Genomic DNA, 57671 nt, shown 5'->3' on the forward strand with positions numbered 1-57671 from the left:
TTCCATGTTGTAAACAATAGCAGACCAGAAATCTTCAGCTGGCGTATCAGCAGGTACATTAAGTTTATATGTCGCGTTACCGTCTAGCATCTCACCATTCGAGTCACGTAAACCTGTTAGGTAAAAAGTAGAGCCACCCAACTGTTTAGGTAAATAAGTTACGTAAAAATATGAAGCCGCACGCTTGTCAACCAGCACTTCGTTTTCGTCAATAAATGGAAAACCTAGTTGTGCTTGTGGGCCGAAGTTCCAAAATGACCACTGAGACAACGCTTTACCATCTTTATCTCTCCACAGTGCACTTACTGTTTGATCTGGCTCGACAAACTTAGATTGCATGTGTGCATAAGCCATTAACAAACCATCTTTCATCGCTTTCTTTTGTTGCTCGGTAGGAGCAAACTTACTACCTTTAACAATGCCTAAATCTTTCAGTAAAGATGCCATGGCTTTGTCTTGTGTACGAATAGGGTTTTCTTGAATAATTTCATTAACGTCTTGGAAAAATGATTCGTTGTAATATGGCAGACTGTCGTATGCAACATCTGTTGCATCTAGATAATCCGTCTTTGGTGGCTTAGCAGCATCAGCTAAGTTGTAAATTTTAATTGTTTGCGCATAATCACCAGCATCTTTATCTGTAGCACCATTTGTTAATGATGGGCGGAATGAAAAACCATAAAGGTAAGTATCAGTTTCAAACACAAGATAACCTTTCTTTTCTAAATCGCTTTTAGTGCCAAGCTTATTGTCATAACCAGGTGGTAGAAATACATACTTGCCGCCCTTACCTTTATCAGCGCCCTTGTAGCCTACATCGGTAATTGGCACTTCCCATTGGCTAACAACTGAACCAAAATAGTTCAACTTATCAGTAGCAGCAGGCACTTCGATAACAATAGGACCATTTTTAGATGTGAGAGTCCCCCATGCATACGCGGTTGTATCATTCGCGGTTAAAAAACCTTTTTCTGAGCCAAATGGTTTATTTACATAAACAACATCGTTATAGCCGCCACCTTCAAAATTACGTCGCGTGGCTTTAAGGAAATCGGTTTGTGTAACTGCTGGCATATAATGGATTGCTGTTTGTGTAGCACGTTGTACCATTATTTTATATTGCAAATTTTCAATTTGTGCTGAACGTTTAAGAATGTCGTTGGTATCATTAAATGACTCAGCCATCGCCGGCATAGCTGCCGCTGATAACGTTAGTAATGAAGCGAGTAATATTTTCTTCATGGGTAATTTCCTTTATTAAAAATCAAATAGCTAACTATTAGTAAATAATATATTAGGCTTTAACATTGAACTTTGAACATTGAATACCAGTGAGGTGATTCATTCTCTGCTCTAAACTTGCAGTAATATTAACAAGCACCTATCATGAAAACGAATGCTTTATTTTCACCAGAGGTATGATTTAAATTCATATGGATAATAGTACTGAAAAACAGCTTAACCGGATTGACCTGAACTTATTAATTGCCTTGAGTGTGCTGTTAAAAGAAAAGAATGTCAGTAAAGCAGCAGATGTGTTGTTTTTAACTCAATCGGCAATGAGTAAAACGTTGAAGCGATTACGGGACTTATTTGATGATGAGTTGTTGTTTCGCTCAGCCAATAAAATGCATATAACCGTAAAAGGTGAGCAACTGCAACAGCAACTTCCGAGTTTGCTCGCGTCGTTAAATAGTTTTATGCAGGAAGATGAATTTGACCCAAGTACGTGCGAAATGTCTTTTTCGTTATCAGTGCCGGCCTCAATGAACCATTCACTGTTATTGCCACTACTGCAAACGTTAGCAAAACAGGCACCAAAAATAAAAGTCACAGAACACCCTGCACTCGTTGATCCTTATGATATGTTGGAAAACAATGACATCGATTTTGCTATTAACTTTGCAGATAAAAAGGATTCAAATTTTATAGTTACGCCTTGTGAAAAATTTTCCTTAGCGATTTTTGCCGGTAAACATCATCCCCTTCTCAAGAAAAGTAAGGTAGGAGCTAAAAAAGTCATCAGTTATGAAGATTGCTTACAATATAACTTTATTGCGATGAATCATGGAGATAATAGCCAGAATAAGATCACTTCAACTATTCACCAAATATTAAATGAAGCTAAATATAAAGAAAAACTGGTGTTTAAAAGTAATCAGTTGTTGTTAATAACCGAGTTACTTGCCACAACTGATTCATTATATATAGGCCCGGAACACCTGCTAAGGGTTTCGAATTTAAGTAATACCATTGCACCAGTCTATACGTTTGATTTAGCCGATGATAATAAAGTACCTACTTATTTAATCGAACATAAGCGGCTAACTAATAGTTTGGCGCATCAATGGATGAAACAAAAAATTATTGAGCAGTTCGCCCAATAAAAAACCAAATAGTTACTTAGCCACAAAAAGCTAAAAGCACCACAGAGGCCATTACTAATGTTTTCTGTGGTGCTTTTTTAGATGTTAGCAATCTTGATTGAAGGTTATTGTTTAATCAAATCGCCAATCATATATTTACGATCATGCCATTCCATTGTTGGAGAATACATACGATATAGCAGGAAAAAACCTTTATTAGGCAGCGTTTGTACCCAGTTAGATTCTCCTTTCGGTTTGGTCGATGAAAAAGTAACAGTTACTGAACCATCATCATTCATCACTACATCACCTTGGCTATCAAAACCACCTGAACGTTGCTGCGTAGGTAAAATACTGCGACTTTGATTATCATAGGCCATAAAACTCCAAAAGCGTTTCATTGGCGGGTTTGGTGGCAGAGTTACGGTATAAACTTCATTACCATCTAATGCTTCACCTTTATCATCGGTTGTTGTCATTAAATAAGAGCTGCCCTGACCGTCAAACTTCATTGTCATTAACGGTGTAATACCTGTCGCTACGTAATGAAAAGCAGTGCGATCATCTATATATAACTTACCGTCTTTGATAAATTCGTGAGACATCGTGCTACCAAAGGGTAAGAACCAATTACGTTTATCACCATAAAAATAAGCTTCTTTGTTTGAAGGCCTAAATGCTTCAGTTCGCGCATGCACATTTGCAATACCGGCCGCCTCTTTCAATGCCTCAAGGTATTCACCTTGTGGATTAAAAGGTTTACCTTTTTCAATACCAATTTTGGCAAGTAAGCCACGATAATGCGGGTCACCTGATGTTACAGGCTCATATTGGATCATTTCGTTTAGTTCATGATAAAAATCTTCATTGTTAGCATGTACAGTGTTCATTTTTACGCCACTGATATCCATATATTTAACTTTTGTCGACTCTTCACCGAGACGATACATTTTAAAGGTATCTTTAAATTGTTGTATCTGCTTTGTATCACCGTACCTAAATGCAACCCAGTGCTTATAGGTTGGTGTTTTTAACACAATATGATCTGCTGGTAATTTCCCTTTGTAGCTTTCATGAACAACAATATATTTTGCGCCTTTACCTGCATCTTTTGGATTACCAACACCGATGTCTCCAACGTATTGAAAAAAAGCGTCATCAATAAAGCCTAATACAGGGGTTTTAAGGTCCATCACTATAGGACCGTCTTTCACATCGACACTAAATAATGCATAAGGTGTACTGGTGTTACCCGTTAACCATAAGCTATTACTGTCTAAAAATGATTCGCTAATTGGGATAACTTTATTTGACTCAGCCCCCATAGAAGCTAAACCAGTTTGAATAGCCTGCATTGAGCTAATTTGAATACCATCAGTAAATACATTAACCGCTCGTTGTATCAACATATAACGCTGAACTTTACTCATGGTTTCATCTGAAGGGTAACCGTCTTTAAAATGTAGGTCGCCAACGGCTTGAGTTTTAACAATATCAGGGGTGGTAATGTTTGCAGGTACTTGTGGCTCCGCATGCGAATAATTAGTAAAAGTACTGCTTATTAGCGTCAGCGCTATTAATTTCTTACTTAATTTCATCATGTTGCTTATTTCCTTAACTTGCGATACTTCAGAGAGAGAGTTAAATCAGGATAAAACGAATATTGTATAACCCCGAATAATCGGGGTTATACAGGTGTAAATTACTCAACTAGTTCAATATCATTTAGTTCAAAGCTACCATCACGTAAGCCTTTGGTTGGCCCATAGAAACGGAACAATAAGAAAAAGCGTCGCTCTGGTGTAGTTGGTAACCAGTTAGCTTCTTTGCCTTTTGGCGCTTTCGGGCCGAAGTAGATAGTCATGCCACCGTCTTTATTTTTTACAAAGTCTTGGCTTGAATCAATGCTACTTCTTGATACATCACGTTGGTATGATGCAGTTTCTAAATCATAAGTAGTTACTGCCCAAAAATCTTCTGCAGGTACATTTGGTGGTACCACTAATTTATAATTTTTGCTGCCATCTAACCATTGACCGTCAGAAGTTTCGGCTAAATCAAGGTAAAACGTTGCTGATCCATAGTTTTTAACACTAGAAATTATCGCGTAATACACAGAGCCGCGAGCACTGTAATCGTAAAAGCTTGGATATTCATAGCTCATTTCGGTTTCTATAGCACCAGGTGGTAATAACAGGCTCCATTTTTTACCTTCATACATCCAAGGGGTTAAATGTCTATGGTACTGTTCAATCATGAAGTTTAGAGCATCTGGAGCTGCTTTCGCATAAACAGCTTTCATATCATCACTAGGGTTAAATGGTTTGCCTTTTTCAATACCAATTCTTTTTAACATACCCATCATGGTAATATTATGGTCTTCTACTACCTCTTCTTGAATGATCTCGTCAATCTCTGCGTAAATACCAGCATCAAGTACAGGTGTGCCTTCCATTAACTTGCCATAAATATCAACGTAATTGTTTTTAGGTGGTTTATTAGCTTGAGCTAAAGGATACACTTTGATTTTTTTAGCAAAGTCTGCTGCCTTTTTAAGGTTTTCAGGGCTAGCATTTGGAATGATAGCTCTTAAAATAGCAAAGCCGTTGTTGCTGCGTTGCTGATATGTATATGCTCTATCTAACAAAGGGCCTTCATAACCAGGAGGTACTAATACATACTTTCCACCATTACCTTTATCTCGACCTTTTGCACCAACATCATCAATTGGGCGTTGCCATGCATCCATTAAAGTTCCGAAAATACCGACACCATCTGCAGAAGGTGGGATTTCAATAACTATTGGGCCATCTTCAATATTCCAGAAAAAATTAACATAAGGGGTGGTGTTATTCGGGGTTGCAGTTTGGAATTTCCAATCTTGAATTTTACTATGATAAGCAATATCATTTTCTTTTACGCCAATGGCACGGTGTCCATCACGAAACTGTTTAAAGTTAAGTAAAGGCATAGACCAAACAATCGATTCAATCGCTCGGCTATGAGTCATTTTTTCACTTATGCTTTGTTCTTTAGCCATACTTGCTGTACAGCTCACAAAGAACAGTGAAATTCCAAATATAATATTAATTAATGGGTTTACTGGCTTTTTCATATACCTTACCTTTTATCAAATAGTTTATTTCATTCATGCATTTAGCTTAGGTAGTGATGCTATTTATTGCCATTAACATCCCCTAAATAATTGAAATAAAGTTTGAGCTTTCAATGAATAACCATCATCACCCTTAAGGGTGAATACTGTTAAAGGTTGTAACCAGTAAAGAAATTTTCCTCCTACGCTCTACGATTTAAACGGAAGTAATTTACATATACTTTTTTGAACGGTCATTTTGAGCTAACTCGTTGGTATGTTTTGGACATTGATTTAAAGGGGAGAATGGATAACATGAAGTAATACAAAGTTTTTTAACAGAGAGAACAACAATGACTTTATTTATTAATACTGGCCGAGCTTTAATTTTGTTAGGTGCTTCATTTTTCACTGCAATATTTATGAAAGTACTTTTTCAATTCGACTTATTGCCAGGCTTTAGCTTTTTGAGCAGTTACCTGATGAGCTTTAGTGGTGCGCTTTTATTAGCATGGGGGCTACTAATGATTAAAAGCGCCGAACATTCACAACTTATGCCAATTGTTGCTAAAGTAACAGGCTTTATGATGGTACTGTCTGCAACAATGAGAATAATTACTTTTTTTGTCGCAGAACAAACATTTGAATTTTTACCCGCAATTATCGGGCAAATAATACCTATTGCTGAAAGTGTATTGTTCTTAACGCTTGGATTTATCTTTTTAACTCGCTATAAAGATTAAGCATTGGAGATGTTCAACGCCAAGTAATTACTTGGCGTCTAGGTTACTTCCTCTTTATTACATCGATACGCAGTGGGAGTTAAACCAGTCCATTTTTTAAATGCCCTAATAAAAGCGCTTGGTTCACTAAAGCCAGATTTAAAGGCTATTTCTGCGATTGAAATATTCTGTTTGGTTAAATAATAAATAGCCGTATCGCGACGCATAAAGTCTTTTATCTTTTGATAGCTTACCCCTTCTTTTTTCAGCTTTGCCCTTAACGTTTTTTCAGTCATGCATAGTTCACCGGCAACCAACGAAAATGCAGGAAAGTTATTTTCTTCGTAGTCTTCAATAATCAAGCGAATTTTCGCAGTCAAACTTTGATCATCAATAGGGGTGAACAATAAATTTTGGAAGGTATCTTTAAGGAATTGCTCTAACTCACCAGTGTTTTTCTTAATAATTGGCATTGCAAGATAATCATAACTGAATGTTAAACTTAACCACGGTTGATCAAATTTACGAATACAAGGAAACAGGTATTGATATTCAGGTTCGTGTCTAGGTGGAGGATAGTTAAAACTGGCAGATTTTAATAAGATATTTTTGCCAATCATCCAACTGGCAAACCTATGCCAGGCATTTAGCACGAATTCGGCGAGGAGATGATCTGGATCTAGCTCAGGCTTATTAAGGTTTACTCTAAATTCTATTTCATCAATATGCTCAACCAATTCAATGCTATAGGCATTTGAATTTAGCTGATAATAACCTATACCCAACTGCAGAGCTTTACCCAAATTTGCACAGCTGCTCATTACATGACTGGCATAAAAAAAACTACCTATTGGTAGCGCTGGCTCAACTAAACCAAAATGCTCATCACCCAACTCGGTAATAGTTTTTTTTAATAATTTTACAAAATTATCTGTTGGGATCCTAAGCTCGCTGTTATCACCTGAAAATACAGGGATATCACAGCTGGCTAAAATAGCTTCGCTATCTTCACCATGTCGCTGTAATGAATTTAGCAGTGCTTGGACATAATGATAAAGGATGGTATTTTTTTTCATTTTGCATAGTTTTGACCAATAAACTATGACATTAAGCGCTCCCCCCTTTTTTTAAAACACCCTAAAGGGTGAAATGAAGCTAAAGGAGAGTAATTACCATTGATTTTTTGTTTGCTGCATTTGGCCAAAAACTTGGATCGCCTGAATACGATTACTCACTCCAAGCTTTGCGTAAGATGTTTTTAAATGAGTTTTAACAGTATTTATTGATACACATAGTTGATCTGCTATTTGTTGATTTGAATTACCTGTGCCGAGTAATTGCATAACTTTTTGTTCCGCCGCGGTTAAATCTTCAACCAACTGCAGTTCAAAGCGCTTTCTCATATCCAAACCTTCAAAACGTTTACAAATATCTTGCATAAAGGTTTTTCTACGCGGCGATAACTCAGTTAAAGACCATTCATTGAGGAGGTCAATAGCAACTTTATCAAGCCGCCCCAAATACTGAATAATATTCTTTTTACTGGCTATGCTTATGACTTTCTTCAAGGCAATTTTAGCATTGTGAATATCTTTGCCAATAATATATATATTAACTAAAAACACTAATGCCCTTACTTGCTGCAATGTTCTTGATGATTGTTCAAAATCATTAATAACTTGTGTAAGTTTAACAATACAAATTTCCATATCTCCGTTTGCAGACAACATTAAACAATCGATCATACTGGCATTAAATAATAAATGATTATTTTCTTGAGTATGTGTATTTATGTTCTCAGCTTTAAAGGATTCATAAATGGTATTTGCTTCCTCAGGATTCGCAGTGAACAAATAATAGCGGATCGCTTCATAATAAAGTGGAATTTTAGAGGTACTTATTTGCCTTGATTCTAGCAACTCAAGCAACTGCTCTATCATTAACTCTCTTTGTTCGTTTTCATTAAGATCGGTAAGCAATTGAATATGAGTGACGTAATACCAGGCCAAAAAAGATGGTTCCGCTATATAGCTAATGATACTGCCTGACGTATCAAAAAATTGTTTAGTCAGTTTCAAGTCGCCAGTAATATAGGCTGCCATTCCACGCATAACATTTACCATATGAGCTAACTGACTATCGTGTTGTTGGCTATTAATAAATGCGGTTACTTCATCACATTTACCTAAGCATTGCTCGGTGTTACCTTGAATAAATTCAAGCATCGCCAATGTCACTTTAATCGTAACCGTACTATAAAAAAGACTTCCTCCACGGGCAAAAAACTCAGCATCTTCACCTGTTTCTCGTAACTTTTCAAATTGGTTACTGTGTAAAAAACCTATGCACTGCACAACTCGCAAGGAATTTTCAAAATGAGGAAGAGCTAAAGGCCTTTTACTCATGGCATTATCAACTCGTTGTTGATAGTTTGAGAAATTATCGGTCCATGCCGCATGGGCTGCTTTAACAGCCAGTAATTTAAGTTGCTCTCGCTCTGATACCTCCGATTTTTGATTGAGCATGCTCTCAAGATTTTCTATTACCAACTCGCCTTTTCTATGCTGATAAGTTAGAGAATAATTCCAGGCTTGAAGCACTAAAAGATAGATATTAGATAACAATACATCGTAAGGAAGCTGACTAATTAACACATTAAAGCGCGGAAAATTTCCACTGGCAATGATTGTATTACCATGCTCTTCCAATATTGCGACCGCACTTTGGTATTGCTCTGCTTTGATGCAATGATCAACAGCCTCTAGAAAAATGTGATTAGATAAATACCAGTTGGCGCATCGTTGGTGTAAATCTTTAATATCATCGCGGTTGTGAATGCTGAGTTGCTGATATAAATAATCTTTTAATAGCGGCTGTAATGCAAACCACTCAAACCGTTCAGTAAGATTTTTTTTATGAAGCCTCATCACCGGAAATTTTTTAATTACGTTTGCTGAAAAATCCGACGAATCGGTGATGGTATCGATTAATTGCTCACATAAAAAATCACTAATGGAAATCAAAAGCAAGCAGTGCTTTTCTTGCTCAGATAAACCAACAAAAATTTCTTCAAGAAAATATGCAGCCAAATTTTCTTCATTTGTAGAGCCTGTTGTCCAATGTGATAAATTTTTATGCATGCTAATAACTGCGGGCCAACCGCCTGTCATGCTAAAGACATTGGAGACTTCATCAGCAGTTAACAACCGCTGATTAAATTTTTCAAAATATTGGAGGATTTCATTTTCAGTAAAAGCCAGCTCGTGAGCTTTTAGTTTGCAAACCTTTTCTGCGACATAAGCTTTGGCTATAGGGAAAGGTAAATCGATTCTACTGGCAATAACAACGTTGATCTTTTCTGAGCTGTTTACGATTAATTGCTGGAAAAAATCAGCAATAACCCTATTATGAATATTATGAAAGTCATCAAAAAATAAAAACACCGGTTTATTACAGCTTTGTAACTCAGAAATAATTTGATAGACAAAACTCAGTTGTGAAATATTTTCATCATAGAAAAGTCCATCATTTACCAACCCTTGAGCCTTTAATGAGTCGATAAAATAACTAAAGAAAAACTCTGACTTATTATCGTCACTATCAAGACTGGTCCAAACAACTAGCCCTGATTGTTGCAATATATGGTTAGCATAATCGATCATCAAATAGCTTTTACCATAGCCCGCGGGCGCTTTGATAAACAAAAACTTGGCTTGCCCAGATAAAGAAATGTCTATTTGCTCTATTAAACGAGTTCTTCTATACAACTTTACTGGTTTAATAGGAACTACATATTTTTGCATGCTTTTGATGTACCTAGATATTTAATGAAAAAACAAAGAATATTTACTTATTATTACCATAGCAGAAAATTTTTGCTAATTAATAAAATGAAAAAGGCGTAAAACAAAGTTTTACACCAATTCGAAAATTATCTGAGATTAAGCTTTAGTTAGGTTAAGCCATGTTTGTCTTTAAAGATATTGCTTAACATAGTGCCACCTTTAAGACTTAACACATTGTTTTCACCGTCAGTGATCAACCCCGCACGAGCATCTCTAAACAGTTTCTCCAATGGGTATTCTTTAGTTAAGCCATTACCACCAAACATTTGTAGAGCCTCACTGGTAACATCAACAGAAGTCTTGGTTACGAATGTTTTGGCTGTCGCTGAACCAAGTAAGTGCGGACCATTTGGACCATAGTTATAATTAAAGGCTCGATGAGCCATGGCACGACACGCTTCAACGTTGCGGAACATATCAAATAACCGTACACGAACACTTTGATGATTAATAATTACACCGCCACCTTGTTTTCTTTCATGCACATAGTCTAATGCGTGCTCGTATGCAGCTCTTGCTATGCCTGTATAGGTGACGCTCATTTCCATGTTGCCAAAGGTTAATGAGCCGAAAAAGCTAGGATAAGCAGTGTCTTTACCAGCAATCACATAACTCATAGGCACACGTACTTCATCAAAGTATAATTCGCCTTGTGGTAACGAGCGTAAGCCAAGCTTTTCTAATGGCAGGCCGCGAGAAAAACCAGGTAAATCAAATGGGACAAGTACGCCGACATAATGAAGGCCCCCGTCTTCACGATAGATACCATCACCATAATCACATTGAGTATACATTAAGCCACATTCGGCCAAAGGTGCGCCAGAAACCCATGCAGAGGTTTGCCCTGAGATCACCAGTTCATCGCCATCAACACGGGCAATCAAGTTACCTCGACCATGTTTTGAACCAGGTATTGATTCTGTTTTATCAATATCCAAAACATCACTGCCTCTGTCAGGTTGTGTGCCAATCCAACAGCCGCGTAAATGGGCAAAGCGCTCTATAAGCTCTGCTTTACCGGTACTTACAGCAGTAATCGCGGCAAAGTGAGTTACCATTGATAAAAGTGTTAATCCAGCGTCCCCCCAAGCAAACTCTTCAAGAATAATAGGTAAAATCCGAGCTTTTTCTTCATTGCTCATACCGCCAATGGCTTCTAGATCAAAAATGCCAGATTCATCCAACTTTTGATAAAATTCCCATACAGGAGAATCTTCAGAAACCGCTTGTTCAGCGGTTAACTTATCCATTTTTTCACCAATTGGGCGCATGATATCTTCGGCAAAACGATGTGCAACTTCCTGAATGGCTAACTCTTCTTCGCTCATCATACCTTCAAGCCCAGTAAGACCAAGCTTAGGTAGAGGCACGTCATCAAATACAAACATATTTTCTCTTTAAATTATTGAATATTACTATGCTTTAAACCTAATCCTTTTAGTAACGTTCAGAATCACCCGGTAGGGTGATATTTAGTAAGAAAAATAAAAATAGGTGAGATTTTTGATTAATATTTTATTTTGTTTTTGCAACAAAATCTCGGATTAATTTCGGCCAATGTTGAAGTTCAGAATAACCTTCAGCAATATGAAGTGTTGAATTAGGCAATACTCGGTGTAATTCAGTTGCCGTTTCAAGCGGGTGGCTTGGATCACCGGTCCAAGCCAGAATAAGTACAGGTATATCAATAGACATTAGCTCTTCTTTAGCTGGTAAATCAGTCAAAGCGGCTCCTTTGAAAAGGCTTAATAACGTCCTTCTTTTTATCAGTTTCAGCCCTGCAAATACTCCGTTAACACGCTCTTTCTTAGCTTCAACTAACCACTTTGGTAATAAACGTTCGGGGTTTCTAGCCATGAGTTTTGCTAAAATACGCCCACCAAGTAACCCGCCAAGCTTTGCTAGTTTATGGTAAAAGTTTACTTGCTCAGCTCTGGTATCCCAGGCAGTCGGAGGATTCATCAGGATCATGCCCTTTATTCGATGTGGGGCAAGCATAGCGGAGTAAATAGTAGTAGCACATCCCATGGATTGCCCTCCGGCAAAAAACTTGTCTATTTCTAATGCATTAGCAACGGCTAACATATCATTTGCCAAATTATTCCAACAATAGTCATTAGGTGAAAACGAAGCTTCAGTTTTGCCATGTCCTCTAGCATCATACCGTACAAGCCTTGCTTCGGTTTCTAGCTTGTGCCAATCAAATATATCCAATAAGTTTTCACTCTCAATACTCGCTGTTAAGCCATGCCCCCATACCAACGGTACACCCTCGCCATTAATTTCAACATTAAATTCTAAACCATTTATATTCATCAAGACCTTCTTGAGTTACTTTAATTATTGGCAATAAAAAACCATCAAATTAGATAGATAACTTGATGGTTTAACATGACTTTAGCTTAGTTAATCAAACAGCCAACAATGCTGCTAATTTACGTTCAAAGTAGCATTTCTATCAGTTAGAAATTATAAGTACCTTGCACTGTCACAGTACGCGGCGCATCAGTATAACCAATGTAACCACCGGCTACTAATGGCGTGTCTAAGCCCGCTGAGAACGTTGTCTCATCAGTTAAGTTTTTGCCAATTAGCGAGACATCCCAAGTATCTTCAGCGGATGCCAGCGAAACGGTCATATTTACTTTACTGAACGAGTCTTGCTTTAAGTTTTCATCAAGATCACTATCTACGTAGTATTCATCAGAAAAGTTAACATTTAAACGTGCAGCGAACAATAAAGAGCTGCCAATTTCAGTCTCGTAGTCTAAGAAAATCGATGCTGAAATTTCTGGGGCAAATGGTGTTGTTTCACCTGTTAAGTCACAAACAGATTGCGGGTTAACAGGATCCTTCAGGATTGGTGCCGTACATGGACCATTTGCATAATCATCATAAGTAGAGTCTAAAAATGACATAGAACCGCTTAATGTCCAGCTATCACTTAGCACGTATGCACCATCAAACTCGATACCTTGCGTTGTTGATTCGGCGGCATTACCAACACTAAAGCCAGTACCTGTCCATGACGTTACTTGTAAGTTATCAAATTTGGTATGAAATACAGCCACGTTTAAGCGAGCCAAGCCATCAAGAAAATCAGATTTCAATCCTAATTCAAGCCCTAACGCTTCTTCATCTTCAAACACCATATCTTCTTCAGCCGCAGCTGTATCAGAGTTAAAACCACCGGCTTTAAAGCCCTCTTCAGCAGTAGCATAAAGCATCATGTCTTCATTAATGTCGTACTGAATTTTAACTGAAGGGGTAAAATGCGATTCATCATAACTATCTGTGTATTCAGGTGTTTTAACATTAACACCTAGAGCTACCGCGGTAAATGCGCTGTTTGCATCTGCTGGAATTAAATTATCAAACGTATGATATAACTGTACTTCACCATGGGCGCTTTGACGGAAAACATCTTTTGTATCATCAGTGTAACGGCCGCCAACAGTTAACCTTAGTGCATCAGTAAAATGATAAGTACCTTGGAAGAACGCCGACAACGTTTCGGTTTCTTGGTTAAAGTTAGATACCCTGTCTAACGATTCTGGTGCAAATCCAATATCGGTAAAGCTTAAACCACCTAAAGCATCTCTAGGTGCGTTGTATGCAGGCATTAATGCAGGGGTGATTGACGCAACATCAATGTGAGTTGCTACATCCATTACTAAGTCTGAATCTGAGTAATAAATCCCGGTAATGTAATCAAAGCTGCCACCAAGTGAACTGGCAAATCGTATTTCATGACTGGTTTGATCAAAATCATGGTCATCAGTAGTATGTAAAAACGGGAACGGCATATAATCTAGATCTTGATGTTCAATTGACTCATAAGCACTATAACCGCCAGTATAAGACAAAACCCCACCGGCCAAATCATAATCAATATTTACTGAAACATTATCTGCTTCTACGCCTCTAAATTCACCTTCATAGGCATTATCTGAACTACGGGTATCATCTAAATTGGTTTCAAAATCATCTTGAACCGAAGGAATAACAGCACCCAAGATAAACCCTGCTAACCCATCTAAAGGCTCTGCACTGATAAATTGTGAGGTACTGCCAACACTTTCAGTTTCTGAGTTTTCTGCTTTAAAATGAACAGATAAGTCATCCGTTGGTTGCCAATGCAAAGATAAACGAACAATTGTTTCCTCTGACTGTGGCTCATCTCTATCTAAATTATTATTCACCATGTAACCGTCAGAAGAAGAATCTTTAACAGCTAAGCGATAACCTAACTCATCTGTTATACCTCCAGAAAGTACGCCTGTTAAGCCTTGGCTATTATATTCAGGTTCATATGCGGCAATAACTTTACCTTCAAAGTCTGAACCGGCTTCAGCTTTAGCTGTACTTAGGTTTAATGTACCAGCTATGGTGTTTTTACCAAACAAGATACCTTGCGGACCTCGCAAAATTTCAGCACGTTCCAGGTCTAAAAACGGGGCGCGAAATTGTTTACTTCTCCCCATGTAAATACCATCAATAAACATACCAACAGATTGCTCGAACGAGCGGTTATTACCAGAGCCAACACCACGCATAAAAATATTGGTATTGATCGCATTTTCAGAAATACTTAAGTTAGGCACATAATCAGAAATTTCAGATAAGTCCTGTATAGCTGATTTTTCAATTTTATCGCCGTTTATTGCAGTAATTGACATTGGCACTGATTGAACACTTTGTGAACGCTTCGTTGCCGTTACTTTGATGACTTCAAGACCTTTTAACTTTTCATCTTCGGCCACATCTGCCGCTTTAGCATTACTGGTGATAAAAAGTGTGGCACCAATAGCTAGTGCAAGTTTAGTCTTTCGTAAAGCCTGTGTATTGTTAATAACTTTCATTAAATTCCTCTCCCAAGGTTACTTCTATTTTTGTCGTTGTTATTATTTTTATTTGATGTTTAATTGCTTAATGCATAAATATTGCTCATTTAGCATAAGATTTACGTTGTTCTTTCAAAAATGTTGACAAAACCAGCGCTACCAATTCCTCCATTGTGTTGTAAAGCAATTCTGGCGTTTTCAACTTGTCGTTGACCACACTGCCCTCTTAGCTGCTTAACTAGCTCTGTTATTTGTGCAAGTCCGGTTGCTCCTAATGGATGGCCTTTTGCCATTAGCCCACCAGATGGGCCGATAACAACTTTGCCACCGTAGGTATTCTGTCCTTCTAGAATAAATTTTTCTAAATCATGATCAGCACAAAGCCCCAATGCTGAATAGGTGAATACTTCATTACTGGTAAAGCAGTCGTGTAATTCGATAACATCAATATCATCAGGACCAACTCCAGCACTCTCATAAGCTTGCTTACAAGCTTCTTGACTAAGAGCACCAAAAGTTACATCCAAGACATTTGATTCAAAGTATTGTGGTTTATCACTACACCAACTTGAGCCTTTTAATGTAATATTGATATCTAGGTTATGTTTTTTGGCAAATTCTTCACTACAGACAATCACGCTGGCAGCACCACAACTTGGCGGGCAAGCAAACAGCTTACGCAAGCCACGATAAAGCGGTGGTTGCTCTAAAACTTGCTCAATTGTTAATGGTTCACGATAAATTGCGTAAGGATTAAATTCGGCGTGTTTTCGGGCTTTTACCGCGATACTTGCCAACGCTTGTTCGCTAATACCGTAGTCGTTCATTAAAGCTTCAGCTTGGCAACCAAACATTAATACTGCCGGTGGCAATTGCGCTTCTTGCAGGTCAAGGCTCATCAAATTAACAATGGCATCGGTATGGCGTTGCAGCGGACTTGTTCTGTCTGGATACATCATTTCGATTGCACCCGGCGCCATTTGTTCAAAACCTAATGCCATAACACATTCTGAAATACCGTATTCAATCGCTTGTGCTGCCAAGGCAAACGCAGTAGAGCCACTGGCGCAGTTATTGTTTACATTGGTCACAGGAATACCACTCATGCCTATACCATAAAGTGCAGCTTGTCCTGAGCAGCTATCGCCTTGCACATAGGAGGTAAATGCTTGCTCGATTAAAGAATAATCTAAGCCCGCATCAGTTAATGCTTCTCTTCCCGCATTGGCCCCCATCACCTCGTAACCGTCACTTCGACCAGGCTTTTTAAATGGAACCATCCCTACTCCACAAATTACTACTTTTCTAGCCATTACTTATCCTGTCATGCCAAATATCAGTGTTGTAAAAATCAACTTGTTTTAACGGCTTATTTATTAATAAATCAGTCGTTAATTACAATTAATTACCTTTGTAAATAAGCTAATGCTTAATCAATCACTGTGATTCACCCTATCGGGTGATATTGTTATTTTTTTATTAATCAGATTAATATCCATCTATATCAATGAGTTAAAATTGAAATACAAACTATCTAAAAGTGTTTTTATAAAAAAAAAGCAAAAAAAAAGGTCACTAATAAAGTGACCCATTGCATTTGTTAAAAACTAGTTAAGCATCAATAAATAAACAGTTAATTAACCATGCGATTTTCGCTGTTCCAATACTTTTTACGAATTTCAGTTTTTAATACTTTACCAGCAGGACTACGTGGTAAATCGTCGACAAAATCGATAGATTTAGGCGCTTTTACACTGCCTAATTCTTGTTTAACCAAATTAATTAAGGTTTGCTCTTCAATGATGCTACCCGGTTTGCAAAGTACGATAGCTTTTACAGCTTCACCCCACTTTTCATCGGGAATACCAATTACCGCGCATTCTTGCACTTCAATTTGAGAGTTAAGTACTTGCTCAATTTCATTTGGGAATACATTAAAGCCACCGGTAATGATCATGTCTTTTTTTCGATCAACAATTTGGATATAACCATCTTTATCCATAACACCGACATCACCAGTATGAAGCCAACCATCTATTTGAGCTTCTTGCGTTGCTTCTGGGTTATTGTAATAACCAGGATTAACAATATCGCCTTTGACACAAATTTCTCCAGCCTGCCCCATAGGTAGTGGTTTATTATCATCGTCCATAATTGCGACTTGATTTAAAACACAGGGACGACCGACAGTTTTCAGTCTGTCTTCATTAATTGAACCATCAGGGTTTATATAATCCCACGGCGCTTTTGCACAAATTGCCGCTGGAGCTTCTGATTGCCCAAACACCTCGGTCATAACTGGACCAAAAACCTTTATCGCTTCTTTTAATTTTGATAAAGAAACCGGCGCAGCTGCTACGATAAAATGTTGTAGTGATGAATAGTCATATTTACTTACATCCTCGTGTGCCAGCATCATATACATAACAGTTGGCGGTAGGAAAAAGTGGGTAATTTTATGTTGCTCAATAACCTTTAAAATTTCACCGGGATCAACGGCTGTCATAATAGTGTTAGTACCACCACGGGCAAAGTGCATAGCGCCCATAAGACCAGCAGAATGAGTCATTGGCGCGACCACTAAATGATTAGTGTTATCATAATAATTGAAATGCGCATAAAAATTGGAAAACATCGTTTCCAATGCTTTATTTGACATCATAACGCCTTTCGATTTACCGGTAGTACCGCCAGTTGGGAAAATGGCCATAATGTCAGAATCATTGCCTTCGCCCATTTGATGATGCTCATCGGCAGATACTAACCAGTTTTGCAAATTTTCACCATCAAGGTCTTTATCAATACAAACAATTTGTTTTAGGTTTGGCGCATCATGAGCAATGGCTAACGCTTCATCTTCATAACTGGAATGAAACATTAATAAATCGCCATCAAAACGATGCAGTAAATCAGTATTTATCTCAACCGGGTTACGCGGGTTTACTGGCAGCCATACCGCCTCGGCGCGAAACAAACCAATTAAGCATTCAAAAGCAATATTTGAATTAGGTCCTAAAATACCTATTTTGGTGCCTTTACCGAACCCTTGTAGAGTAAGTGAACTTGCAAGCTTATGGCTAAATTCAAGAACCTGTTTATAGGTTCTCTTTTCACCAGTTGTCAATTCATGAAAGGCAATATTATCAGGGTATAATGCTGCGCCCTGATCAAAAAAATCAATAATACGCATGGTATTTCTCCCTATGAATTAATCATCTTATAATCAACCAAACCAAAGCTTTTCAGTTGATTGGCTAATTCGTTATGCCCTACCGCTTGACAAGCTGATGAGAAACCAGATGTTTTTTGTAAGCCACCAATTAACAAACTAGCGGTTGCTGCTTGTAAAGCACCGGTAGTTATATATCCGCACGAGGTTCGTACTTCACAGGTAACTGAATCAAACGAACCGCTACCATGTACAATATCAAGGCAGCGATGCACGAGTTTGTTTTCACGTGGCGGCATAGTAGCTTGCATGCTATTACCGTACTCAGCTAACTTCGCTGCTTTTTCTTCTGTCGGCAAATGCTTGATCTCAGTTTCATAGGTATTTTGTAAGTCCAACACCATTTCCATCATCGCGCGGTTTTGAGTCGCAGTTAGTTGTTGTACATTGCGCACGCGAGGATCATGTTCAAAATAAAGTGGCAACATACCACCGCCCCAAGGGTGTGCTAGCAAATTATCGGCACGGCCAGGAATGTTCACTTCATAACCTTTAGCTACAGGCCAGTTCACACGTTGATTGTTTTCTAATTTAAATGATTGATCGGCAATACTAAACATGGCAAAAATAGTTTGGAATGAACCAACCGTCGGAACCAGTGTAGGAGCGGTAAGACAATTTAAAGTATCAATTTGACTTTGTTCTAACACCATATGCGCACCAATTTCTAACGAGGTATACATGTACGATGTGCCTGGTGCCAGGACCAAATTCTTTTCAGCGAATTTTGGCCCTAATTCTTCTTGGATCTTAGTAATGAAATTCATTTCACCACCGGTATCTAAATAATGACAACCAGCTTCTAATGCAGCTTCAACAACAGGCTGTCCAAAATACATAAATGGCCCAACCGTATTACAAATAACCTTTGCACCTTTAAATAATTCGGTTAATGCTTTTTTGGTGTGCTCTACTTGAACAACCTCATAATCTGCGGTTTCAATACCCGGCACCGTTGCCATTGCAGCTTTAATTTTTTCCGCATCTCTACCTGCTGCAATGAATGAAATACCATATTCACGTAAAAATTCAGCAACTAATTTACCGGTATAACCACTTGCCCCATATAGCACTACAGATTTATTTGTCATAATTTTTTCCCTTCGAAATTTTGCCGTATCGCTCTAAAAATGAGTCACTCAGTTAGAAACGAAAACGATTTTTAATATTATTTTGAAATGTGCTATTTACGCTAAACGTTTAAAAACGGTGCAGAATCACCCCAATGGGTGATTTTACCTAATTGCTTAAATACCCATAAAAATTGACCGATATCATCCGAACGGGTGAGGTTATTGATTCATTGCTGGGATAAATATAGGGAATAAATTTGAATCAAAGAATATGAAGGACATTAGATGTTAAACAAACGTTTCCCCGAAAAGCGCGCATTTATCACCGGCGGCGCTAGTGGCCTGGGTTTAGCCTATGCTAAAAAATTAGCACGTAACAATTGGCGAGTAGCAATTGCTGATATTAATGAACAGCGTTTAGAAGAAGCTAAATTAGAACTTGAAGCTTTAGGCGCTACTGTTATCACTTTGGTGGTGGACGTAACAAGCAAAGAGCAGCAACAAGACGCTGCAGACCAACTTGAACAGGTTTGGGGAGGTGTTGATTTAGTGTTTAATAATGCAGGTATTGGCAGCTGCGGTAAACTAAATGAGCATGATGACGAAGAATGGCATCGAGTAATAAATATTGATTTGTGGAGTGTTATTCACGGCTGTCGTATTTTTGCGCCGTTACTAAAACGAACCGGTGGTGGCCACATTATCAATACGGCATCAAGTGCTGGCACGTTATGTTTAGCTGAAATGGCTGGCTATAATGTGGCTAAATCAGGCGTAGTAGCCTTGTCTGAAACGTTAAATGTGGAATTATCGACAGATAACATTGGTGTAACGGTTGTTTGCCCTACCGTGTTAAAAACCAATATTGGCGAGTCTTTAAAAGGTGAAACTAATTTTGAGAAAAACATTGCTCAACAAATTAATGAGTCAAAATTTACTCCCGAAATGGTCGCGGATAAAACCTTTGAAGGTATTTTAAAAAATAAATTGTATGTAATGCCACAAAATGATGCCCGTTGGGTATGGACGATTAAGCGTTGGATGCCTGAAAAGTTCACAAAGTTAATGACGTACTTATATAAAAATCGTAAATGGATCTATTCCCACCTAGATTAACCGCGATAAATTAAGTTAAATAATGATAAAAAAACGGCAATCAAAATAAAATTGATTGCCGTTTTTTTTGACACAACCTGTATCAATTGATAGAAATTGAATAAATGTCTGCATCAATTGTGCTTTTCAGTGTTAATAAAAAGCTCGCTTTGGTAGCCGGCGCAATTCCAAAATAAATTCTTACGGTGCCTGCTGGGTAAGTTGCAATGATGCTTTGCTCGCCATTCATTGATCGGCGCTTTATTTGGTCATATTTTGTCGTTCTTTGAACATAATAAATATTTTCATCTTGCCAAAAATAATTACCGAAGTCATTTATCGCCAGATCTTTAATAAAAAGTTGGCTCTTTTGGCTATCTTGATCAAATTGCCAAATCCCCATTTCTCCCTCTTTACTCATATATAGATGACCGTCAGGGCCTTCTATTGCAAATTTTTCGTTACCTGCAGTTAATTGAGTAATCGAGTTATCACTAATAGTTAATTTATAAATTCCGGAGCTTCCGTTTGTTTCTGCGGCTAAATAAATAGAACGTCCATCTGCTGACCAATTCATGCTGTTTGCTGTAAGAGTACCAAGATCTATAGCTGTTAACTGGCCGTCAGGTAAATCCCCTACGTACCATTTCAAGTCTTCATTTGCTTTGTGCTTAATCGCAACTAAGAAATGCTTTCCTGTAGGAGATACCCTATGCATAATTGCTGCACCGATGCCTTTAGTTAAATTTTTAGAGCCTTGTTCGGTTTTGAGCCACAGATCCCATTCATTGGAGCGGTTTGAGACAAATAATATATCGCCAGTGTTATTGACATACTGGCCATAAAGGTCGCGAGATGACGATGATATTCGACGGCCCTCCTTGCTATCAGTAAAAGATTGTTGGCTAATATATTCTTGGCTCACATGTTTTGAGTAATACAATGTAGAGGTTTGAGAATTGAACGTTAAATTACCTGAAGTACTTATCCCTTGTACAACTTGCTCAGCTTTAGTTGTCGGGTTTACTGAATATGTTTGGTATTCCCCGCCATTTAATATATTGGTATAAATATTACCCTTTTGATATTCCCACGTCAGACCAGTAATGGATAATTTATTGGACAATAACACAGTTACTTCTCCACTTTTATCGAGTAGCATTAGGCTCGCTTTACTTATATTCTCTCTAATAAAGGCAACTTGTTTTGAATCAGCAGAAAAAACAGCGCTAACATCTCTATCTTCGGCTTTGGGGAAACTTATTTGTTCAATGGATTTCTTTTCAAAGTCAAACTTAAATAAAGCAATACCTTTACTTAGTTTTTTTGAAAACAGTAAATACCGTCCATCAGGTGACCAATTTAAAGCACTGCTGTATGAGTTATAAAAACAATCGCTGGCAATTGGGTTATCCTGATTCGTTATTAATTGGTGCAAACGTACCTGACAACGCCCCTCTTTTGAAATCCTTAAATACGCTAAGCTATTACCACTTGGCGACCAACTAGGCGAGAATTCACTTTCTTTTTCCGAAGTTAGCAACCTGGCTGGGATCTGATTGTCTTTTAAATCTTTTATGTAAATTTGGCTGTTATGTTTGTTTTTCAGCCACCTAAAAGCCAAGTATCTACCATCTGATGATACCGATGGATGCTCTTCAATCCCTTCTAAATTAGTTATTTTAACTGGAGGTGATATTGGCCGATTAAGTTCTGTGGAATTTGTTTTAACAACAAATCTATAAGAGAGTGTGATAATAATAATAATCACACTTAGTAAAGTGGCTAAAAATAGGCCTTTACGATTCATTACTTGATTAGATAACTTAATAGAAAGTAAATTGTTAACCAACCCAGATGGCCACGATTTCTGACTCTCAGGGTAAGTAGAGTTTTCGACAATAGGCTCTGGAATATATTCTAGCTTATAGCCAACTTTGGGTAAGGTTTTAAAGTAAACATTACTATCTACGCCTAGTTCGTCGAATACTTTTCGAATATACCACATGGCATTAGTGTATCCACGTTTCCCAACGGGGTAATTGTTGTTCCAGAGGATCTGAATCGCTAAATCTCGATTTACCGTTTGATTCTCATCAAGCAAAAACAACTTAAAAAAGTCAAAAACTTTCACGGGAAATTTGATCGATTGGCAATTATTGCTAATTGTCATGTCAGTACAATTAACAATTAAATTTTCTAATTTATATTCGTTGTATTGTATGTCGATCATGAAGCTCTCTTTATCTATCGATGGCAATGGCAATGGCAATGGCAATGGCAATGGCAATTTAGAATACTATTAGGTAGTTAAATTCAATTAGATTTCAATGAAACTTTTATTATCTAGCGATAGCGTGTACTAATGCGACAAGGGGGCTAATGAAAATAACATTGTAGTCCTCTTACAAACTTAATATTTACAATCTTCCTAATTGGTACTGGCTAATGTTATTAAACAATTTTTTGTTAGTTGAAAATAGGCTAAAGACATAAGTAAATGAAAACATCGCCCCATACAACAAATAAATTACAATTTAATCACAATTTAACACCTACAAAATATCAATTGACTGAATAATCATAGAGTTATAAAGCAACCACACTCGCAATTGAGGATTAATTAATGGTTAATTTTTAAACTACCTCCTAACAGCGAAGACTCCATTGTAAAGGAGGCAACTGACAAATCTTTCACCCGAAAGGGTGAAAATATAAAAGCCAGCTATTTTCATAACTGGCTTTTCAAAATCGATTGCTTATTTACAAACGATATTAATGAAACAATGTATATTTTTAATTAGTGCTTTTTCGACGTTTAGCAATTAATGGTAAAACAAAAAATAACATCCAACCAAAAGAACCGCCGCCCGAGCTAGACTTAGTTTCTTCAATAACCTCTACAGCTGTAACGTCCACGCTAACTGTTGCACTAACTGTTTCTATGCCATCGCTCACAGTAGCAGTAAAAGTATAACTACCGACAGCTAAACCTGATACTTCAGTAATTGCGGCATTAACATCGGCAATGTCACCTTCACCACTCCAAGTTATCGTTAACTCATCACCATCAACATCAGATGCAGATACTTCTAAAGTTACTGAATCACCTTCTGTGATACTAACAACATCATTGACCATAACAGCCGTAGGCATATCGTTAGATGGAGTAACCGTTAACATAAAGCTAGTCGTAGTCGCGTCGCCACTGTGCTCCATATCACGAACAGTAACAAATACTTCGGTCTCACCAGCAAAGTCAGCATTAGGAATTAGGTTAAACATCATTCCGTCAACTTCAGCCGTGATATCGTTACCCGTAACCTCTAACACGTTTGCAACTTGATTCGCATCAATGTGCATTACTTCAATACCGTCAATACGACTATCTTCAGCAACCGTCATATCCGCCATATCTGCAACTTTGATATTAGCGTTAACCGAAATACTGTGGCTAAGAGTTTTGGTTTCTTCGCCTTCCAACTCATAACTAAAGTCGATGATTTGCTCAGTACCTGTAGCTTCAGGTTGCACTACTGCAATAAAGCTGATATCGACTGCACTGCGCTCTGGTCCATCGTAGTTGAAACAAACGACTAAATCGTCTTCTATTACTTCATCTAAATTATCAAAACCAAAGACACTATATAATTGACCTTCTTTAGGGCCTGCGTTACTAGAAAAAGCACTAGTAAAGCCTTCAACAAATACACCACCTTTTGCAAGATTGGCACCTAAATTATCGTAGGCGTATACAATTTCTGGCATACCTTGATGATAATCAATACCACTACGTAGGATCATTTCAAAGTCATATTCATCGCCAGTTGCAGTATCAATAACATTGTCAAATTCAGCAAATAACAAGTCGCCTAAATCAGGACGCTCTGCACCGTATTGTGATGCAAGTGTTAAGCCCCATGCATCATCTGGATGACGACGGTATTGCATTTCAAAGTTACCATTCCAAAACGGCGCGATAGATTCAACTAGGAAACCAGGACCACGATGCCATTTCATTGGCCAATAGCGATCGTTTAACTGCGTAACACCGACAGTATGCATACGCATCATGCCTGAGTTTGGCTGGTTATAGAGTTCAAACTTGGCACCGCCTAATTGGAATAACCAATCTACCGGCACATCCATATACTCTTTATAGTTACCAGTGAACCAATCAATTTGCGGCTGCATACGGTACTCACCTTGTAAGTCTATATAACCACCTGTTGAATATTCATCAATTAACGGCGTATGACACATCTCATCAGTTAAGTTCGTAGTCATTATATATTCTGGCGTGACATTACGAGTGGCTTCTTGACTAGATGCGATAGTTAACGTTTGCGAATCAACCGTTAGTAACTCAGCAATAGCTTCATTGTTTGACTTAACCGTAGAAGGGACTAGTCGCATACCTTCAGGAATCGTCAGATTAAGAGAATAATCTCGATCATATGTTTCCATATTTGGATTAATTTTTACATTAACCTCAATTTGATCCATATTTCGAGCTTTATCTTTACTTACACTCCAGCTTACTGCGTCGTCTGAACGAGTTAGTTTTAAAGTAGTAAACCCAAGAGTACCTTCAGCGCCAGGCATATTACCTAAATCAAAACCACCGTAATAAACATCCCCAGCTTTAGCATCGGCAATATCCCAGTTTAAGGTAAGATTGTAATCGCCATTACCATCGTGAGATGCAGGACCTTCAATTGTAATATTATTCGCATCTGAATCGTTAGCAATAATCGCATAACCGCCGTTCATAGCGACATCTTTGCCACGGTTCAAGTTTGACAGTGCTGCTATGGCATACCAATATTTACCCGGTTTAGGGTTAATAAGTGTACAGAAGTTTGCTTCAGTATCACTGCTAGACTGACAGACTATTTCATCAAAATAATTATTACGTAATGCGTAGTAATCTTCTGCTGCTTCTTCTTCAGTAGGAATAAACGTGCCATCACCATTTTCATCAAAACCAACATGCATATGCGGAGTTGCGTTAGTGAGTCTTGCACGCATGATGTTATCATCATTCAAAAACTCGCCTTCATTGGCAAAGAACGTCACACTTTTGGTGCCTTCAGGTACGTCAACACTGCGAATATCCCAACCATCATCAATATCACTTTGTCGTAACACTGGACGAACGAAGGTTTTTTCTACAACGTCCGTAGAAACAGGCTTTGATAAACCATAGTAACGCGGGGTAAATTCACTATAATCATCAGTATTAACGCGGAATGTTTCGCTACTTTGATTTCGTGAAAATTCAAACTCTTTACTAAATGGTAATTCGTCGTGAACATTTGACGCCACAACCGGTAAGTGCGCTGCAGGAGCATTACCATTGGCTTCTGTTAACACAACTTCACCGTTATATATAGCGTAATTATTTCCTATTTGCTCCCAAGGAGCACCAGGCTCTATAGGTTCAACTTTATACTCAAATAAGCTTGGTAATTTCATGCTCACAACAATACTTTGCGACTCACCCGCTTTTAACGTAAATGATGCAGGTTGAGCAACAAGTTCAGCACCCTCTTCTTTTGCTAAAGCGGTGACATTCCAAGTACCATCTTGGGTTGCTGTAACCGTACGCATCCAAGAACAGGTTTGTTCACATTCCATTTCAACCATTGAAGGAACGTTCACCCAATTAGCTAAGCCGCCTTGTTCAGGGTTGGCCGCAAGGTAATTTTCAATGCTCTCATCCATTACTAGACCAGCTTTTGAAGCTTGGGCAACATCAATTGCACCAGCACCTGCCATAAAGTTATAAAATGGCGCAATTAAACTCCCATTCATATTCAAAAATACTGGCTTAGCCGTCATCATTAATGCCGATTGAATTTCAGCCGGTGTCCAATCAGGGTGTGATTGGGCAAGCAATGTCGAGGCACCAGTTACGTGAGGGGCTGCCATTGAGGTACCACTCATCATTGTCCAGTCACTAGCTCTTGGGAATGCAGTGAACGGTTGCTCATCAGCGTTAGCCGCATAAATATCAACACCGGGTGCAGTTAAATCGGGTACTAAAGTATTATTGGTACGACTTGGTCCCATTGAACTGAAACGAGCCAATTGATTACCTGCTGTTTCATCCAAAGAGTAATTGTTGGTATAGTCTGAAATAGTCGCTCTAGCGGTACCTGAGGTGCTGTATCTAATCCAGTTTTTAAGAGAGTAACTATAATTTGCAGGTACCTGAATTCCAGGGATTACAAATACATCAGCAACCATATTATTGGCTTGATAGTTATTTAAAAGAATAAAACCGCCTGCACCACCATCAGCTACATTAATTGCTTTTTGTACACGAGCGATATCGCCACGATCACATAACACAATTTGGTCAGCGGTAAATGTTCCTTCAGGGAATGGTACATTACATAGACCTGCGCCATAACCATCACTTGGGTTAGGATCGTCATAATCACCAGCGTAAACTACTTCACCCGTTATCGAACCACTGTAGCTTTTACCAGCCATTTCGCCTCTAGGGATACGGTAAGATGGCGCATCACCTTCAAAACCGCTTAAGCTTTTATCACCAGTACTCATTACACGGTCATGGGTACTTGCACCTACTGTCGTCACCCAAGGAGAGGAATGATCGGCAGACCAAAAATATGGGCCTGAATTACCTGCAGCAGCGGCAACCGAAATACCGGCTTCACGTGCGGATAAAAACGAAAGTTCCATTGGATCCGTCCATGGTAGTGACTCGGCTCCACCAATAGAGAAGTTAATCGCGTCAACACCATCTTTAATCGCATCTTCAAATGCCGATAAAATGGCTGATTCAGGACAACCAGCATACTGATCACCACGACCACCCGGCCAACAAACCTGATAAGAAATAATGTGCGCACGCGGGGCTACACCACTAGTTTTAGCAAAGCTAAATGGCACATCTAAACCATCACTTACCGCTTCACCGTTCGCAACCTGTAGAGGGGTATTTTCGTTAACATTACCGGCAACAGTACTGGCGGTATGCGAGCCGTGACCGTTATAATCCTCACCATTTTCAGCGCGTCTATCTCTCCAACTGCCTGAGGCTGGGTAATTGTTTGCCTGGGTAATTTCAGGGTATGAACGTACGCCGATTAATTTGTCATTACAGAGGTTGGCAAATTCTTCCTGTTCACAATCACCAACAAAGTTACCTGTGCCAAAGGGATTGGTCGCTTCATAGGCTTCATCAGATGCAAAAGCGACATGGTCAGTGTTAATACCGGTATCGATAATACCAACAACCATTCCTTCACCTTGTACAGGCAGAGAGTCAGGAGTCGCACTACCACTCCACATCTCATCAGAGCCGATAAATTCTGGGCCACGATCAGATTGCAATTCGAAAATACGATTTTCCGAGATTCGTTTAACACCACTTTGCTTAGACATAATAATTGCGTCTTGCTGAGTCATGTCGACAACAAGAGCATTATTGGCTAGGTGAAATTGTTTTATGACATCAAGTTTTGCGCCAGCAGCCGTTACGTTATTGATAAAGGTATCTTGGCGCTGAGCGATGTATGACTTGTATGAATGAGCAGCAGCAGAGTTTACATTAACTCGACCTTTAGCCATTAATGAATCATTTTTTGGTGCTGCAGTAGCAGCTAAACCATCAATTCCACCTTTATAAGCAGCAAGAGGCTTATCATCAAGCTGCACGATGTATGTTTTTATACCTGTCGCATCTTGTTCTGGTTGGAAAATTTGCTGTGGCGATAACTGTTTAATAACACGGTTAACACTACCTGCTTGACCAGCATAAAGGTCACTATGTTCAAATTCAGCTCTATCTGTTGCCAGACTGTCTATATCAGCTTTAGTAAATGTAGGAACTTTTAAACTCGTTCCTTCTACAGAACTAAATCCAACCTCGGCAACTGCTTGACCCGTTGCACCAAAATACAGTGCAGTACAAGCGGCTAAGGCAGTTTTTTTAAATACTACCTTTTTATTATAATTCATAAATACTTCCCTAATTTAAAACGTTTGTTTTGAATAAAACCAAATTGGTTAAATACTTCTTTGGGCTTATTTTTAATCCAACTTTATTATTTTTGTCGAATTAAATTTAAGGTAAATAGTTATAAATAAGAGTAAAAACATCCGCAACGACAGCAACATCACATTTACAACAGTGCAGCATCATTTTTTCTTTTATTAAACATCAATTAAACATCAGCTAACTGATAAAGCCTATATATAGAGTGCAGTACAGACGGCAAGTAAAAGTGTTACAGAATTGTCTAAAATACAAAATGAAGGAGTGATTTCTAGAAAATGCGTACCGTTTTCGAACACTGCAAACGTTAGCGTTTGATCGCTGTGGCGAAAAAACTCTGAGTTCTCGCCGCATGATGATAAATGCTTACTCGAAGCCATATTGAAAAAGCAAAGGTGATGACCAACCTATCGCCCTTTTACTTTCTCAATAAAGCTCAAACCTGAAAAGGAATAAAACAATAGTTATCTTAATTTTTCTCTGTTGATTTAGTCTGACTTTTTATCACGATAAGAAAACAGATCAAAGCTATTGACCAAATGATCCCTTTTAAAATTACCGAGTTTACGTCGGTATGCGGGTGGTCGGCTCTAAAGGTTGCACCTCGTAAATACGCTTCTAAATGGGCATAAAATGGTACAAACATGCCTCCAGTTGTATAAGCCCACGCTGCAACCATATATTTTTCAGCTAGTTGTGAGCCTTTAGTCCACAAAACAGCTGCGGTTAATAATAAAAGTCCGCATAAATAATCTTCAACCATCGTAGTCGCATTGATTGAAAAATAACTCAAACCTCTACGTAGGGTTTCACCCAATATAAAAACAAAGCTCATTAAGTAAGTGAGTATGTAAACTATTTTCATGATTTTCCTTATATATAATAAGAGTAATTAAAAGTTGTGCATAACAGAAACTACGCCATCACTGGCATGTCTGCGTATAATTCTGCGTGAATAAAAAAGGCCTATGAAAGGCCTTATTTTGTATAAGATTTAAAGCCTGATATTACTTAGCTTTAACAAATGGTAATAATCGGTATCCATCGTTTTTAACTTTATCTGATGGAATATAATGACGTACGCCTAAGTTAAATACTCCCGTAGCATTTTTAGTCTCAATATTGTTAATTGCATCGCTACCACAGCCAAAACTGATTGTATACGTACCGTCTTTATTTGCTTTAGCAGTATTTGAACTTAAGTTAGCAAGATCGTTAAACATAAAGCCTTTTTTGTCGTAAACAGTAAATGACCAGAATGCTTTATTTTTAGGGTCTTCAAAGGTTGCCTGATGACATTGATCTGCTGGGTAATTACCCGATACTTCATAGACGTTATCTTGAAGCTGTGCACCACCCCAACCAATTGCTGCGCCTACTGAGTACTTTTGTTTAGTAAACAATTCTTTTGATGAATCACCTGGATCTGTAAACATACCATACAGCGCTTCGCCCCCTTCGTTTTTAAGCAGACCTGGCATTTGAGCTTTTAGAGCATTTTCAACATTGTGGAATGAGGTTTTATCTACTTGAATAGAGTCAAATTTATTACTCGAATCAGCAGTGATCTTCATTTGATCTTGTATTTTATGCGCTTCTTCTTTTGTAAAAGTTGAATCTAAGCGAATAACTAAATAAAGATGACTTCCTGTGTGCGTGGTTAAATTAAACGTACCAGAGCCATATTTCATCGCTTGAATGCGGTGATCTTCAGTTACAGGTTGCACAGACATGTATTTGCCTTTAGGGATTTCTGGCATTGTGATGTAAGCACCTTTAGAAACATCAACAACGGCTAATGAATAATAGGTATCACGGTTCATACGAACAACAGGCTGTTGATCAGTTGGCGTTAATTCGCGTTTGTGTAAAAGGTTATTCACCCCTACTAGATCTTGGTTTTTAAGAATTTGTCGAGATGTTTCAAACGTTGGGTAGTTATCTTCTGTAACCACAGTTCCACCTTTGGCGAAAAATTGTTCTACACTGGTAACTGTGTCTGCAGCCATTGCTGAAAACGCTAACAAGTTTAAACTAACTGCTGTTGCTAATACGACTTTATTCATTTTACATCCTTTAATATTTAAAAAACATGGTCTTTCAATTCAATTGTCTATAGTTTAACCAGAAACAAAAATTACACAAATGAATAATAATTATTATGCTTCATGCATCTAGCACATATAACAATTATTCAAATGATCTAGTGATTAATTTTACTTAGGGAAGAGCAGGTAAAGATTCAGGTTATATGACATCCCTTCTGGATCTCCCGGTGCTGACTCAATCCAATACTTAAAGCCTCCACCAACTAAGATGGGTTGGTCGCCAACCATAAAAAATTGTGATGCGGTTAATGTGAGCGGAATAGACCAATCATCATTATTCCAGTTGTAATTTGTTTCAGAGGTTAATTCTATGGTCATTGCCCCTTCTGTGGTGTAATCAAAAAACGGCTGAATAAAGGTATTACTATATGTACCACCGATATGCCCTTCTACTGAATATACATGGTTAGCTAAAAATCCATAGGTTTTAGAGCCGTCAACTCTTAATGCGATAAATGACCCACCCAAGCCATGTTCTTCATAACCTAGGTAGTCATCTGTAGCACTATCAAATTGCAGATAAGGCCCGTAGCCAGTTATCCAGCCATTTTCAGTTGGTTTGTCCGGTGAAAAAAACAAACTCTCACTGATATCGCCTATACCCTGTTGAGATCCTGCACCAGGGAAAATATCATCTTGTTGAATGATTGGCACTATGGTTCTAGTAATTAGGTTCCAATCTTCGCTCAACTCAAAAGGTATTATCGGCTGAACAAAAATCGTACTGCGGGTACCATCATCAACCGGGCCTATATTTTCATTATATTCAAACTGAATTGGTACCATGATCATGGTTGTAAGTGGATTGGCAATTTCTTGTGCTAGTTCTTTATTCTCTTGTGCTTGAGTGGGAAAAATAACTAACAAAAACAAGTTCAGGAGATAAACTGTTAGTCTTTTATTTATTTTCATTAAGCAACATCCCTGCAAAATTTATGTACATACCAATTTAGATTAATACATAACTACAAATAATCCAGACAAGTTGTTGTTTTATTTTGAATTATAGCTATTTATTTAATATATTTAGCGTCTTTTTCAACAGGGAAGTTGTATATGCCGCTATAACAAGGATGTTAATAAGCGGCACTGTAAATGGCTAAATAAAATAATTTGAACTTATATTGCTAAACGCTTATTTCTAATGTTTCTGTCGTTGCTCTGGTTACGCAAGGTGTAAACAATTTTTGTACTTGATGTTCATTTGCATTCAATACCATATCCTTGTGCTCGACTTCACCTGATTTAATTTTACATTTACAAGTACCACAAACACCGTTTTCGCAAGACATTGGTACGAAAATATCGTTTTCTTTCAGAACCTGGATAATCGACTTATCTTTAGGAATTAAAAATTCTTTTTCATGTCCTGTTACTTTTAGCGTGAACTCTTTGTTTAAATTAACATCGGTATGCTCTGCCCCGGCAAAGCTTTCTTTATTGAATTGCTCTTCAGTTACGCCTGCGGCTTGTGCACTACGTTCAATGTAGTTCATAAATCCTTCAGGACCACAAACATAAACATAAACATTAGCAGAGTTATCTCTAGTTAATACTTGTTCGGCGTTTAATGGTTCGATGTCTTTATTATCATCAATATAGACCTTAATTTGATCTTTAAATGGTAATGTTTTCCATGTGTCTTTGAAAGCCCATTTATTATGTGTAGCAAAACAATAATGCAACTCAAATGGCGTTCCTTGATGATGCAGTTTCCAAGCCATAGCTAGCATAGGGGTGATTCCAATTCCTCCAGCAAAAAGTAACACATTGGATGCCGGTTTTAAGGCAAATAAGTTACGTGGTTTACTGATTTTAACCACTTGGCCAACCTTGAACGTTTCATGCAATAACTCTGAACCTCCACGGCCGTTTTCTTCACATTGCACAGCTATCTGATAGCAATTACGTTGCTGGTAATCATTACAAAGAGAGTATTGACGAATGATCCCATCTGCTACTTCTACATCGATATGTGCACCAGGTTCAAATTTAGGCAAAGTTTGCGAGCTTTCACTCGGTTCAAATGTATAACTGTTAATACCTTGGGCAACCTGCTCAACTGCTGTGATAGTGACATATAAGCTTGATTGTGCAACTCGATTTTGATTGTTTTGTTTATGCTGCTCTTGGTTTTGATTATTTAGTTGAGTGAATTTTTCAGCATCAATACCAATATTGGCTAAGTTTTGACGTTCAAATATATCTTTACCGAGTTGCCATGCTTGCCAGTTTCGATATATAGGCATGTTAGGGTATAGATGGTGGATTAAATGCCTGTTCTGGCCAAAATAAACTTTCGCAAAAGGGCTATCAAAGCCACGAATTATTGATGTAGTCATAAAAGGACTTCGCTCTTTTACACTGCACTTTTCAGGAGGGTGTTGTACATAGGCAAACATTAAAATAGCCACAAAAAAGCCAATACGTTGTGGAATAACATACAGCATCAAAAACTCATACCAATAAGCTGACGTAAAACCTAGTACGAGTACAGAAATATATATGGTCATAGAAAGAAGGTTCACAACGGTGGTGCTTTTTGATGCAGAGTCACGATTAGAAAAACTCCAATAACACCAGTAAAAGTCATGAGTAAAGATTTTAAACATTCTTGTAAGCCAATTGCCTTGATATAAGTAATCATCAGGGTCTTCGACACCACAAGTATCGCGATGATGAGTGAGATGTTGATGCCTAAATTGCACGATAGGCAATTGCGGATACGGTATAACCGTAAGCAATGTACCTAGAATATCATTTAGCCATCGGTTTCTTGACAGTACTAAATGTGAGGCCTCATGAACGGTAAGTATAAAGATGAAAAATGTGTAAGTACTTAATAACGTTAACCACCACGCCGATAAATTACCCGCTAACCATTGATTAGAAAGATACAACCAAGCCACTAAGCTAAGCAAACAGCTTATTATTAAAACCCAATTTACAGAAGGAACATACAGCAGTTTTTTAAACTCAGCTCTTGCTGCAAGTTCTTTTAGATCTTCAATTGCTGCTGTTGGCATTTGCCCTTTCATGGTGTCTGTATTCATGATTTACCTATTAACGAATATTTTATGTATCGATTGGTACATAAAATATCGTATAATCATTAAACGATCAATAATTATTTACTAAGCAGTCAGTTAATTAGCTGTAGATCTGTTTAAAAAAATAAATAAATTACTGTTTATACTGGAATTTACTTTTTTAAATTTATCTTAAATGTTACGTTGTTCACATAAATAAGTAGGTGGTACTAATATGGCTAGACCCGTAAAAACAGAGCATGGTAAAGGTAATGTTGAATGGACTAAGCAGCAGTTGATCAATGCTGCGGCCGAACAATTTTCTAAACTTGGTTTTCAGGGAGCATCACTTAGTAAAATTAGAGAGAAAGTTGGCGTTAAAAACTCAACGATTGTTTACCACTTTAAGTCCAAAGAAGGGTTATATTTAGCCGTTACTGAACACTTAGAAAAAAGCTTTGCCAAGATGATAAATGACTTGGTTGAGCAACATGCAGACGAACCAGCGATAGAGCGGTTTTATCAGTTCTGTTATACCCTTCAACAATGGGGCTCAAACCAACAATACTTTACTAGTATTGCCATCCAAGAGATGATGAATAGAGAACTGCACAGTGCCAACAGCATGTTTTACCAAAACTTTGGTAGGCGTTTAAATCAAACAATTGAGTTTATCAAAGGTCATGATGGAGCAGAAACATGGACGAAGGTAAACTGGAAAATCTTTATCGTAAATGTGTTTTTATCAATCCTTATTGGTCAGGCGGTTTCAGTTGCAATACCTATCGCCTTACAAATTGATGAGCCTACTTACAAACAGCAGCACATCAATGAGGTATTTAGAAGCCAATTATTAGCATTAGTTAAAGATAAGCATACGGCTGAACAGTATTTAGAATTAAAACTTTCTTAAAACGGCATTACTGTTAATGCCGTTTTAAAACAACTGTGTAGCGTAGTATTTATTTTATTGCCTTGTTTTGTTGCAGCTGCACGATTTCATCTTGGGTATAATCAAAATGAGTTAGTAATTTTTCGGTAAAACTTGGACTTGTTTGGTTAACAAACATAGTGTTATCTGCGGAAGATGCAAACTTAATCGCAGGTGCCACTTGTTTTACTATGTCACCTGTCATGGCTTTTACCTCAGTTACCATACCTCTGTCGCGCATCAGATCAGACTTAGCCGCTTCAGAAACCGTTAAAACTGGTTCTACACAGGCATCAAGAGCAGTAAAGGTTTCTAACCAATACGCTAACGAATGCTCAATTATCCGAACGGAAATATCATCTCGCAATGCGAGTTGCTCTTGCTCATCAGTGCTAAAACCACGTACTAACCAATCATTTTGTCCAAGAGCATTAAAGAACATCTCTGCAAATTTTGGCTCTAGACTGCCAACTGATATGTAGCGATTATCAGCGGTTTGATAGTAGCCATAAAAATGGCCACCATTAAGAGTATTACCACCCAGTGATGGGTCAACATCAACAGCAACTGCACCAGCGCCAAACATTCCGGTTAACGCAAATGCCGCATCGGTCATACTAATATCTAAATGCTGCCCGGCTCCGCTTATGCCCCTTTCAATAACAGCAGCCATGATCCCCATTACGGCATGGTGTGAACCACCTGCAATATCAGCTATTTGAGTGCCACTTAAAACAGGTCCTGTCGCTTTTGTACCACTAAAACTTGCTAACCCTGACAATGATAAATAATTAATATCGTGCCCGGCTCTGTCTTTTAAACAACCAGTTTGACCGTAACCTGTAATTGAACAGTAAATTAATTTGGGATTTATCGCCTTTAAGCTTTCATAATCCAGACCAAACTTAGCCATAACCCCTGGTCGGAATTGTTCAACAATTACATCATATTCGCCAATGAGTTTTTTCACAACATTAACTGCAGCTTGTTGCTTTAAATCTAAAGCGATGACTTCTTTGTTACGATTTAAGTTCAAAAAAGCATATGAATGTTGATTTAACTTTGGCTCAAAACCATTCACTAAATCATAACGGCCTAGGGCTTCTATTCTTAATACTTGGGCGCCCATATCGGCAAGCATCATAGTTGCGTAAGGGCCAGGTAATAATGTAGATAAATCAAGAACTTTTAATTGTGATAATGGACCAGCCATAGAGCGGATAATACCTTATAGTTTATAATTTTACGGTTAACAATCAAGTTGTAATGCATAACATTTTAGTTAGGTATTGTTATTTAAACATCGCCCAAAAGGGTGAAATATAAAATGGCTAAAACCAAACGAACTTACTACGTTTGGTTTTATATATGAAGAGGAGATTAGCTGGTTTGACTTGGAAACTCACTAAACATAGCTTTAATTACTTTTGCTATCTCTTGACTGCGTTCTTCTGGGGTGTCAAATTCTTTCACTGACTTATTGATAGAACTACGCCAGATAGATTTGTGCGTTTTGTTATCAATTACATCAATAACTATCGTGCCTTCAACATAATCACGTGCGTTAATGTGTGTTTGTCCATAAGCTCCATATCTTCCATAACCAACAGGGCTTGACGTGACTTTAACTTTATCTTTTGTCACCACAAAATAACTGATCAACACATCTGCTGAACTTTTATTTTGTTGCTCTAATTTCAGCTTTGCTAGCTCAGCTGAAATGGAGTCATTAATACGCTCCCTATTCATATCACTTAAATATGGGTTTTTATACTGTGCATCACCAATTACGTGGTAACTTTCAACCTCATTAAAGTTATACGCATTATTGTAATCACTTTCTGCTTCATAAGTTGTGCTACACGCTGACAACAAAGCCAGAATAGGTAGAATTACTAATTTTATCGCTTTCATGTAAACCTCGTTTATCTATCGTTATTTAACAGAATCATAATAAATCCTCGGTTAATATTCCTCCAATGACAAAAAAAAATAGAACATTATGCATACTGCGCATAATACCTTTCATTTAATTAAATCATTCTTCAAAAATGATATTTACCGACTAAACTAACCTTATTGTACATTTGCACAAAACGGAGTAGATATGAATTTAGCGGAGATGGTTGCTATTGCTGAAATTTGTGGCGGTTTTGCAGTGCTCGCAACCTTGATTTATTTAGTCGTCGAATTAAAAGAAAATTCAAGACTGTTAAAAGCTAAAGCTACTACTGCAACCTTTCTTGGTTGGTCACGGTGGAATGAACGAATGAGTGTCCATCCTGACAAAGAGCTGATAACACGCTCTTTCAATCCAAATAACCAATTAGAGCATTTTAGTCATGATGAAATTGTTGTGTTAGACTTTTTTGGCCGAGCCGCGCTACAACGATTTATGGCCGGTTACTTTCAACATCGAGCGGGAATTTTAGACAATGAATCGTGGCACCATACGATTAGTTTTTGTCACAGTTTTTTAGTTTTACCGTTTTGGGCGGCTTGGTGGCAAGAAGAAAGTAAGCAAATGATTTATTCTGAAGAATTCATCAAAGCAATCAGCAGCGCTCCTTTGGTAAAATTATCAATAGGTGAAATTTTTAATCAACAAGTGCAAACACAGTCATAAATAAAAGCAGAAAAACTGCTTTTATTTATAATTTACTTTAGCTGTTGTGGATACCTAAAACGTATAAGTAACACCGACACCTGGACCTGTTATTTCCATATCATAAATAAAACCATCACCTTTATAATCAACTTTTTGATAGCGGTAAAAATATTTTACTTGCCAGTTTTCTGAAATTTGATGATTTATTGCAATATGAGCCATGTAGGCTTCGTCGACGTCACCAAGTCCACCGACTTCAAGACGGGTATTAAAGCTAAATTTATCATTAATTTTCCAAGAAGTATGGACGCCAACAAAACCATCTGTCCAGCTATCACCCATGGTAATTTCACTTGGCAATATTCCCCCTGGAGAGTCAATGCTAATATCAGTGTCTAAGTCCATATATCGCACGCCAGCGTATCCATATAATTGAAACGTGTCTTGTTCTATAAATTGGTAACCTGCGCCCATGTCTAAAACGGTACCGCTTATTTCTAAATCAATATCAGCACTGCTACTACCTGTTGGTGTTGAGAAAGACTTTGTCGCTTGGTCAGATACTTCAAGGTAGGTGAACTCAGTAAATAACAGCCAGTTATCCTTTTTGGCTGCAAAGTTAAACATGGTACCTAAATCAGTACTGTCGATAAGCTCTTGGAAATTGATATCTATTTCTGTAGGTGGTGGATTAATATCGCCATTAGAACCTAACCCATATGCACCAGCAGATCCTTCATTGGCAGCTGCCCAAATATATGGTGTGGCTTCAAATTGCCACTCTTCAGCGTTAACCGAATTGCTTAACCCAACACTTGTTAGAACTAATGTTGCAAACATTGAACGAGTAGTAACATTTACTTTTTTCATCTCAGCATCTTTATAGAAATTATTAATTGTCACTATTTTAATTAACAAAAGCCCTTATGCTCTAATGATTTTGATGCAAGATTATTATTACATTAAGTAATATATAAATATAATATTCCCACAATCAGTAATAAGTCTCATATTTCTTAGGTTTCAATTATGTAAAACCTGTTAAGTTGATGTATTGTTAAAGAATATTTATAAAAACAGAACAGGGATCTTCAATGAATAATATAGCTAAAGCCTTGTTAACGGCTATTGGTTTTTCTATGCCTTTTACAGCAACAGCTAAGGGCTGGGAATTCGAATTTACACCTTACTTATGGCTTGCCGCTAATGAAGGGAGCACGGGCGCATATACCACAGGACCGTTGGGTAATGAAATCTCATCAATTTCTGAAGTAGATATTAATATACAAGATTTATTAGATCATTTAGATGGTGGTGCTATGTTTAACTTTGCCGCTAAAAAAGGCAATTGGCTAACATATGCTGAATTTACTTATCTAACAGTGTCAGATGAACAATCGGCGACAACAGGGCCTATTGGAGGTTCGTCGGTTGATGTAGAGCTGGGCATAGATGGAACTATATTAGACGTTGCTGTTGGTTACCGTGTTGTACAAAGCAACGGCTTTGATTTATACCCTTATGTTGGCTTTAGGTATATTGATTTAGAGTCTGACTTAAAACTTGATGGTTCAAATGGCATTATAGCAATAGATACAACCTTAGGTGATGATTGGGTCGATCCAGTTGTTGGTGTTCATGCTGCGTGGGAGATTAATGATACTTTTGCTTTTCAGGGGCGTATAGAACTTGGCGGATTTCAAGACCAACCTGAAGAACATTACACGGTAACCGCAACTTTAAACCATAAGCTGTCTGATAACTGGTCTTTAAAGTACTTTTATCGTTACTTAAAAGTGGATTATGCAGATAATGGGTTTATTTATGATATGGAAGTAACCGGCCCGGGCATGGGGGCTACGTATAACTTTTAATTAATTTTAAAAATAAAAGGAGCTAAAAAAGATTAGCTCCTTTTTAGTTTTCTTAAATTTTTCCGATCACACCTTTACCGATGATTTCCTTCATGATTTCTGAAGTACCACCATAAATGCGCTGTACACGAGCATCGACATAAAAACGTGAAATTGGATATTCTTTCATATAACCATAACCGCCGAACATTTGCAGTGCCATATCGATCACTTTACATTCCATTTCACAGGCTGAATATTTCGCCATACTGGCTTTCTCTGTGCTCAGTTTTTTATCGATTAGCAACTCTTTATAGTGTTCCATCATAATACGGTGTAACTCTACTTGTGTGGCCATTTCAGCAATTTTTTGACGGATATCTTGAAGTTTTGCTAATGGTGCGCCAAACGCCTGACGCTCTTTTATATATTCAAGCGCAAGTTCAAGCGCTCCTTCAGCATGAGCAGTACCAATACAAGCACAAGCTAAACGCTCACGCGGCAACTCATGCATTAAACCTAAGAAACCACGATCTAACTCCCCAAGTAAGTCATCTTCTGTAAGTTCAACATTATCAAAAAATAACTCTGAAGTATCTGCAGCAGCTTGGCCCATTTTGTCGAGGTTTTGACCTCGCTGGAAACCAGCTTTGTCACCATCAACTAAAAACAGCGATGTGCCTTTTGATCCGGCTACCGTTAAGTTGGTTTTAGCAGCAACAATATACAAAGAAGAGTTTTGTCCATTTGTAATAAACGTTTTAGAGCCACTTAAACTCCAACCCGTGGCAGTTTTAGTTGCTGTAGTTTTCATACCTTGTAAATCACTACCAACGCCTGGTTCAGTCATACAGATAGCGCCAATACACTCACCTGAGATCATACCAGGCAAATACTTTTGTTTTTGTGCTTGTGTGCCAAGGTTAAGAACATAATGCGCGGCAATATCTGAATGAACAATTAAATTACAAGCAAGCGAGAAATATCCTGCTTTGGCAATTTCTTCAACAACCAACATGTTAAAATCAACACTTACACCAAAGCCTCCATCCTCTTCAGGGATATCACAACATAACAGCCCTTCTTCACCCATTTTCAGATAAAATTCTTTTGGAATTTGTTTCGCTTCTTCCCAAGCTTCATAGTTAGGTGCAACTTCGTTTTCAATAAAACGAATAACTGTTTCTCTGAAAATGCTCAATTCTTCTTGTAATTCACTTCTCATATTGTTCTCTATTAATTTATTTTAACCCTATTGAATCAATGTAATGTTTGTCAGCAACAAAAAAAACACCCTTACGGGTGAAATTGGTAATTTTTAGATACGAGAATGCTAGAAACGAGAAACGAGAAACGAGAAACGAGAAACGAACAGTATGAACTATTGAATTTTTATAGATAATGTTTTTGGAATTTTAAATCGGAAATTTGTACTTGAAAACATAATTGGCTTCGTTACCGTGACTCGAACCCGCGACCAAAAGAGCATGGCTGACAGGCCGCTAATGCTGTTAAGAGCCTAACCAACTGAACTCGATGCGTTAGTATCGTCCTGAACTTGTTTCAGGAACTTAAAGTAAAGCGAGATCATGACCTTCGTCATGAAGTAAACAAAGACACTTGGGTAATTATATATATTTAAGGTAATTTAAAACTTGGATAATTTGATAGGTAAATGATGTGGCGGAGTGGACGGGACTCGAACCCGCGACCAAAAGAGCATGGCTGACAGGCCGCTAATATTGTTAAGAGCCTAACCAACTGAACTACCACTTAGGTAATTATATATATTTAAGGTAATTTAAAACTTGGATAATTTGATAGGTAAATGATGTGGCGGAGTGGACGGGACTCGAACCCGCGACCAAAAGAGCATGGCTGACAGGCCGCTAATGCTGTTAAGAGCCTAACCAACTGAACTCGATGCGTTAGTATCGTCCTGAACTTGTTTCAGGAACTTAAAGTAAAGCGAGATCATGACCTTCGTCATGAAGTAAACAAAGACACTTGGGTAATTATATATATTTAAGGTAATTTAAAACTTGGATAATTTGATAGGTAAATGATGTGGCGGAGTGGACGGGACTCGAACCCGCGACCCCCGGCGTGACAGGCCGGTATTCTAACCAACTGAACTACCACTCCGCAAAATCATTTACAAAATAACGACATTGTGAAATTAATCAAATCAAACTGGCGGAGTGGACGGGACTCGAACCCGCGACCCCCGGCGTGACAGGCCGGTATTCTAACCAACTGAACTACCACTCCGCAGAGATTTGATTGTAATGATTTTAGCTGTATCGTTGGCGGAGTGGACGGGACTCGAACCCGCGACCCCCGGCGTGACAGGCCGGTATTCTAACCAACTGAACTACCACTCCACATAGGATACTGCGTAAAACATTACGTGATGAATTATCAACGATTTAAAACGTTGGCGGAGTGGACGGGACTCGAACCCGCGACCCCCGGCGTGACAGGCCGGTATTCTAACCAACTGAACTACCACTCCGCTACATAAGTCATCTGCAACAACATGTCGTTGAATGCGGAGCGAATAATACGGATATGAACAATATGAGTCAACTACTTTTTTGAATAAAAATGAACGACTGCACAAATGTCATACAATAAGCATGAATTATGCCCATTTAAACACAAAAAGTTACTTTTTTTTATCTACAAAAAACCTATAAAAGTACTACTCAGTAACTTCGCCACGCCAAATGCTTTTTCCGGCGCTCTTTTCGACAATATTCATACGCTCATCATGAGCAGATAATTCGTTATCACTGGCGTACACAACATTTAGCGCGGGCCTGTTCTGCTCTATTCTGCGTACATCATTTGAGTTACTGCCCTTTCCATCACCCTCATTTAATTTAAGGTGCTTTTGATAGCGAGTCATTTCAATGTAAACGTACGCCAATAGCTGCGCATCAATTAAGGCGCCGTGATAGGTACGATCTACAAGTTTTTCAACGCGATAGTGGCGAGCTAAAAAATCCAAGGTTTTTGGTGAGCCAAATTCATCACGAGATGTCTTTAATGTATCGGTTACCGTACAAATATCTAGGGTTTTAGGTAGACCTCGACGAGTCATAGCAAATTCATGGTCCATAAACCCAACATCAAATCGAGCATTATGGATAACTAACTCAGCGCCGCGAATAAATTCAATAAATTCATCAGCGACCTGGTTAAATAACTTTTTATCCATTAAAAATTCGTTACTTAAGCCATGAATATTAATTACTTCTTGTTCCATGTGCATTTGAGGATTTATATAGACATGATAACTGCGTCCAGTAAACCTGCGGTCAATAAGCTCTACACAACCAATTTCAACAATACGATGCCCTTGTTTAGGGTCAATTCCTGTCGTCTCAGTATCAAGAACAATGATACGCTCTGGTTTCTCTACTATTGTTTCTTCGCTGCTTTGCACACTGTTCGCCTTAGCGTTTATAAATGACATAAAATAAATATATAAACAAATTCTACCCTATGCTGTAAATCAAAAATACCGCTTTTGTAATTCTTTAGCTATTGCATCGTAATTTAAGCTGTTAAACTCCCTCCATTAATACGACGGTTTGTAAGTTGATGGCTGAAAAAGTAAAACAATTAGAAATATATACCGATGGTTCATGTCTAGGTAACCCTGGTCCTGGAGGTTATGGCGCGGTGTTAAAATACCAAGGTCATGTTAAAGAGCTTGCTCAAGGCTACCAACTTACCACCAATAATCGTATGGAAATGCTTGCAACAATAAAGGCATTGGAAATATTAAAAGAGCCTTGTAAAGTTACCTTAACCACCGATAGCCAATATGTTCGACAAGGAATAACGGGCTGGATCAACAATTGGGTAAAAAACAATTGGCGTACAGCAAGTAAACAACCGGTTAAAAATGTCGATTTATGGAAAGCTTTGTACGAGCAAAACAATCGACACGACATTAATTGGCAATGGGTAAAGGGACATTCAGGTCATCCAGACAATGAACGCTGTGATGACTTGGCCCGAACGGCTGCTGAAAGCGATAGCTTACTTACTGATATAGGCTATAAACAATAAATAATCAAAAGCACTTTATATTACAATGTATTGACCAGACCAATAAAAATAAAACGGTAATAATAAAGGCAAATTTACAACACTAGGAAGTTCCATGGCGTTACAAATAAAACATTTTTTTCATAAAGCATCTTTCACTCTTACTTACATTGTTTTTGACGAGGTAACTAAAGACTGCGCAATTATCGATCCGGCACTGGATTATGATGCTGTAGCAAGCAGTGTAGATACAGTTTACGCAAAACAGTTAATGGGCTTTGTACAAGATAATGATCTAACTGTTCAATATATTTTAGAAACCCACGCCCATGCGGATCATATTTCGTGTGCGTTTTACTTAAAACAGCAATTGGGCGGAAAAATTGCAATTGGTAGCAGCATTAGAGGTATTCAAAAAACCTTTAAAACAGTTTTTAATCTGGCAAAAGATTTTAATACTGACGGTGTACAATTTGATTTATTGTTAAATGAAGGTGACAAACTGTCTTTAGGTAATTACCACATTGACGTAATAGCAACACCTGGCCATACGCCTGACAGTGTTACTTATGTTATCGACGGTAATGCATTTATTGGTGATACGTTATTTATGCCTGACTCTGGCTCTGCACGTTGTGACTTCCCTGGTGGTGATGCAGCATTATTGTATAGTTCAATACATAAAATCTATGCACTGGGCGATGATACTAAATTATATATGTGCCATGACTACCAACCGGGTGGCCGTGAATTAAAATACGTAACAACCGTAGCGGAACAAAAAGCTGAAAACATTCAAATTTCGAGTGAAGTGAGTGAAGCAGAATACGTACAAGTACGTGAAGCACGAGACTCAACCCTAGCAAACCCTAAGCTTATCTTCCCTTCATTGCAGTGTAATATTCAAGCGGGTGATATGCCTGTAGCGGATAACGACAGTCAGTATTTTTTCAAAACACCTATTTCAGGCATTGAAAAGTTAAAGTAAACCCCGACCATCATCGGGGTAATTGTTGCTATAAGAACTCGGTCAGTTAATAGAGGACGCCAAAGGGCGATGTAAATCGCCCACTACTGAGTTGCTTGTATGGCTGTTAACGCAATTGTATAAATAATATCGTCAACAAGTGCCCCTCTTGATAAATCATTTACCGGCTTATTCATCCCTTGCAGCATTGGCCCTATACTGACCAAATCTGCTGAACGTTGTACCGCTTTATAGGTTGTATTACCTGTATTTAGATCAGGGAATATAAACACAGTTGCTTGGCCCGCAACTTTAGAGTCTGGAGCCTTTTTCTTAGCAACGTTTTCCATCACCGCGGCATCATATTGTAGTGGCCCATCAATTAATAAGTCAGGTCGCTTTGTTTGTGCTATTTGCGTCGCTAATGCCACTTTTTCAACGTCTTGGCCAGTGCCCGAGCTACCGGTGGAGTAGCTGATCATTGCCACTTTAGGTTCAATACCAAAAGCTTTGGCTGAATCAGCAGATTGAATGGCAATATCGGCGAGTTGTTCAGCATTAGGATCTGGATTTATCGCACAGTCACCATACACAAATACTTGATCAGGCAATAACATAAAGAACACAGATGAAACTAAAGAGTTGCCTGGTGCTGTCTTAATTAGCTGCAATGCAGGACGAATGGTATTGGCTGTTGTATGCACTGCACCAGACACTAAGCCATCAACTTGGCCAAGCTGAAGCATCATAGTACCTAAAACAACGGTATCTTTTAGCTCTTCTCGAGCGACAATTTCAGTTAACCCTTTGTGTTTTCTTAATTCCATTAACGGCTTAACGTAATTTTCAACAATACTTTCGGGTTCGGTAATGAGTACTCCAGCAGGTAATGTTATGCCTTGTTGTTCTGCTATCAATAAGATTTCGTCTTTATTCCCTAACAGCTGACAGCGAGCGATATCACGTTCTGCACAAATTGCAGCGGCTTTAATCGTACGAATATCATTACCCTCGGGCAGTACAATAAGTTTATTGGCACGCTTGGCTAAATCGGTAAGTTTATGCCTAAATGCAGGTGGTGAGAGCAATTGACCTCGAACCTTAATGCCTACATATTTATCTATCCAATCTTTATTTAAATTGTCGGCAACAAATTGTTTAACCCGCTCCTGGCGTTGAATATCTTCTTCAGGTATTTCTGGATTAAAACTTAATAAATGGCGTGAGGTTTCCCACGTATCCCAAGGTACAGATAATACCGGCAAGCCCGTTTTAAATGCCTGCTGACAAAGCTCCATAACGCTGTCATTAGGCAAAAAGCCATTGGTCAGTAATAGCGCCCCTACTTTGGTACCGTTAAGTGCGGATAAGCAAGTGGCGATGATAATATCTGTTCTATCTCCTGGAGTAACGATTAAACGGCCGGGTACTAAATGGCTCATTAAATTGCCGACACTACGCGCACAAAAACTAATACTTCTAATACGACGATGCTCTAAGTCGCCATCGTTAAGAATGCGTGCAGATAAGTAGTTACTGATTTCGGTTACTCGCGGGGCAACAAGATCCATTTCCCAAGGCACAGCACCAATAAGTTCAAAATTTGATTTTTGAAATATATTCAATGTTTGCCAAGGAACTAAATTGGTTTCTCCTTTAAAGTCACCTTCTCTTGGTAATAAACCAAATACGTCTTTATCTGGCGAGTTAATTTTGTTGATAATACAGCCTTTTACTCTGCTGTTTTTAATGCCGCCAAAGATTTTCGCACTGAGTCCGATCCTATCCTCAAATTGTTCAGGAGTGTCGTTATCTGGTGTGGCAACAAAAATAATGTCAGCAGACAAAGCAGAGGCGACTTCTTGGTTGATTTTTGCCGCATAGGTTTGACGAGCGGTTTGAATAACCCCTTCGATTATAATTATTTCGTGATCATAACGTTGAATATTGCCTACAATTTCTTCTAAAACAACATCAAGTAAATCATCCCCAACTTTTTCTTCAACATAGCTGATTGGGATAGAGCCTACATCGATATCACTGAATTCTGCAGGTGAATTATAGTCATTAGACAATATATTTCGAGATGGTTGGCTAATAGGCTTAAAATAACCAACGTTAATACCGAGCTGTTGAAGCTTATGATACAAACCAAATGTAGCACTGGTTAAACCAACCCCAAAACCGACCGGTACAAGCATAATACGACGTGGCATGTTATTTATCTCCAACAATTAATTGATAGGTTTGCTCAGCTATAACTTGCTCTTCATTGGTTGGGATAACCCAGCAATGTTGGCTACTCTCAGTTGAGATTAATCCACTTTTGCCAAACCTAATATCAGTGTTTTTATTATCATCCAGATGAATATTTAATAAATGTAACGAATTAACAATGCGTGAACGTACAAGATCTGAATTTTCCCCAATACCACCGGTAAACACTAAGCCATCGAAATGCGACAAGCTTGCCATGTAAGAAGCGATAGATTTAGCGATCCGATAGCAAAAGATATCCATGGTTAAATTTGCTCGTTCATCTTGATCATTAATAATGGCTTCTTCAATAGTGCGACAATCATTGCTCATTTGCGAAATACCTAATAGACCACTCTCTTTGTTTAACAGGCTAGATACTTGCTCAGGTGTGTAATTTAATTGCTCGATAAGATGAAAAATAATACCAGGATCTAAATCACCACTACGTGTTCCCATAATTACCCCTTCCAAGGGAGTTAAGCCCATAGATGTATCGACACTTTTGCCGTTGTCTATTGCCGTTATGCTACAACCATTCCCCAAGTGTGCGGTAATAACACTGGTTTTAGTAAATGGCTTACCAAGCAAGTCAGCCGCTTGTTTGGAGACAAAGTAATGGCTCGTGCCATGGAAGCCGTAACGGCGAATACCATGCGCTTCATACAAGCTGTAAGGTAAGCCATAAATGTACGCTTTAGCTGGCATACTTTGATGAAAGGCTGTATCGAACACCGCTACTTGCGGCAAATCAGGAAATGCATGCTCGGCGGCATTTACCCCAATTAAGTTAACCGGATTATGTAACGGAGCCAGTTTTGATAGTTTTTCAATAGAATACTTCACCACATCATCTATTAATGTTGGCGTAGAATATTCTTCACCACCATGAACCAGGCGATGACCTACGGCAGATAAACACTCAACCAAGTTATTTTCATGTAAAAATTCAACAATAAAATTAACTGCTACTTGATGATCGAAAGGCACAATCAGTGGCGTAGTTTCTTTACTACCTTTAAAAGCAACTTTAACAAAAGCATGCTTTGACAATAAACGTTCAGCGACACCAGCGACCATTACTTCCCCAGAAATGGGTTCTATAAGGGAAAATTTAAGGGAAGAACTACCGCAATTTATTACTAGTACTGCATTTTTAGACATGTTGTTAGCCAATAGATTTAACAATGCTAAATAGTATAGTTCCAAATACCGAACAGAGTTGATTTAATTCAATAAAAACTGATTAATTAACATTTTTTTAGCAAAAATAATGCTCATTTTTCAACGTGTTTTAAAGAAGTTATTAATTTAACTAAATAGCTAATTTTTAGATTAGAAAGTTGCCGATAATCAAAATATGGACAGACAATGAATCGAAACGGTTTATTGATAGCAAATTCCTCATTTAACCAAATCAGATCTTTGCTGTATTGATTATCGGTTATTAATGAACTGGCAAACGTTCGTCCCATTATTATATGGATATCTTCCTTAGAGCTTTTCCCAATATATTGATTAAACCCTGTTTGGTTGAAAATTAATGCTTGATCGCTACCTTTTTGCAGAAGCTTCTGGTCCCTTAAGTTTTGCCAAGTATTAAAATTTTCAGGCATTAATTCAAAGCAAAGCTTTGCATAGACATTAAATATTTTGCGCCAGTGGTTACCTGTTAACCGCCCTATTTCTAAAATTTCACCTATTTGAATTGGTACAAGTGCAGCCATATTTTGGTAATGCTCTAATGGCGGTCGGTTATCAATATATACTTTTAAGTGAGCTTGCTCACAGCCAAAGCCCGCGCTAGTTTTTAATTTTTCATGCATTGTAATTATTTTTTACCTATTCCATACCTTCATCTTAATGGTTCACAGTTTATCTCAAACAGCTGGATTTAATAGCATACATTGTTAAATATTCACCAAACCGAACCACTGTATAAAAAATCAGTAAAAATACTTGCATTACACTTAATTTACATATACTGTTGTTTTATACAGTAGTTAAATAGATTGGCTGGAGCAAACAAATGAACAACTTAATTACATTAAAAAACAACAACTTAAAAGCAAATGCAACATTAAACCAGTCTTGGTTTAAAATTAAACATGTGGATAATGAACAATTTTTCAGCAATGAACTGGCTAAAGTGTGTGCTAAAAACCAACAGCAAAATCGCTGGATATTATGTGTGGACGGTGATGAAACAAGTTTGCAATCTCTTGCGCAGACAGTAGACAAATCAAAAATTTTACGTGTTAATGGTCAGCATCAACCTATTGCATTTGATAAAATTGCCCGTACGTTGTTAAAAGGAAATTGTTCAACGGTTATTCTTTGTGATCATGACTTTAGCGAGCGTCAACTAATGATGCTGCAAAGCTGCGCCAAACAAGGTAACACCGAATGCATTGTTGTGAATAAGAAACAGGATCAATTACATTAATTAAATTTGTACAACAGCCTTTTGGTAAAGAATGCAAAGCAACTGAATATCCAATCAGTATAATACTCCAGTTGTTCCACCAGCACCTGTTTTGTATTCTTTACCGCTTTTTGATCTGCTATAGTGACAAATAAATTTATTGAATAATTTTGTGATCGCTTTGACAGAAATATGCCCTTGTGGCTCTAACAAACCATTCTCACTTTGCTGTGAAAACTATATTAATCAAACACAATCGCCCTTAACTGCTGAACAGTTAATGCGCTCCCGCTTTACAGCCTATGCTCTGAAAAATTGCCAGTATATTGCTGATACTTACGCATCTTGTAAACAAGCTGAAAACAGTATTGAAGATATTAGCGAATGGGCAGAACAAACGACTTGGTTATCATTAGAGGTAGTATCTACAGATTATGATGATAGTAAATATCACTTTGTAGAATTTATCGCTAAGTATTTAGTTGAAAACGAAGTCTGGCAAATGCATGAAAAATCGAGGTTCATTCAGGAAGAAGAAAAGTGGCGTTACTTTGACGGTGATGTTAGTGAGCATAAACTAGTTAAAAAACTATCTCGAAATGAAAATTGCCCATGCTTAAGCGGCAAAAAATTTAAACGCTGCTGTATGAAAAAATGATTCATTCGATTCGAATACGTTGCACTGCGAATACGGTACTTCGTACCTTCGAATTAAATACTATCGAAGCGAAGCGTATTCGAATACGCTCTGCTACGTATTCGAAGCAGAGCGTATTCGGAGTTACGAAGTAACGTATTGGTTAACCCGTTATATGGTCTACAGGCCAAGACAGTATAAACTTTGCACCACCAAGTTCACTGTTTTCAACTGTTGCGCTGCCATTATGCCAAAGCATAATTTTACTGACTATTGCTAAACCTAGTCCAAACCCTCCGGTATCCTTACCACGGCTTTTATCATATCTTGAAAATGCGTCAAATATGATTTCTTTAAAGTCGTCATCAACACCTGGTCCGTTATCTTCCACAATTAATGAACATTGCTGGCCATCACTCAATAACGACACTTGTAATTTACCCTTACCGTATTTAACCCCGTTAGTCAGTAAATTACTAAATGCTCTATTGATAAAATGAGCATCATATTCAGCCATTACAGTATCTTGTGAGCAATTAAAGTCTATTTCAATATCATTACTGGCAAAGCTTGCCACTTGAAAATCAACTAATTGCCTAACATCATTATTGGCGAAATTTATGTTGGGTTGTTCACTTTCAAACGCCGCGTAAACGAGTAATTCATTAACTAAAGACTCTAACTCTTCTACATCAGTGCTTATTTTATCTATGTACTTTTCACGAGTTTCATCATCTTTAGCACCGCGTAACACTTGCAGGGCAAACTTACTGCGAGCTAAAGGAGTACGGAGTTCATGAGATACGGCATTGGTGAGTTCTTTATGAGCTTCAATTAAGTTATTTATTCTTGATGCCATCATGTTGAATGTGTTCATCATCGGCTGAACTAAAACAGAGTCAGCTCGATCAACTTTCACTTTAAAATCACCATAGCCAAAGTCTTTGGCTGATTTGGCAAGTTTATCTAAATCTTTTGAAATCGGCCAAACCCAAAAAAATATCACTACGCCTAATAACACAACACTTAGTACACGTAGCAGTGCTTCTGTTCTTGGTCGAGTCGGCGCTTTTACAGGCCCTAATATTAATACTTTTTTATGCTTTGCGATTGGGTGAAATAAGGTTATATCGTTATCGTCGTAATAAACAGTAACTCGTTCATCTTTAACATATTTAAGATCAGGCAATAGTTTTTCAACACTATCAACTGACACTAGTTGCATTGGTAAGTTATAACGCTTATTGGCAGCCTCAACTTTCCCTTGCCACTCAGCAATGGGAAAGCTGTCGAGTCTGTCAGTTAATGCGATGAGGACGGTTTTATAACCCGTATAAGATTCAACGTCTTGTTCGACATTCATGCTCCAAAATTCGTCTAATAACCAACTTAAAGCACCAAAACACGCAACGATTAAAAAATACAGGCTAAAAAAGGAGCGACCTAGATTCATTACTTATTCCCAAGCGTCTGGTACGAATAAGTAACCTTGTCCCCAAATAGTTTTGATTCTAAACGGTGTTTCGTTGCTATCGTGTAACTTTTTACGTAATCGAGATATACGAACATCTACACTGCGATCCATGCCATCATATTCACGACCCACTACAGCTTTGTAAATATAGTCACGATTTTGAACTTCACCGGCACGTGTTGCTAACAACCATAACAGGTCAAATTCCTGGCTGGTTAATTCAATATTTTCACCTGCAAGAGTAACTTGACGAGAGTTACGGTTTACATGCAAACCACCGCAGGTAATTTCAGCTTTTTCGCTGCCACCTTTAGGTAATTGGCCACGGCGTAAAAGTGCATTTACACGAGCAAGTAAAACACGTGGTTCAACTGGTTTTGCTACATAATCATCGGCACCAATTTCCAAGCCAAGTACTTGATCAAAGTCGGTACTTTTTGCTGTTAACATTAAAATTGGATTGTTAAACGCAGGACGAAGATCTCTACAAACAGTGAAACCATCTTTACCTGGTAACATCACATCCAACACAATTAAATCAGGTGAAAAGTTTTCTACAGTTTTAGAAACTGTGTCACCTCTAAATTCTTGTTTAACGTGAAAGCCTTCACTTACAAGAAAATCTTTAATCAAATCAGATAACTGACGATCATCTTCAACCAATAGTATTTTTTTCAAACTCGGTTTATTTTCTGACATTAAATATCGCTCCATTTAGTCAACATCGAACTTATTCTATTCGTAAACGCTTAGTAGAAAAGTTCTCTTCTTGTACATCTGCTTATAGTTATAACAAAATAATTTGACAGTTAATAATGTTATTTTACAAAGCACTTCACATTAAATTTACATCTTAAATCTTTATATAACAATAACTTAATCCGTTATTTTAACGTTTTTTTTACTTTTTTTGATAACAAATCAATACTCGCGTTTACACTCTAATTACAAAGGTAACCGTAAGTGGTCATAAAAACGCCATTGCAATGGATAAAATTTGTTCTTGGTTACATTTTAGTTAATTGATTTATAAAGACTAAATTAAAAAGTGATTTTTTTTGTTTTTTTTCTGTATCAGTGCATTTTTCAAGGTTAGAATACGTTCAAATAATAGCTACAAAGCTTACTATGACTGAACAACAAGCAAAAAGATCTTTATATACTCTACTTTTAATTGTTTTACTAAGTTGTGCTGGTATTGCCTTGCCATATCCCATTTTGGCACCTTTATTTTTAAATGAAGTGAATAGCTTCACAAATTTCGCTGGAATCGAACCTAAATTATTACTTGGTTTTTTGTTAGCTGTTTATCCTTTGGGATTATTGATCGGGAGCTCATTTATTGGTGCAGCATCTGATATTTATGGTAGACGAAAAGTTTTAGTTATTACCTTGATTTTTAGTGCGTTAGGTTATTTACTTTCGGTTTGGGCTTTATTAAGTGAAAACTTTCTTCTCTTTGCCCTCACCCGATTTATCACAGGCATTAGCGAAGGTAACATTGCCATAGCGAAAGCTATCGCAATCGACTTATCTCCGCCATTGGATAAAACTCGTAATTACTCATTAGTCAGTGCCACGACCTATGCAGGCTGGTTACTTGGGCCTGTTATCGGCGGCCTATTACAACCCCATGGTGCTCACCTCGCCTTTTTAGTTGCAGCTGTTGCTATGCTCTTTGCTATTGTTGTGGTGTATTTCTATTTAGGCGAAAGTAATAGAAGTAAAAATCAGCAGAAAGATACCCATCTATCGATTCGACGAGTACTATATCAAAATAATTCATTTACATTATTGAAGCACAAATCAATTCGACGCCTATTCTACGTTTTTTTATTTTCTACCTTGGCAACGAATGCTTATTATGAATTTTACCCTTTATGGTTAGTCGAAAGTTTCAATTTTTCAGGGCCAAACATTGGCTTTATTACTGCCATATTAACTTTCTCAATGATATTAGGCAGCGTTTACTTGTTACCCTTTGTTAAATCAAAAATGGGTCTAGTTAGTGGCTCAAAAATTAGTATGTTGCTTTTTGCTTCAATGATGTTCGTTCACTTTTACTTATCAGAGAGTGCCAGTTGGTTTGCTTACGTATTTATAGGAGTGACCATCGCAATTTACAACGCCATGTTGCCGATATTTGCCTCAGAGCAGTTTTCTGATGTTAGCCAAGGAAAGTTAATGGGACTAATCACTACAACATTTAGTTTATCAAACGTTCTTATGGCAATAATTGGTAGTGTTATTTCGCTGTATGGCAGTGTTTACTCTATTATATTTGGCGGTCTTCTCATGCTTATTGCCGTCTTGATATTACATTTTATAAGACCAGAGCAGTCGACCTAAAACCGAATGTTCAACATTAAATTTCATGCAAGCCTATGCTAAATTCTGTTAGCATAGGCAATTATTAAAAATAACATTAAAGACTAAAATAATGAAAGTAATCTCATTTAACATAAACGGCCTACGCGCACGTTTGCACCAGTTACAAGCTATTATCGATAAGCATCAACCAGACATTATTGGTCTACAAGAAATTAAAGTTCACAATGATGCTTTCCCTTTAGCTGATGTAGAAGCGATGGGCTATCACGTGTATTTTCACGGACAGAAAGCACATTACGGTGTCGCGATGTTATGTAAGAAAGAGCCTATTTCAGTACAGAAAGGTTTCCCAAGTGACAATGAAGATATGCAAAAGCGTATGATCATGGTGAAAACGACTAATGATAAAGGTGAAGAAGTAACAGTTTTAAACGGTTACTTCCCGCAAGGTGATAATATTGCTCATGAGACTAAATTTCCTTACAAGCGTCAATTTTATAAGGATTTAATGGGTTATTTAAATGATAACCACAGCCTAGATGAAAACATCATAGTAATGGGAGATATCAATATATCGCCAATTGATTTAGATATTGGAATTGGTGAGCCTAATCAAAAACGTTGGTTAAAGACGGGTAAGTGTAGTTTCCAACCAGAAGAACGTGAGTGGTTATCTACGCTATTAAATTGGGGCTTTAAAGATACCTTTAGAGAATTACATCCAGACGCTATTGAGAAATATTCTTGGTTTGATTATCGTTCACGTGGTTTCGATGACAATCGTGGTCTTCGCATTGATGTTGTATTGGCCACTCATGACCTTGCCGCTACATGTGTCGAGTCTGATATAGATTATGAGTTGCGTGGTATTGAAAAACCTTCAGATCATGCACCAATTTGGTCAACGTTTAAATAATATATGATAAATACTAGCCACTACCTTTGCCCTATTTGCCAGCAAGCGTTAAACCTTGCTGACAAAAGTTTTCGCTGCACGAATAATCACAGTTTTGATCAAGCGAAAGAAGGCTATGTAAACTTATTGCCGGTTCAGCACAAGCACTCGAAAGATCCCGGGGATAACAAAGAAATGGTCTCTGCCCGGAGAACATTTTTAGAGTCGGGTTATTATCAGCCACTACGTGATCGCTTAATTGAACTTAAAAATGACTATATTCCTGCAGGCAATATATTGGATGCTGGCTGTGGTGAGGGCTACTATACCCATGCTCATAAATCAGAACATCATCAGGTCTACGGTGTAGACATTGCGAAAAATGCTGTAAAAATTGCCGCTAAAAAATATAAGCAGTGTCACTTCAGCGTTGCTTCAATTGCGCAACTGCCTTTTGCTGATGGATATTTTGATTGGCTATTTTCAATTTATGCACCAATAAAAATAGAAGAATTCAGTCGTTTGCTCAATGACCAAGGTTATTTACTCACCGTTACCCCTGGCGCTAAGCATCTGTGGGAGTTAAAGCAAAAGATTTACCAAACGCCTAAATATCATAATATTGAAAAGCAACAACTTGATGGTTTCGAGCTTATCAAAGAAGAAAGCCTTAATTATGAAATGAATTTTGATCATGGCGAACAGGCATTAACGTTATTGGCCATGACACCGTTTGCTTTTAAATCGTCTGAGCAATTAGTGAGTGATTTAAAGCAAGCGAATAACTTTACATGTCAGGTAGACTTTATGGTGCGTATCTATAAAAAGGCATAATAGATCCTGAATCCAATTCAGGAAGTAAAAAATAGACCTTGCAATCAACTCAGGATTTTATCAACAATCCTGAGTGTATTTCTGGAACTAGGTTTTAGAAAATAGTTATTTCTGCGAATATGAAATATTTAATAATTTAGCTAAATCTAAAAAGGTAGGATTTTTGATAATTAACTCAGCCTCATTATCATGAGCTTTAAGCTTTTCAACACCATTTCGATACCAATTAGCCAAAGAAGGCGGCAATTTTTCTTTTGACTTATTATTCATTAAAAATAGCGCTTGTACTGGTAATGAACCAATAAATAATGAATATACTATCGACTGTTTCAACTGTTCGATGCCAATGAATAATATAGGCATTAAAAACGCTAACAGCGCTAACGCTCCGCCATATTTAAATACAAAACGACTGACTAATACAGCCCTATATTCAGAAAAATATTGGATTAGTTCTGGACGGTGTGGCCAAAGATTTACGTATTGGCGCCCTTGTTTAACTTGCTCTAATAAAGATTGCTGCATGATTTATATTCTGACTGAGTAACCTTATAAAGATAACACATATCTGGAATATTATTAGGAAAAAAATGGGTTCAAAACGTTACAAAATTTATCAGTGAGCAAAATATTCAAACTATTTTTGATTAAAAATTACTAAATATCCCCCTTAAAAGAAAGGTTTTATAAGGCTGTTCCGCTCTGATTAGTGACAGTTAACGTGTATTAATAGCCTTTAAAAGCATATTTCAGCACTAAAGCGCCACACATCAAACTGTACACATAATAACCAACACAAGATAAAGGTCACTTTTCGAACACATACTTTTTATGCTTTAAATACAGCAAGTTATAATCATAGTAAAAGGTTATACACACAATTACCCACACCTTCTGTGGATAATGAGTATTAGGGAAAAAATTAAAGTCTCTAAATTAATCATTATTAAGCTTTAATTGCTGTTAGTTATGTAATAAACATTACGATATTACTAAATTTTATTTATTATCACTTTACTTTCTATACCATTAGCAAGTTTGCTGCGGTATAGTTATGTGATTCAATAAAAGCACTGGCGAGACTTCAATGACAAAGCAAACTCTACAAGTATTAGATGAGCTATTTACTATCCACAGCTTTACCCCTGAAACTGAAATACCGAGCAGCGTATTTTCTGCAAAAGTGTATTTTATTAGCAAAACTTATGACGAATTATCAATTGTTGTGCCAGAAGATATTCAACTTAATAGTTTAGAAAGCGAATCAGGTTGGCGCGCACTTGAAGTATTAGGCCCATTAGGCTTTTCATTAACAGGCATTTTATCAAATATTGCGGGTGTATTGGCTGAAAAAGAAATTAGTATTTTCGCCATATCTACATTTGATACTGATTACATTTTGGTTAAACAAGATACCCTTAAAAAAGCAGTAAACTCCCTAAGAGCAAATGATTACCTTATAATTAATGATTAAACAGTTAATCGTCTAATTTAGAACACATATAAAAGAGAACAATAATGACTATTCTTTATGGTATCCATAATTGCGATACTGTTAAAAAGGCCAAATCATGGCTGGAAAAAAATAATATAAGCTATCAGTTTCATGATTTAAGAAAAGATGGTTTAGATGAAGCATTACTAAACAACATAGTTGCTAAATCTAGTTGGGATTTATTAATTAATAAACGCAGCACAACATTTCGTAATTTAAGCGATGAGATTAAAAGCAACTTATCTGCAGATATCGCAAAACAAATTGTTTTAGAGCAGCCAACGTTATTGAAGCGTCCGTTATTAGAGATTAATACACAGTTGCATTTAGGCTTTAAGCCCGCTCAATATGAAGAGATTTTTATCAATGACTAATGAATCAGCCGTAATTAAATTAACTAAAGATTTAATTTCAAGAAAATCTGTCACACCATTAGATGAAGGTTGCCAGGAATTAATGGCAAGCAGACTCATAGCGGCAGGTTTTAATAATGAATCAATGGTTTTTGAAGATACTACCAACATGTGGGCAAGACGTGGAACTGAGCACCCTGTTTTTTGTTTCGCCGGCCACACTGATGTTGTACCTGCTGGCCCAGACTCAAAATGGCACACTCCTGCTTTTGAACCAACGATAAAAGATGGTTGGCTTTACGGACGTGGCGCTGCCGATATGAAAGGCTCTCTTGCTGCGATGATAGTTGCAACCGAACGTTTTGTAAAAGACTACCCAGGTCATAAGGGCTCTATTGCCTATTTAATTACCTCTGATGAAGAAGGCCCTTTTATTAACGGTACTACACGCGTAATTGATACGTTAGAGGCCCGCAATGAAAAAATTGACTGGTGTATTGTCGGAGAGCCATCAAGTACCGATAAAGCTGGTGACATTGTTAAAAATGGCCGAAGGGGCTCAATTACTGGCGATTTAACTGTTCATGGTGTTCAAGGTCATGTCGCCTACCCGCACTTGGTTAAAAATCCTATCCACTTAGCGACTCCGGCCTTAACAGAACTAAGCACTGAGCATTGGGATGAAGGTAATCAGTATTTCCCGCCAACCAGTTTTCAATTGTCCAATGTAAACTCAGGTACCGGAGCAACTAATGTTGTTCCCGGTGAATTACATGCAATTTTTAACTTGCGTTATAGCACTGAAATTAATGATGATATTATCATCAAGAGAGTTACTGAGATTCTCGATAAGCACCAGCTTGATTATGAAATTAAATGGACCTTTAATGGTAAGCCATTTATTACCGGAGAAGGTAAGTTACTTTCTGCGGTGGTTGACTCGGTAAAAGAAGCCAATGGTGTGGACTGTACGCCATCTACGTCTGGTGGCACATCTGATGGTCGCTTTATCGCGCCAACGGGGGCTCAAGTTGTCGAGCTTGGGCCTACAAATGCAACCATTCATAAAGTAAATGAAAGTGTAAATTGTCAAGACTTAGAAGATTTGGTTGA

44 protein-coding genes and 4 tRNA genes (2 of these 48 running past the window's edge) are annotated in these 57671 nt (G+C 37.8%); 16 read left to right on the top strand and 32 right to left on the bottom strand.

The genetic code is table 11. The features are described from left to right. On the bottom strand, window positions 1–1242 hold the 5' portion of the coding sequence (locus RI845_RS11320) for a DUF1214 domain-containing protein (protein ID WP_348386278.1). The gene continues 246 nt to the left of window position 1, outside the view; the window shows 1242 of its 1488 coding nt (coding positions 1–1242); the start codon lies at window positions 1240–1242; its stop codon lies beyond the left edge, outside the window. 191 nt (window positions 1243–1433) lie between these two features. Here RI845_RS11320 and RI845_RS11325 point away from each other — a divergent pair, with 191 nt between their 5' ends. After that, entirely contained in the window at window positions 1434–2387 is a 954-nt protein-coding gene (locus RI845_RS11325; protein ID WP_348386279.1) for a LysR family transcriptional regulator, read from the top strand. A 104-nt stretch (window positions 2388–2491) separates the two neighbouring features. Here the strand turns inward: RI845_RS11325 and RI845_RS11330 are convergent, their stop codons facing one another. Then, window positions 2492–3967: a DUF1214 domain-containing protein gene (locus RI845_RS11330; protein WP_348386280.1), complete on the bottom strand. Its 1476-nt coding sequence runs from the start codon at window positions 3965–3967 to the stop codon at window positions 2492–2494. Between the two features lie 101 nt (window positions 3968–4068). Further along, window positions 4069–5481: a DUF1254 domain-containing protein gene (locus RI845_RS11335; protein WP_348386281.1), complete on the bottom strand. Its 1413-nt coding sequence runs from the start codon at window positions 5479–5481 to the stop codon at window positions 4069–4071. 332 nt (window positions 5482–5813) lie between these two features. Here RI845_RS11335 and RI845_RS11340 point away from each other — a divergent pair, with 332 nt between their 5' ends. After that, window positions 5814–6203: a hypothetical protein gene (locus RI845_RS11340; protein WP_348386282.1), complete on the top strand. Its 390-nt coding sequence runs from the start codon at window positions 5814–5816 to the stop codon at window positions 6201–6203. 38 nt (window positions 6204–6241) lie between these two features. On the opposite strand, the gene RI845_RS11345 is transcribed toward RI845_RS11340, so the two are convergent. The 8 genes from RI845_RS11345 to RI845_RS11380 form a co-directional block, all read right to left on the bottom strand. Further along, window positions 6242–7258, bottom strand: coding sequence for an AraC family transcriptional regulator (locus tag RI845_RS11345; RefSeq protein WP_348386283.1), 1017 nt, complete (start codon window positions 7256–7258; stop codon window positions 6242–6244). 93 nt (window positions 7259–7351) lie between these two features. Then, the gene (locus RI845_RS11350) at window positions 7352–9985 is read right to left on the bottom strand and encodes a LuxR C-terminal-related transcriptional regulator (RefSeq protein ID WP_348386284.1); all 2634 of its coding nucleotides are present in this window, start codon (window positions 9983–9985) and stop codon (window positions 7352–7354) included. Between the two features lie 149 nt (window positions 9986–10134). Beyond that, window positions 10135–11415 (bottom strand): acyl-CoA dehydrogenase family protein, encoded by a 1281-nt coding sequence (locus RI845_RS11355; protein ID WP_348386285.1) that lies wholly within the window; start codon window positions 11413–11415, stop codon window positions 10135–10137. A gap of 127 nt (window positions 11416–11542) precedes the next feature. After that, window positions 11543–12343, bottom strand: a complete 801-nt coding sequence (locus RI845_RS11360; protein ID WP_348386286.1) for an alpha/beta fold hydrolase — start codon at window positions 12341–12343, stop codon at window positions 11543–11545. A 146-nt stretch (window positions 12344–12489) separates the two neighbouring features. Then, window positions 12490–14889 carry a TonB-dependent receptor gene (locus RI845_RS11365; RefSeq protein ID WP_348386287.1) on the bottom strand — a complete coding sequence of 800 codons (2400 nt, stop codon included), beginning with the start codon at window positions 14887–14889 and terminating at the stop codon, window positions 12490–12492. Between the two features lie 101 nt (window positions 14890–14990). Next, window positions 14991–16184: a thiolase C-terminal domain-containing protein gene (locus RI845_RS11370; protein WP_348386288.1), complete on the bottom strand. Its 1194-nt coding sequence runs from the start codon at window positions 16182–16184 to the stop codon at window positions 14991–14993. A gap of 320 nt (window positions 16185–16504) precedes the next feature. Then, a complete protein-coding gene (locus RI845_RS11375; RefSeq protein ID WP_348386289.1) occupies window positions 16505–18061 on the bottom strand; it encodes a class I adenylate-forming enzyme family protein in 1557 nt (518 codons plus the stop codon). Between the two features lie 11 nt (window positions 18062–18072). Next, window positions 18073–19191 carry a saccharopine dehydrogenase family protein gene (locus tag RI845_RS11380; RefSeq protein WP_348386290.1) on the bottom strand — a complete coding sequence of 373 codons (1119 nt, stop codon included), beginning with the start codon at window positions 19189–19191 and terminating at the stop codon, window positions 18073–18075. A 267-nt stretch (window positions 19192–19458) separates the two neighbouring features. Here RI845_RS11380 and RI845_RS11385 point away from each other — a divergent pair, with 267 nt between their 5' ends. Then, window positions 19459–20289, top strand: a complete 831-nt coding sequence (locus tag RI845_RS11385) for an SDR family NAD(P)-dependent oxidoreductase (protein ID WP_348386291.1) — start codon at window positions 19459–19461, stop codon at window positions 20287–20289. An 82-nt stretch (window positions 20290–20371) separates the two neighbouring features. Here RI845_RS11385 and RI845_RS11390 read toward each other — a convergent pair whose 3' ends face one another. The 6 genes from RI845_RS11390 to RI845_RS11415 form a co-directional block, all read right to left on the bottom strand. After that, window positions 20372–22501, bottom strand: a complete 2130-nt coding sequence (locus RI845_RS11390) for a hypothetical protein (protein ID WP_348386292.1) — start codon at window positions 22499–22501, stop codon at window positions 20372–20374. 563 nt (window positions 22502–23064) lie between these two features. Further along, window positions 23065–28263: a S8 family serine peptidase gene (locus RI845_RS11395; protein ID WP_348386293.1), complete on the bottom strand. Its 5199-nt coding sequence runs from the start codon at window positions 28261–28263 to the stop codon at window positions 23065–23067. Between the two features lie 506 nt (window positions 28264–28769). Next, on the bottom strand, window positions 28770–29165 hold the full coding sequence (locus RI845_RS11400; protein WP_348386294.1) for a hypothetical protein: 396 nt from the start codon (window positions 29163–29165) through the stop codon (window positions 28770–28772). Window positions 29166–29307: 142 nt separating this feature from the next. Further along, complete coding sequence (locus RI845_RS11405) at window positions 29308–30366, bottom strand: DUF1254 domain-containing protein (protein ID WP_348386295.1); 1059 nt, start codon at window positions 30364–30366, stop codon at window positions 29308–29310. 150 nt (window positions 30367–30516) lie between these two features. Beyond that, window positions 30517–31320 (bottom strand): transporter, encoded by an 804-nt coding sequence (locus RI845_RS11410; RefSeq protein WP_348386296.1) that lies wholly within the window; start codon window positions 31318–31320, stop codon window positions 30517–30519. Window positions 31321–31535: 215 nt separating this feature from the next. Continuing rightward, on the bottom strand, window positions 31536–33461 hold the full coding sequence (locus RI845_RS11415; protein WP_348386297.1) for a fatty acid desaturase: 1926 nt from the start codon (window positions 33459–33461) through the stop codon (window positions 31536–31538). Window positions 33462–33672: 211 nt separating this feature from the next. On the opposite strand from RI845_RS11415, the gene RI845_RS11420 reads away from it, so the two are divergent. Then, entirely contained in the window at window positions 33673–34350 is a 678-nt protein-coding gene (locus RI845_RS11420) for a TetR/AcrR family transcriptional regulator (RefSeq protein WP_348386298.1), read from the top strand. Between the two features lie 49 nt (window positions 34351–34399). Here RI845_RS11420 and RI845_RS11425 read toward each other — a convergent pair whose 3' ends face one another. Together RI845_RS11425 and RI845_RS11430 are read right to left on the bottom strand one after the other, a co-directional pair. Then, window positions 34400–35581 carry a CaiB/BaiF CoA transferase family protein gene (locus RI845_RS11425; protein WP_348386299.1) on the bottom strand — a complete coding sequence of 394 codons (1182 nt, stop codon included), beginning with the start codon at window positions 35579–35581 and terminating at the stop codon, window positions 34400–34402. 167 nt (window positions 35582–35748) lie between these two features. Then, the gene (locus RI845_RS11430; RefSeq protein WP_348386300.1) at window positions 35749–36282 is read right to left on the bottom strand and encodes a DUF4136 domain-containing protein; all 534 of its coding nucleotides are present in this window, start codon (window positions 36280–36282) and stop codon (window positions 35749–35751) included. Window positions 36283–36475: 193 nt separating this feature from the next. Between RI845_RS11430 and RI845_RS11435 the strand changes: the two genes are divergently transcribed. Further along, a complete protein-coding gene (locus RI845_RS11435) occupies window positions 36476–36994 on the top strand; it encodes a hypothetical protein (RefSeq protein WP_348386301.1) in 519 nt (172 codons plus the stop codon). Between the two features lie 54 nt (window positions 36995–37048). On the opposite strand, the gene RI845_RS11440 is transcribed toward RI845_RS11435, so the two are convergent. Next, on the bottom strand, window positions 37049–37846 hold the full coding sequence (locus RI845_RS11440; RefSeq protein ID WP_348386302.1) for a DUF481 domain-containing protein: 798 nt from the start codon (window positions 37844–37846) through the stop codon (window positions 37049–37051). A gap of 224 nt (window positions 37847–38070) precedes the next feature. Between RI845_RS11440 and RI845_RS11445 the strand changes: the two genes are divergently transcribed. Further along, the gene (locus RI845_RS11445; RefSeq protein WP_348386303.1) at window positions 38071–38850 is read left to right on the top strand and encodes a hypothetical protein; all 780 of its coding nucleotides are present in this window, start codon (window positions 38071–38073) and stop codon (window positions 38848–38850) included. Between the two features lie 52 nt (window positions 38851–38902). On the opposite strand, the gene RI845_RS11450 is transcribed toward RI845_RS11445, so the two are convergent. From RI845_RS11450 to dnaQ, 6 genes are all read right to left on the bottom strand, one after another. Beyond that, window positions 38903–40054 carry an acyl-CoA dehydrogenase family protein gene (locus RI845_RS11450; protein WP_348386304.1) on the bottom strand — a complete coding sequence of 384 codons (1152 nt, stop codon included), beginning with the start codon at window positions 40052–40054 and terminating at the stop codon, window positions 38903–38905. Between the two features lie 843 nt (window positions 40055–40897). Beyond that, a tRNA-Asp gene (locus RI845_RS11455) sits at window positions 40898–40974 on the bottom strand. A 49-nt stretch (window positions 40975–41023) separates the two neighbouring features. Continuing rightward, window positions 41024–41100, bottom strand: a tRNA-Asp gene (locus RI845_RS11460). 36 nt (window positions 41101–41136) lie between these two features. Further along, window positions 41137–41213: transfer RNA gene (locus RI845_RS11465), tRNA-Asp, on the bottom strand. A gap of 54 nt (window positions 41214–41267) precedes the next feature. Beyond that, a tRNA-Asp gene (locus RI845_RS11470) sits at window positions 41268–41344 on the bottom strand. Between the two features lie 189 nt (window positions 41345–41533). Then, complete coding sequence (gene dnaQ, locus RI845_RS11475; RefSeq protein ID WP_348386305.1) at window positions 41534–42280, bottom strand: DNA polymerase III subunit epsilon; 747 nt, start codon at window positions 42278–42280, stop codon at window positions 41534–41536. 158 nt (window positions 42281–42438) lie between these two features. Between dnaQ and rnhA the strand changes: the two genes are divergently transcribed. After that, the gene (rnhA, locus tag RI845_RS11480) at window positions 42439–42912 is read left to right on the top strand and encodes a ribonuclease HI (RefSeq protein ID WP_348386306.1); all 474 of its coding nucleotides are present in this window, start codon (window positions 42439–42441) and stop codon (window positions 42910–42912) included. A 94-nt stretch (window positions 42913–43006) separates the two neighbouring features. Further along, complete coding sequence (locus RI845_RS11485; protein ID WP_348386307.1) at window positions 43007–43879, top strand: MBL fold metallo-hydrolase; 873 nt, start codon at window positions 43007–43009, stop codon at window positions 43877–43879. 83 nt (window positions 43880–43962) lie between these two features. Here RI845_RS11485 and pta read toward each other — a convergent pair whose 3' ends face one another. The 3 genes from pta to RI845_RS11500 form a co-directional block, all read right to left on the bottom strand. After that, window positions 43963–46074 carry a phosphate acetyltransferase gene (gene pta / locus RI845_RS11490; RefSeq protein WP_348386308.1) on the bottom strand — a complete coding sequence of 704 codons (2112 nt, stop codon included), beginning with the start codon at window positions 46072–46074 and terminating at the stop codon, window positions 43963–43965. 1 nt (window position 46075) lies between these two features. Continuing rightward, the gene (locus RI845_RS11495) at window positions 46076–47278 is read right to left on the bottom strand and encodes an acetate/propionate family kinase (protein ID WP_348386309.1); all 1203 of its coding nucleotides are present in this window, start codon (window positions 47276–47278) and stop codon (window positions 46076–46078) included. A 113-nt stretch (window positions 47279–47391) separates the two neighbouring features. Then, window positions 47392–47940, bottom strand: coding sequence for a DUF6942 family protein (locus RI845_RS11500; RefSeq protein ID WP_348386310.1), 549 nt, complete (start codon window positions 47938–47940; stop codon window positions 47392–47394). Window positions 47941–48143: 203 nt separating this feature from the next. Between RI845_RS11500 and RI845_RS11505 the strand changes: the two genes are divergently transcribed. Continuing rightward, window positions 48144–48560 (top strand): hypothetical protein, encoded by a 417-nt coding sequence (locus tag RI845_RS11505; protein WP_348386311.1) that lies wholly within the window; start codon window positions 48144–48146, stop codon window positions 48558–48560. Window positions 48561–48711: 151 nt separating this feature from the next. After that, on the top strand, window positions 48712–49197 hold the full coding sequence (locus RI845_RS11510; protein WP_348386312.1) for a YchJ family protein: 486 nt from the start codon (window positions 48712–48714) through the stop codon (window positions 49195–49197). 142 nt (window positions 49198–49339) lie between these two features. Here the strand turns inward: RI845_RS11510 and RI845_RS11515 are convergent, their stop codons facing one another. Together RI845_RS11515 and RI845_RS11520 are read right to left on the bottom strand one after the other, a co-directional pair. Beyond that, complete coding sequence (locus RI845_RS11515; RefSeq protein WP_348386313.1) at window positions 49340–50629, bottom strand: ATP-binding protein; 1290 nt, start codon at window positions 50627–50629, stop codon at window positions 49340–49342. A 3-nt stretch (window positions 50630–50632) separates the two neighbouring features. Then, window positions 50633–51328 (bottom strand): winged helix-turn-helix domain-containing protein, encoded by a 696-nt coding sequence (locus RI845_RS11520; protein ID WP_348389538.1) that lies wholly within the window; start codon window positions 51326–51328, stop codon window positions 50633–50635. 450 nt (window positions 51329–51778) lie between these two features. Between RI845_RS11520 and RI845_RS11525 the strand changes: the two genes are divergently transcribed. From RI845_RS11525 to rlmA, 3 genes are all read left to right on the top strand, one after another. Continuing rightward, window positions 51779–52999 carry an MFS transporter gene (locus tag RI845_RS11525; protein ID WP_348386314.1) on the top strand — a complete coding sequence of 407 codons (1221 nt, stop codon included), beginning with the start codon at window positions 51779–51781 and terminating at the stop codon, window positions 52997–52999. Window positions 53000–53090: 91 nt separating this feature from the next. Beyond that, window positions 53091–53897 (top strand): exodeoxyribonuclease III, encoded by an 807-nt coding sequence (gene xthA / locus RI845_RS11530; RefSeq protein ID WP_348386315.1) that lies wholly within the window; start codon window positions 53091–53093, stop codon window positions 53895–53897. Window positions 53898–53900: 3 nt separating this feature from the next. Beyond that, complete coding sequence (gene rlmA, locus RI845_RS11535) at window positions 53901–54710, top strand: 23S rRNA (guanine(745)-N(1))-methyltransferase (protein WP_348386316.1); 810 nt, start codon at window positions 53901–53903, stop codon at window positions 54708–54710. Between the two features lie 105 nt (window positions 54711–54815). On the opposite strand, the gene yfbV is transcribed toward rlmA, so the two are convergent. Next, entirely contained in the window at window positions 54816–55235 is a 420-nt protein-coding gene (gene yfbV, locus RI845_RS11540; protein WP_348386317.1) for a terminus macrodomain insulation protein YfbV, read from the bottom strand. Between the two features lie 562 nt (window positions 55236–55797). Here yfbV and RI845_RS11545 point away from each other — a divergent pair. The 3 genes in view from RI845_RS11545 to dapE are tightly spaced (at most 44 nt apart) and all read left to right on the top strand, a layout consistent with a single transcriptional unit that may run on beyond the window. Continuing rightward, window positions 55798–56184: an ACT domain-containing protein gene (locus RI845_RS11545; protein ID WP_348386318.1), complete on the top strand. Its 387-nt coding sequence runs from the start codon at window positions 55798–55800 to the stop codon at window positions 56182–56184. A gap of 44 nt (window positions 56185–56228) precedes the next feature. Continuing rightward, window positions 56229–56579, top strand: a complete 351-nt coding sequence (locus RI845_RS11550; RefSeq protein WP_348386319.1) for an ArsC family reductase — start codon at window positions 56229–56231, stop codon at window positions 56577–56579. Continuing rightward, window positions 56572–57671 carry the 5' portion of a succinyl-diaminopimelate desuccinylase gene (dapE, locus tag RI845_RS11555; RefSeq protein ID WP_348386320.1) on the top strand. It continues 40 nt past the right edge of the window, so 1100 of the gene's 1140 nt are visible here — the first part of the coding sequence; the start codon lies at window positions 56572–56574; its stop codon lies off the right edge, out of view. Before RI845_RS11550 ends, dapE begins: the two co-directional genes overlap by 8 nt.

The sequence above is a fragment of the Thalassotalea nanhaiensis genome (assembly GCF_031583575.1).
GTDB lineage: Bacteria > Pseudomonadota > Gammaproteobacteria > Enterobacterales > Alteromonadaceae > Thalassotalea_A > Thalassotalea_A nanhaiensis.

Bases quoted from the DNA above. Each gene is read 5' to 3' on its own strand.
- RI845_RS11400 (WP_348386294.1), bottom strand. From the start codon at position 29,165: ATGAAAATAGTTTACATACTCACTTACTTAATGAGCTTTGTTTTTATA.
- RI845_RS11440 (WP_348386302.1), bottom strand. From the start codon at position 37,846: ATGAAAAAAGTAAATGTTACTACTCGTTCAATGTTTGCAACATTAGTT.
- RI845_RS11395 (WP_348386293.1), bottom strand. From the start codon at position 28,263: ATGAATTATAATAAAAAGGTAGTATTTAAAAAAACTGCCTTAGCCGCT.
- RI845_RS11380 (WP_348386290.1), bottom strand. From the start codon at position 19,191: ATGACAAATAAATCTGTAGTGCTATATGGGGCAAGTGGTTATACCGGT.
- RI845_RS11365 (WP_348386287.1), bottom strand. From the start codon at position 14,889: ATGAAAGTTATTAACAATACACAGGCTTTACGAAAGACTAAACTTGCA.
- RI845_RS11390 (WP_348386292.1), bottom strand. From the start codon at position 22,501: ATGATCGACATACAATACAACGAATATAAATTAGAAAATTTAATTGTT.
- RI845_RS11545 (WP_348386318.1), top strand. From the start codon at position 55,798: ATGACAAAGCAAACTCTACAAGTATTAGATGAGCTATTTACTATCCAC.
- RI845_RS11435 (WP_348386301.1), top strand. From the start codon at position 36,476: ATGAATTTAGCGGAGATGGTTGCTATTGCTGAAATTTGTGGCGGTTTT.
- yfbV (WP_348386317.1), bottom strand. From the start codon at position 55,235: ATGCAGCAATCTTTATTAGAGCAAGTTAAACAAGGGCGCCAATACGTA.
- RI845_RS11345 (WP_348386283.1), bottom strand. From the start codon at position 7,258: ATGAAAAAAAATACCATCCTTTATCATTATGTCCAAGCACTGCTAAAT.
- RI845_RS11430 (WP_348386300.1), bottom strand. From the start codon at position 36,282: ATGAAAGCGATAAAATTAGTAATTCTACCTATTCTGGCTTTGTTGTCA.
- RI845_RS11375 (WP_348386289.1), bottom strand. From the start codon at position 18,061: ATGCGTATTATTGATTTTTTTGATCAGGGCGCAGCATTATACCCTGAT.
- RI845_RS11515 (WP_348386313.1), bottom strand. From the start codon at position 50,629: ATGAATCTAGGTCGCTCCTTTTTTAGCCTGTATTTTTTAATCGTTGCG.
- RI845_RS11525 (WP_348386314.1), top strand. From the start codon at position 51,779: ATGACTGAACAACAAGCAAAAAGATCTTTATATACTCTACTTTTAATT.
- RI845_RS11340 (WP_348386282.1), top strand. From the start codon at position 5,814: ATGACTTTATTTATTAATACTGGCCGAGCTTTAATTTTGTTAGGTGCT.
- RI845_RS11500 (WP_348386310.1), bottom strand. From the start codon at position 47,940: ATGCATGAAAAATTAAAAACTAGCGCGGGCTTTGGCTGTGAGCAAGCT.
- RI845_RS11330 (WP_348386280.1), bottom strand. From the start codon at position 3,967: ATGATGAAATTAAGTAAGAAATTAATAGCGCTGACGCTAATAAGCAGT.
- RI845_RS11405 (WP_348386295.1), bottom strand. From the start codon at position 30,366: ATGAATAAAGTCGTATTAGCAACAGCAGTTAGTTTAAACTTGTTAGCG.
- RI845_RS11355 (WP_348386285.1), bottom strand. From the start codon at position 11,415: ATGTTTGTATTTGATGACGTGCCTCTACCTAAGCTTGGTCTTACTGGG.
- RI845_RS11410 (WP_348386296.1), bottom strand. From the start codon at position 31,320: ATGAAAATAAATAAAAGACTAACAGTTTATCTCCTGAACTTGTTTTTG.
- RI845_RS11425 (WP_348386299.1), bottom strand. From the start codon at position 35,581: ATGGCTGGTCCATTATCACAATTAAAAGTTCTTGATTTATCTACATTA.
- RI845_RS11370 (WP_348386288.1), bottom strand. From the start codon at position 16,184: ATGGCTAGAAAAGTAGTAATTTGTGGAGTAGGGATGGTTCCATTTAAA.
- RI845_RS11385 (WP_348386291.1), top strand. From the start codon at position 19,459: ATGTTAAACAAACGTTTCCCCGAAAAGCGCGCATTTATCACCGGCGGC.
- RI845_RS11350 (WP_348386284.1), bottom strand. From the start codon at position 9,985: ATGCAAAAATATGTAGTTCCTATTAAACCAGTAAAGTTGTATAGAAGA.
- RI845_RS11450 (WP_348386304.1), bottom strand. From the start codon at position 40,054: ATGAGAAGTGAATTACAAGAAGAATTGAGCATTTTCAGAGAAACAGTT.
- pta (WP_348386308.1), bottom strand. From the start codon at position 46,074: ATGCCACGTCGTATTATGCTTGTACCGGTCGGTTTTGGGGTTGGTTTA.
- RI845_RS11505 (WP_348386311.1), top strand. From the start codon at position 48,144: ATGAACAACTTAATTACATTAAAAAACAACAACTTAAAAGCAAATGCA.
- RI845_RS11495 (WP_348386309.1), bottom strand. From the start codon at position 47,278: ATGTCTAAAAATGCAGTACTAGTAATAAATTGCGGTAGTTCTTCCCTT.
- RI845_RS11445 (WP_348386303.1), top strand. From the start codon at position 38,071: ATGAATAATATAGCTAAAGCCTTGTTAACGGCTATTGGTTTTTCTATG.
- RI845_RS11325 (WP_348386279.1), top strand. From the start codon at position 1,434: ATGGATAATAGTACTGAAAAACAGCTTAACCGGATTGACCTGAACTTA.
- RI845_RS11415 (WP_348386297.1), bottom strand. From the start codon at position 33,461: ATGAATACAGACACCATGAAAGGGCAAATGCCAACAGCAGCAATTGAA.
- RI845_RS11485 (WP_348386307.1), top strand. From the start codon at position 43,007: ATGGCGTTACAAATAAAACATTTTTTTCATAAAGCATCTTTCACTCTT.
- RI845_RS11420 (WP_348386298.1), top strand. From the start codon at position 33,673: ATGGCTAGACCCGTAAAAACAGAGCATGGTAAAGGTAATGTTGAATGG.
- rnhA (WP_348386306.1), top strand. From the start codon at position 42,439: ATGGCTGAAAAAGTAAAACAATTAGAAATATATACCGATGGTTCATGT.
- RI845_RS11335 (WP_348386281.1), bottom strand. From the start codon at position 5,481: ATGAAAAAGCCAGTAAACCCATTAATTAATATTATATTTGGAATTTCA.
- RI845_RS11550 (WP_348386319.1), top strand. From the start codon at position 56,229: ATGACTATTCTTTATGGTATCCATAATTGCGATACTGTTAAAAAGGCC.
- rlmA (WP_348386316.1), top strand. From the start codon at position 53,901: ATGATAAATACTAGCCACTACCTTTGCCCTATTTGCCAGCAAGCGTTA.
- RI845_RS11360 (WP_348386286.1), bottom strand. From the start codon at position 12,343: ATGAATATAAATGGTTTAGAATTTAATGTTGAAATTAATGGCGAGGGT.
- xthA (WP_348386315.1), top strand. From the start codon at position 53,091: ATGAAAGTAATCTCATTTAACATAAACGGCCTACGCGCACGTTTGCAC.